The following is a 57,671-nucleotide window of genomic DNA, read 5'->3' on the forward strand; positions in this document are numbered from 1 at the left end:
ATTCTTTAACAGTTAGAGAGAAGTGTTAACGCGAGATAAATCACCAACACAATAGCTCTATTCTAAACAAATTCCTTATCTGTTAATGAGATAACGGACACTTTTTTAACAAATAGTTTTTACTGCTATTGCATTTAACATTAAACCCAATTTTATTTGACGATTTGTTCAGCGCCGCTTGATTATTTAACAATTTTTTTACAGTAACTTATTGTTAAATCAATTCATTTTTAAGTTAAATTTCCAACCAACCATTTAAGATAAATCCCTTCTTATTACCAGAAAAGCCTTATCTAAAATCGCTCATTAAACACTCAAAAAATCAATTTTCTTGCATAAAAATGCACTTTTCAACATAATACAACTCAGTTTAATACCAAAAGATGGGTTAATTATGCGCACTATGTCGAAACAAGAAGACTTGGTAAAAGCCTTTAAGGCACTCCTTAAAGAAGAAAAATTCAGTTCACAAGCCGAAATTGTGATCGCTCTTCAAGAACAAGGCTTCGAAAACATTAATCAATCTAAAATTTCCAGAATGTTGACGAAGTTTGGTGCTGTACGTACCCGCAACGCAAAAATGGAAATGGTGTATTGCCTACCAACCGAGCCTGGTGTCCCTACTGCCACTAGCCCACTGAAGAACTTAGTTCTGGATGTTGATTACAACCACTCTATTGTTGTGATCCGTACCAGCCCAGGAGCAGCACAGTTAATTGCCCGCCTATTAGACTCCTTAGGCAAAGCTGAAGGCATCTTAGGCAGCATCGCTGGCGATGATACTATTTTCTCAACGCCAACCAACGATTTCACCACTCGTGAATTGTACGAAGCCATTTTGGTGCTTTTCGAACAAGAACTTTAGTCCTTTCGGAAAGTTTTAGATATCGAAAAAGAGGGAACCCAGTTCCCTCTTTGTATTTTTAACTCTATAGTGACGCGTCTTCCACTGATTCATATCGAGATAAGCCCGTGTTATTTGAGATCTTAAGGAATATCGTTCACTACGGTTTCCATTTTTTAGTGCCCTTTTTATTTGGCTATTTATTTTGGCGAAAAAATTGGAAGCTAGCTGGATTGTTAATGGTCTCTACGATGGCTATCGATCTCGATCACCTTCTTGCGGATCCTATTTTTGATCCTGATCGTTGCGGCGTAGGCTTTCATCCTATGCACACCATTTGGGCGGCCATCGCTTATGTCGTCTTATTCTTCTTCCCTTCATGGAAATTCAAAGCGATCGCCGTCGGCTGTCTGTTTCACTTATTCACAGACTCGGTGGATTGTTATCTTGGCAGCGTTAAAAAAGAGATGCAAGGCACGGTATTAAGCTGCTCCGGGCTACCAGAACGCGCAAACGTCGAACTTCCTCAGCAGCTATAACAAAAAAGCCCTAACTTAAGTTAGGGCTTTGATTCATGATAGCACTTATAGACTACTCGTCAGATTTAGCTTCGGCTTTATGTTTTAGGCCTGCCAGCAGTTTTTCATGAATACCACCAAAACCACCATTACTCATCACCAGAATATGGTCACCGGGCTGAGCCGTCTCCACCACCATATTGGCGAGCGTATCAATATCTGCGTGCCAGCGCGCAGGCTGCACACAATGCTCTGCAATTTCTGTGACCATCCACGGAATATTGCTAGGTTGGAATAAAAAGACTTCATCTGCGCGCCCTAAAGCGGGTGCGATATCATTTTTGCTGATCCCCATTTTCATGGTATTTGAACGAGGTTCCAGTACAGCAATAATGCGAGAAGTACCGCCAACTTTGCTACGTAATGCTTCTAACGTCGCTAAAATTGCCGTTGGATGATGAGCAAAGTCATCATAAACACTGACCTCGTTCTCAACACCTCGTAGTTCAAGACGGCGACGGGCGTTAATAAATTTATCCAATGCTAAACAAGCTTCTTTCGCAGGTACACCAACATGGTGTGCAGCAGCAATGGCCATCAAACCATTTTGGATATTGTGATTACCCACTTGAGACCAGTTCACTTCACCCACTTTTTCTTGTTGGTAATACACCTCAAACTGGCTGCCATCATGATTAAGTTTTACAGCATGCCATTCACCATTTTCTCCCACCAACTCTTGTTCACTCCAACACCCCATATTCATTACTTGCTTGAGGTTATTGTCGTTACTTGGCATAAAGATCTTGCCGCTACTTGGCACAATACGAACCAAGTGATGGAATTGCTTTTGAATCGCTTCGAGATTTTCAAAAATATCCGCGTGATCGAATTCGAGGTTATTCAAAATCAGCGTTTTAGGGCTGTAATGTACGAATTTAGATCGCTTATCAAAGAATGCGCAATCATACTCATCCGCTTCAATAACGAAGAAAGGGCTTTTACCAATCTGGGACGAAACATCAAAGTTCCCCGGAACACCGCCAATCAGAAAACCTGGTTCATAACCACAATCTTGCAGGATCCACGCCAGCATACCCGCCGTTGTGGTTTTGCCATGTGTCCCAGCAACAGCTAATACCCAGCGCTCAGGAAGGACATGGTCATGGAGCCATTGTGGCCCTGAGGTATAAGGTAAACCACGTTCTAATACGGCTTCAACACATGGGTTTCCACGGGTCATCGCATTCCCAATCACCACCATATCAGGGGTTGGCTCTAACTGCGCAGGATCGAATCCTTGAATTAGTTCAATGCCTTGTTTTTCAAGCAATGTACTCATCGGTGGGTAGACGTTTGCGTCGGACCCAGTCACTTTGTGTCCTAAAGAACGAGCTAAAATAGCTAAGCTGCCCATGAAGGTTCCGCATATGCCTAAAATATGTATGTGCATTCTTTTCCATCCAATAGCATGAGGTTTGTCACTATTCTACTCATCAATCACAGGTTTATAAATGTATTAGCCTATTAATCTTTTCTTTATTTAGATAAACTCTCCGCCCGAGGGTACAATAAAGACCCGCAAATTTCTGTCAATTTTATTCAGGACCTTCGTCATGAAAACATTAGGCGAATTCATCGTCGAAAAGCAACAAGATTTTCCTCATGCAACAGGTGAGCTGACTGCATTACTGTCAGCTATCAAACTGGGCGCTAAAATTATCCATCGTGATATTAACAAAGCTGGACTCGTTGACATTCTCGGCACAAGCGGTGTTTCGAATGTTCAAGGTGAAGTTCAGATGAAGCTTGACCTGTATGCAAACGAAAAACTGAAAGCGGCTTTGAAAGCGCGCGGAGAAGTCGCGGGTATCGCCTCAGAAGAAGAAGATGAAATCGTCATTTTCGAAGGTGATCGTGCAGAAAACGCGAAATATGTCGTTTTAATGGACCCTCTGGATGGTTCTTCGAACATCGATGTAAACGTTTCCGTTGGAACAATCTTCTCTATTTACCACCGTATTACCCCAATTGGTCAACCAGTTACAGAAGCTGACTTCTTACAACCAGGTAACCGCCAAGTTGCTGCGGGCTATGTGGTTTACGGTTCATCAACCATGCTGGTATACACCACTGGTTTCGGCGTTCATGCCTTCACCTACGATCCATCATTAGGTGTATTCTGTCTGTCTCATGAAGCAGTCATGTTCCCAGCAGAAGGTAAAATGTATTCCATTAACGAAGGTAACTACATCAAGTTCCCTATGGGCGTTAAGAAATACATCAAATATTGCCAAGAGCAGGATGAAGCAACCCACCGCCCATATACCACTCGTTATATCGGCTCTTTAGTGGCGGACTTCCACCGTAACTTACTCAAAGGCGGTATTTATATTTACCCAAGCACAGCTAGCCATCCAACAGGTAAACTGCGCCTTCTGTACGAATGCAACCCAATTTCATTCTTAGCAGAACAAGCGGGCGGTAAAGCAAGTGATGGTACTAACCGCGTGTTAGACATCATCCCAACCAAGCTGCATCAACGTGTGCCGTTCTTTGTGGGAACGAAAGCCATGGTTGAGAAAGCGGAATCCTTTATGCGTGAGTACCCAGACGCAGAATAATCAAACATTCCGTTTGACCTGAAGGCGAGACTCTCTCGCCTTTTTTGACTGAATTTCTCTCCAACTAGTGAGTTTTACCTCTCTTTGCGGCTATAATGTCCCCCACGTTATTTTAAGCACTCATAAGGATACATTTTAATGGGCCTGAACAATGTACCAGCAGGTAAAGAACTGCCTGAAGATATCTACGTAATCATCGAAATCCCAGCTAACGCAGATCCAATCAAATATGAAGTTGATAAAGAATCTGGCGCACTGTTTGTAGACCGTTTCATGTCTACTGCGATGTTCTATCCATGCAACTACGGTTACATCAACAACACCCTATCTTTAGATGGTGACCCAGTTGACGTTTTAGTACCAACTCCATATCCATTACAACCAGGTTCAGTCATCCGTTGCCGTCCAGTTGGCGTACTGAAAATGACTGATGAATCTGGTGAAGATGCGAAATTAGTTGCAGTACCGCACACTAAACTGAGCAAAGAATACGATCACATCAAAGATGTGAACGACATTCCTGAGCTGCTGCGTGCGCAAATCACTCACTTCTTTGAGCATTACAAAGATTTAGAAAAAGGCAAGTGGGTTAAAGTTGACGGTTGGGAGAATGCAGAAGCAGCTAAAGCTGAAATCATCGCTTCTTTCGAACGCGCTGCAAAAAAATAATTAATCCCTTCTGTGGATAGAAAAGCGCTGGTTTTTGCCAGTGCTTTTTTTTGCCTATACCTTCCTCTCACAATATTAATATTTTTTCACAATTTCATAATATTCAGTGATATATATCGACAACCATACAGCCAAAAACATCAATCGGAATTAAACTCTTATATATTTGACAAATATTGAATTTATTGACTGCTTTTAATAAAAAATGAGAAATAATTCCAATTAAAAATAAATGTTTTTCAGATTATAAATCTGTGATTAGTATATCAATATAGGAATATATTTTCTTAGGAAAAAGAACCGGAATATATTTTAATTTCTTTATTATCATAAAGTTAAACTAATAATCCAGCTGAATTAGTCAGTTTGATATTATTTAAATCAATATAGATTCAGGTGTAGAGTATTTACATAAATCATTAATTGTATAAATGTAAATGGGAGTCTAGCGTGAATCAATCAGAGCTTCTTGCTCGCCAAAGTGCGAACCTACTCACACCCGAATTCGAACAGCAGTACCACAATATTGTGGCGAACTTTTTTAGCCGCGATCCGAATAAATGGCCTATTTTTAATGATCCAAAAATCCAAGCTATCACCCAATTTCGTAAAACCACACTCGCAGACAGTCAGCTAATTAATCAATATCCAAATGGCGCTCAGTGGTTCAATCAACTGGCTCAGCAGTCCCATGTCCAGCAGCAGATTAATTTACCGGGAGATCAACAAGATACCCTGCTAGCTTTTGCTTCCGCATTATGTAAAAACTGGGAAAACCCGCTGTCCGTCGAAAACGTGATTGCGATGCCTTCAGACCCTGCATTATACGGTTCTATGCTAGGCCTTTTAGGCAACCCTAACATGGTTTATTGCGAATATTCCGGCGTCGCCGATTCCATGGAAAAAACGGTGATAAAACAAGTCGCTAACTTAATTGGTTATGATGAAAACCAAGCGTCTGGATTGTTCACTCAAGGCGGGACCATGTGTAATTTATATGGTTACCTATTTGGCATTCGCAAAACATTAAAAGATTCTCGCCAGCTGGGTATGTCCGTGGATCAAGACTACCGGATCATCAACTCCCAAGGCGGCCACTACTCCAATATCACTAACCTGTCATTACTGGGTGTGGATATTCAAAACAAAACCATTCGTATCAAAGTCGCCTCGGATAACACCATCGACTTACATGACTTAGAGCAGCAGATCCGCGCCTGTTATACCGTCCACTGCAAGATCCCCGTGATCTTATTAACCGCAGGTACCACTGATACCTTTGGCGTCGATGAAATAAAACAGGTTTATGAACTACGAAACCGCCTGTGTGAAGAATTCGAAGTAACAGAAAAACCGCATATTCACGTAGATGCTGCGGTCGGTTGGCCAATTATTTTCTTTATTAATTATGATTTTAATACCAACCCGCTCGCTATCAATGAAGCCACACTGTTTGGATTACGCCACACCGTCGAAAAATTCAAACAACTTAAATATGCTGATTCCATCACTATCGACTTCCATAAATGGGGTTATGTCCCTTATACCTCGAGCTTAGTGATGGTGCGTGATGGCAATGATTTCAAAGCCCTTGAAAACTCATCTGAAAACTTCACGTACTTTGAGCACGATTTAGAAGGGCAAACTCACTTGCAATCCACCATTGAGTGTAGCCGTAGTGGGGTTGGGATCTTTGGCGCTTATGCAGGGCTGCATTATCTTGGTATTGAAGGGTACCAAACCATCATTGCTCACTGCCTACAAAATGCTAACTACATGCGCAACCAGTTGATTGAAATGGAAAATGCAGCGGTTATGGTGCCTCAAAATCAGGGGCCTAGTGTCGGCTTTCGCCTTTATTCCCCTAAATTGAATGCAGATCCACAGGACATTTTTAACTATGAATTAAGTTGTGCTGGCGATAAAGCCGCTTATGAAACCATGATTAGAAATAGCAAATGGCATCGCAATCTGTTCTTAACACGCGGCAAAGCTGGCCTATTCACTAATTGGGTAGATTCCATCGCCTGTTCAACTTATGCGGAACATAATCGTTTTGTTTACATTCCAGGTGAAAAAGCGGTCTTTATGAATCCAACCACAGAACGCCATCATATTGATGAGTTCGTAAAAATGTTCAAAGCCATGAGCCACGCTTAACATCTATAAAAAACGCCGACCACTGAATCTTCAATGCCCGGCGTTTTTCTTGATGACTAATTACAGATAAACTACTGATTACTCTTCTTCATGGCGCTTTAGCCAATCACCACTTTTGATGTGAGGCAGGCCTTCAACTGAGTGTTTATAGAGATAAATCCACGCATTACCGTAAGGTGTTGGAATTAACTCACGCTCATAATCTTGTGAATTTTTCTTCAGTTCGTCTAACTCAGTCAGAATAGACGGATTGATACGATAAACTTCGCATTCAATCATGCCATTCCCTCTGATAACCGCTGGATAATATCCAAGGTCATACAGTTCATAGCCTTCTAGCTTATGCTCACCTAGCAGCTGAGCATAAGTCATCCAGTGATGATTCCCTTGCTTGCGCCTTAAACTGCCATAAACAATGATACGCATATATTAAAACTCGAATTGATAAAGCAGGTCCAAAGCCTGATTAACGCCAGAAACTGCTTCTAAAAACAGTTTCGGCATGACCCTATAGCGTAAAGTGAGCGTCGCTAAAGAATCAAATATGCCAACTCCATACTTAACTTGCAAGTCGTTCGTAATTTTCCCACTCACAACCACTTTCGAACTGTCACCCACACCTTGGGTGTCGACGGCTAAATCCGATACACCAAATGTTTCACCAATTTTACCCACCAACTGACCGCTTTGTGCAACGCCCAATCCAATCAGCATTGAGGTCATTTGTGAGCCATTCGCATCCCCGCTATCAAGCCCTTCCCCTCTTAACAGATAGGAAAGTGCCTCTTGCTGTGTTTTTGCGGGCTCAGAGAATATCTCAACTTTTGGTTTATCGGCAAGTCCTGTTACTTTCACGCCGGCAATCACATCGTTGGCCGTGTTTTCAGGATTACGAATTGCTTCTAAATTTAAGAACGGCTGATCAGCAGGCCCTGAGAATTGAATCAGCCCTTTACGCACAATCAAGTCTTGCCCATAAGCGCGGAAACGTCCTGATGGAATATCTACCTGGCCATTTAAGCTTAACCCTTGTTTATCCTGAGCGACTTTTAATAACCCAGTTAACCGAGCTTTTAATCCGAATGCATCCAGACGCACATCGTTGCCAATATTAATCGTTAAATTGGTTTGGATTGGAATCGATGGCTGTTTAGGGTTGATCGGTTTTAGCTGCTCATCCAGCATGACCACATCCGAAGACGCACTCACCGCAGACTCAGGTAATTCTTGCACCGTAATACGCGCCCATGGAATATTGACGCTACCATTTAAGGTCAGCAATTTCGGTGATGCTTCCAGAATCAAATCAGGCTGTACATCAATTTTGATCATTGGCGGCAGAGAAACTCGTAAGTTATTCCCTCTCGCCAGCACTTTCGCTCGCCATGCATCAATATTGCGCCAATCCGCATCACCATCAATATTTAGGTAACCCTCAGGCGTTTTGATCTGCCCAGTCATGACTGAACTGGTGCCATTAAAGTTAATCGCTAATTGGCTATTTTGAATATCAAACGGGATCAACCCAGACTTCACTTCTAACCCAGATAATGTGACATTACCGTTCATTAGCGGGTTATGCGCCGAACCACCGACACGTAGATTTGCATTCAGGTTTCCATTTGCAATGTCTTTTTCGCCAAGTAGCGGTTTAATTAGCCCTAATGTAATGGCGTTAATTTCAATGTTGCCGGAGAGTAAGCGCTTTCTTTCGAGGTCAGAAATTTGCACATTACCTTTAAATTGACCATTGCCTGCAATCTTCAGCAACCAATTCAGATCCGCGCGACCGTTCTTAATACCCGCATTTAATGTCAGCGTATCAAACGCGATAGGTAAACGAGCACCATCAACAAACTGCACAACTTTGACGCCATCACCACTCAAGTCAACTTTCACTTGAGGCAGGCTACCATCAGCTTTCCAGATGGTATTTGCACGCCCTGTGAACACCCCATTCACTCGGGTATCACTTGGCATAAAGGGTTTGATCATCGCAAGGTCAAAACGTTCTAATACAATATCAGCGCTACCACTTTTACCCGCTTTAACTGGCTTCGGCACACACAAGCGAGCATTCGGGTTTACCCAGCAATGGCTGCCAATAACGACTTCTTGGGTCGTGTTATTGTAGTTCAAGGACATGGCTTGATTCAGACGCCATTCTCCAACCTCAGTATCAAATAAGGTATTGCTTAAATTCCCTTTCCACACTTGTGTTTGGCGATCAAAACCGCCTGCCAGCGCAAGCTGTCCAGAAACCGGTTTGCCCGTCACATTCAGCTTTAACGTATGCTGTTTTTCAGTCCCTTTGGCATCTAGCGTTAGGTTACTAATGGCTAAATCCGCTTGGCGCAGTCCGCGCACCACCACCGATAAATCACCTTTGATTTGGTCACCCGTTGCCACGTTACCTTTAATGGTGGTGGTGTCTACGGTCAAATCTTGCCATCTCACGCCACGCGCCGTTAAATCCGCCAGCGCTTGTGGGGCTTGTAAATCACCACGAAGCTTTAAATCCCCGATGATCACGCCGCCTAATCCTGGCACTAATCCATTCAATGCTGGGGCATTAATTTTGGCATCAAGATTCCATTTATCGGCTAAAGAACCTTTCACATTCACACTGTTTTTGCCCAGCAAGAGGTTAAAATCTGGGATGTTCCATTGCCCTGCGGCATTCCCTTTGGCTTGCCCACGCGCCTTTAAGATGTGCTGTTTAACATTACCGTCTAAGGTAATTTCAGGGATCTCTAACTGCCAGCTTCCACCATATAGGCTGCCTCGCGTGGCAATTTTCCCTTCAACTTTCGCTGGCCATTCTGGATATTGCTTCGCTGTATTAATACCCGATAGCGTCAGCACCATATTCCAGCTAATGGCTTTACTCCAATCCGCCACCCCTGATAGGTCTGCATTACCTTGCAATGCAGATAAGCGTAAACGGGTTAAATCAATTTTTTCCTCGTTCCCTTTCGCATCTAATAATAACTTAGATGGCGGTAAATCTTGCCCCGTGATGGCTGAACGTAATGAAAGGTCATAGCTAGAAGGACGACCATTTAAGCGTAAGCGAGTGCCATCAAGCTTATATTGGCTTTCTCCCACCAGCGGCCAAGTTAATTTTTTGCTTTCTAAAGTTAGCTCAATCGGGAAATCTGCCTGCGCTAAATCAGTCTGAGCTTCTAGTGTTGCCGTAATTGGACCATTCAGATTCAATGCCAGCATCAGCTCATCCATCAGCCCACCTTTAAGCGTTAAATCGACTTTCTGCCCATTTAAATCTTCAAGACGGCTTTCACCAATAACGGATAGCGCGACTGGCCATTTTTCTTGCAGGGAAATCGATCCAGAAACCGCAACATTACCTTGCGGTGCATCGACTTTTAGTTGCTTTAATAAAACATTCTGCCCTTCATTTTCTAACTTCAAATTCAGGCTATTAATCGTAATTTCCGTGTCGCCTTTTAATTGGAAATTAGAGGCATTAATCCCCTCAACATTCAGGTCAACAGGGAGAATAATTTCAGGTAGCTCCGCTAATAGCGGCTTAGAAAATAACGTTTTAAGCTGCTCACCAAGGGAAGGTTGCTCACCTTCAGGCACAACGGGTTCAACCGGTTTTGGTACCTCAGCCGGCTCACTAGGCGGTAAGCTTATGGCAAGGTTAATAATATCGGTTGGCGTGATTTCGATAGCTCTTTTTTGCCATGTGATCCCCGTGGCGAATTTGTCGAGATCAATCACAGTGCCATCGACATTAACATGAGTATCAACCAACGCTAATTGGGCTAAACGGATGGTTAGCGGGGCATTCAGTTCTGTTAGCGGCTCAGAAGGCGGTGCCTCTTCAGACGGTGGGAATTGGCTAGTATCCACATTCACCATCACGCCTTCTGTTGATAAATCATCAATACATACTTCACGGCTGGTCAGGCACTTTAAACGTAATGCAAGATGGATTTTCTTCGCATCCACATCCACACCCGGCATTTGATACTTCACACCAGAGAGCGTTAAATCGTTAATGTCACCATCAATAGAACCAATGGTCAGCTCAGGCACAAAACGCGTGGCAGAATTCAACGCAAAATGCAGACCCGATTTAGTACCTAACACCCAATACAGCGCACTAACAACCAGAACTAACAATAATAAAATGGTGATTGCAATCCACTTTAGCCATTTCATCCATTTCATAGTTCTGTCCCCAATCCGATGTAAAACTGAATTTTGTTATTATCTGGGTCGCCAATAGGCTTGGCTAAATCAAATTTAATCGGCCCAACCGGAGAAACCCAACGGATCCCCACACCGGCACCGGTTTTAAAATCACTATTTTTGAAATCGTCTACCGCTTCACCACTATCAATAAAAGTGGCACCCCACCAGTTACCCGTGAAATTATATTGATATTCGACGGATCCAACCGCCAGCTTGGATGCCCCGGTGAGCTTGCCGCTACTATCTTCTGGGGAGATCTTTTGATAACCGTAGCCACGAACGCTGCCGTCACCCCCTGCGAAGAAACGTAAGTCTGGTGGGACTTTGTCAAAGTTATTGGTTTCAATCCAACCAAGGTTTCCACGTACGACAAACCGGTGCCCTTCCCATGGTGTACGGATCCACACATTCTTGGCTTGTAATACCAGGAAGTCGATATCCGAGCCCCATATTTTATTGGAGTAATCGATAGAATAGCGCTGGCTATCACCCCACGTTGGCATCACACCACCTTTCTGGCGAATTCGGCTGACATTTGCCCCTGGATACAACAACATCGTCGTATTAGTGATATCCGCTTGGGTAAAGTTACTCAACATCCAGCGCATATTCACGCCATACTGCCAACCGCTTGAATAATCCCAATTACGAGACACGTTCAGCGTGGTGGTATTCGATTGAGTATCGTTCAAATCCGTGCGTTTAAACCCACCTTGAATCGCATAATATTGCTCTAGAGGATTCGCTTTGAGTGGAATTTTATAGCTGGCATCAATCAACTGTTCCGGCTGAGAGAGACTAATGCTGGAGGTTAAACTTTGTCCCCGCGAGTTAATCCACGGTTTATTCCATATCGCTTTTACACGAGGCCCCACATCGGTCGCGTAACCACCACCCAGCTCAAGGAAGTTTTGCGCTCTTGGGATCATTACCCCTTCCATAGGTAATAGATCCGTATGCTCTTCACGGGCTTTTTGAATATTCGGCGTGACTAGCGCAGAGTTGAACCACCCTGTTGATGCCAAACGTTGGTTATATTCGGCGAGCTGTTCTGACGTGTAATATTCCCCTTCTTTAAAAGGAGAGAGGTTTTCGAGGTAATCCTCACGAATTTGTGAGCCTTCAAAGGTTAATTTACCAAAGCGGTAGCGCTCACCACTGTTAAAATCAAAATCCCAATAGGCAGCATGATGATCAACAGAAATGCCTAGCTGGCTTTTTTCCATCATGGCATCGAAATACCCTTTACGGATAGCTAGGCTGCTAAATTTACCTTTGAAGTCTTCATAGTCACCATCATTTTGGATGATGCCATATTTCGGCGTGCTTTTTTTCAGCATCTTGGCGTAATCTGGGTCTGTTTTCGCTCCCCCTTCTAACACCACATTGACACCTTGTAGAAGAATAGGCTCCCCCGGAGAGACCTTGGCTGTCAAAATTGACCGTGCTGGCGGGGTTTTCTCTTCATAGCTAAATTCTACCGTAGGCTCATAATATCCCAGTGGTTTTAACCCTTCACGAATCGCTTTTTCTACTCGAGCTCGAAAACGTCCATTTGCAACGACTTCATCTTGTGAAATATTAGAAAGCTGAATACGGACATTCTGGTTGAGTTGCCCTTCAAGCCCTTCAATATTAAGGCGTAGGTTCGCAGCAAATACCGCTGGTACCGCCGCTGTTAGGCATACTGCACAAAGGGTAAGATATTTCGACACGCCTGCTCCTAGGGTGATAGACAATTTGGCTTATTATTCAACAACGACTTATTTTGAGTAAAATAGACCACTGACACAAGTTTTTATCCCAATTTTTACTTTATTTCTATACTGATTGTATTTAGGAATCGTTATGACTTTTAATCAATTTCAGTCCGATAATGAATTTCAAGCACTTCCGGGCCGCCACACATCAATGGCGTTGTCACCTTACCATGCAGTGACCCATCATTCGATTGAGATTATTCCTAAGAATATGGAAATTGCTTATTTTGCAATGGGTTGCTTCTGGGGTGTGGAACGATTATTTTGGCAACAAACGGGAATTTATACGACATCCGCAGGTTACAGTGGTGGACTCACACCGAATCCAACCTATGAAGAAGTGTGTACCGGATTAACCGGACATACTGAAGTCGTTCGAGTGGTTTTTGATCCAGAAATCATTTCATTTGCTCAGCTGCTAACGCTATTTTGGGAAAACCACGACCCAGCTCAAGGCATGCGCCAAGGTAATGATATTGGTACCCAATATCGCTCGGCTATTTACACTGTGTCAGATGAACAGTATCAACTGGCGATACAAACCCGCGAAGCTTACCAACAGGCGATGGCTGAAAAGCAGGATAATCGCCCGATCACCACCGAGATTCGACCACTCGAAACCTTCTATTTTGCAGAGGATTATCACCAGCAATATCTGTATAAAAATCCCAAAGGCTATTGTGGGCTTGGTGGCATTGGGGTCTGCCTTCCATCTTGAATGATTTTATAATGACGAATATATAGCCAGATAAAATAGGCTAGTGCTATACTTAGCGCGATACCCACCGCGCTAAGGCGCTAATTAATATTGAAATGGAATACCCTTACATTGCCTTTAGGATTTCAAGAAGTGACAATTCACTACCTAGAGGGTTGGATAATTTATGCTAAACAGTTTACTTATCGTTCTTTTATTATGTGCAATCAGCGCATTTTTTTCGCTGTCCGAAATTTCATTGGCAGCTTCTCGCCGTATTAAATTAAAGTTAATGGCCGACGAAGGCAACATTAACGCCGCTCGCGTTCTCAAATTACAAGAAATGCCGGGCATGTTCTTCACCGTCGTACAAATTGGCTTAAACGCCGTCGCGATTTTGGCTGGTATTGTGGGTGAATCTGCATTCTCTCCCGCACTGCAAGAGCTATTTATTAAATTTTTATCCCCTACATGGGCACAGCAAGCCGCTTTCATTGTGTCATTTACCATCGTAACTAGCTTATTTATTCTCGTGGCTGACTTAACGCCAAAACGAATTGGGATGGTAAAACCTGAAGCTATCGCTATACGCATCGTTAACCCAATGCGTTTTTGCTTAATGATTTTAAGTCCGCTCGTATGGTTCTTTAATGGCTTAGCGAACTTAATTTTTAAACTCTTCAAATTACCCACTGCGCGTAATGAAGACATTACTTCTGATGATATCTTTGCTGTTGTTGAAGCAGGTGCTGTCGCTGGAGTACTTCGTAAGCAAGAACATGAGCTTATCGAAAACGTGTTTGAACTTGAGTCACGCACCGTTCCATCAGCAATGACCCCTCGAGAAAACATCATTTTCTTTGATAAAGACGAATCTGAAGAGAGCATCAAACACAAAATTTCCACCCAGCCGCATTCAAAGTTTTTAGTTTGTGCAGGGGATATCGACCATGTCATTGGTTATGTGGATTCCAAAGAGCTCCTCAACCGCGTATTGAATGGTCAAAGCCTGAGTTTACGTGACGGTGTACATATCCAGAACACCTTAATGCTTCCAGATACCTTATCACTGTCAGATACCTTAGAAGCCTTTAAAAATAGTGGTGTCGATTTTGCCGTTATCCTGAACGAATATGCCTTAGTGATGGGTGTTATTACCATCAATGACGTGATGATCACGTTAATGGGTGACTTGATTGGGCCAGGACAAGAAGAGCAAATTATTGCTCGTGATGAGAACTCATGGCTGGTTGATGGGGGCACGCCAATTGAGGATGTTCAACGTATCCTTGATATCGATGAATTCCCAGATTTCAGCAACTATGAAACCATTGCTGGCTTTATGATGTATCGCTTAAGAAAGATGCCGAAACGCACTGATTATGTGAAACATGCAGGCTACAAATTCGAAGTCGTCGACATTGATAACTACAAGATAGATCAACTGCTGGTCACCCGTGTCACAAACACACCGTCCGCGGTTGTCGTTCAGCCGGGTACTGCGGGTAGTGAAGATGCGCCACATACCCAAAATAAACACTGATAGCCAATATGAACACGCCACATTAATGTGGCGTTGTTATTCTTAAGGAGCTGAAGGTTGTTAGCCGAACACTTAACTGGCTAATGATCTATTTAGCCCAACTCAGCTCTCAGTAATACCACTTGTTTGTTCACTTCATTCATCACATTGTAATGAATTTTATCGGTCACTTTTGGTGGTAAAATCTTCCCATTATTGAATTCGAAAGCCCCAAAATCCTTAATATAGAGCCTACCTCTGAATAATGTTTTCACGTATAGCGCAATTTTTGACGGATTGTAATGCTTAAAAATTTTCATTAGAACGAATCTCCATGTTGTTCTGACGATACCTCACTGCATATCGTTCAATAATCATAGACTAGAAAATTTTGTTTGGTACTCAAATTGCAAATTTATTCAAAGTGCTGACATAACATGACACGGTAAATACGCAATAAAACTCTGTTTCAATCTTATTTTTATGCTGAATTTTACCAATTTGTTAATTTTCACCTTGTCACTCATCCGATGAGCTATGCTATAACTAGCAGCGCCAGAAATCCTCATCCTATACACAACAACGACAATGATTTCTAAAGGTACCTTTATGATAAAAAAACTACTCTTATTAACCTGCTTACTGGGTTTATCTTCGACAGGATTTGCTATTAATCTCCAATTAAATCAACCTGTGCCCGCAGTTACCGTCACAGATAAAGGCGAATTACAGTTAGATAATGCGGGAAAATTCAATTACCAACCGTGGAAGAGCCAGCAACTTGCCGGTAAAGTTCGCACCATTCAACACATTGCAGGGCGCTCTTCGGCCAAAGAGCTTAATGCTCCGCTGATCGAAGCGATTAAACAAGCCAAATTCCCTCACGACAAATACCAAACTACCAGCATTATCAATACGGATGATTCAATTTTTGGTACCGGCGTATTTGTAAAAAACAGCGTGGAAGACAGCAAGAAAGAGTTTCCTTACTCTCAATTTATTGTTGATAGTGATGGTGTTGTGAAGAATGCATGGAGCCTTGCGCCAGAGAGCTCTGCCATTATCATTCTCAACAAGCAAGGTAATGTCTTATTTTATAAAGATGGCGCGCTAACGCCTCAAGAGATCAATAAAGCCATTAGCGTGATTGTCGCGGAATTAGAAAAGCCGTAATTAAAAGACCAGAAGTTAGCAAGACCAACATTAAACAGATAAGAAAAGAGCCACTCTGGCTCTCGTTATCATAAATATAGGCAGTTTTCCTGTGCGTCGATGGCTGTTGACGCACAGGAATTTGTTTTACCATCATGAAGCCCTGCTGAACATAACCGCCAAAATACATCACAATAGGATTTAAATTTAGCAGATTATTCTGCGATAACTTCATTCAATATTGTGCATAAAACAGACTAAGTTATGCACTCCAACGAACGGTGACACAAAAGCCCCCTTCCGTGACATTATTAAACGTCACATGGAGATGATGTAACTGAGCCACGCGTTTAACAATTGATAACCCTAAACCACTGCCTGTTTTTTCTTGCCCCGGTGGTCGATAAAATCGCTCCCCTAAACGCGCTAATACTTCAGGAGAAACGCCAGCACCATCATCTTTCACTTCCAGATAATGGCGATACAAATTGACTTCAACCTTACCGGCAGCTTTGCCATAGCGGATAGCATTGTGAAGAAGATTTCTTAATAGTACGGACAATAAAAGTTTCTGCCCTTTAAAAGGCGGCGGCGTTTCAATGATTGATATTTTCAACGTCACCTTATTTTGCCGTGCTTCCAGCTCGCTCTCTTTAACGGCTTGCTCAATTAATTCCTGCCAACTCACTTCGCTCACATCATCTAACTGATTAGAAGACTCCAAGCGGGATAATGTTAATAACTGATCCACCAGCCGAGTTGCACGGTCAATCCCCTCTGAAAGATTGGCCACTGCATGTTGGCGAATCGCCTCATCACTTCCAGCAATCTGCACCACTTCGGTTTGGACTTTCAGTGCGGCAAGAGGACTACGCAGTTCATGGGCAGCATCAGAGGTAAATTGCCGTTCACGGACAAACATTTGGTTTATTTTGTAGAATAATCCGTTCAAAGAATCAAGGATTGGCTTTGCTTCACTAGGAATTGTCGGCACCACCACTGGGCTCAGCTCATCCGGCTTTCTCTGCCGTAGCTGTTTAGCCACATCCCGTAGAGGTTTTAATGCTCGAGTGAGTAACCATAAAAATACGATTAGCATTATCGGCAGCGCCACCAGCCACGGTATGAGCTGGGAAAACATAATGCTGTTCGCCATACTTTGGCGGTATTCCCACTCTTGCCCTACCGCAATAATATATTGATTATCAATGGATTTAAGCCAAACAAAGCGCCACTCATCATCACTACCTTTCAGCTTACCTTCACTGAATCCTTCTCGAGTAAATTGAAACTCGATTTTACGTCCGTTGTCCCCATCATTTAGCACCATTTCGCCACTCGGTGTAAAAATCGCAAACGCCAATGCATCATCGTCTTGGCTTCCACGATTTTTCCGCAATAGCTTTTTGGTTTTACTCAATGATGCTTGGGGCAAGTCGATATCCGTCGGTAACACCGATAAGCGCTTTGCAAATACCATTTGTTGAGTATCAAACAATTCGTTAATGGTTTTATAGGTTTGATACCACGCCAATGAGCTAGCAATTCCCCACGTCATTACCGCGAGGAGCAATAACATCAAAGTCAGTTTGAGCCTTAAGCTGAACGTTTTCATGCTTCATCACCCAATCGATAACCAACACCATGAATAGTTTGAATAAATTTACTGCCTAATTTACGGCGTAAATGGTGAATATGAACTTCAACCGAGTTACTAGAAACCTCTTCATCCCAGTTATACAACTTTTCTTCTATCGCACTACGGGACAGCACTTTTTTCGGGTTGTGCAAAAATAACGATAATAGCGCCAGCTCTTTTCCCTTCAACTGCACAGGATTTCCTTGGTAAGTAACCGTCATCGCTAAAGGATCCATCTCCACATCACCATGTACCAACGTGGGTGATAGCTGCCCACTACGCCGACGGATCAATGCTTGCAAACGCGCCGCAACCTCCGCTAGCGCAAACGGCTTACACAAGTAATCATCAGCCCCTTGCTGTAACCCATTCACCCGTTGCTCAAGGGCATCTCGCGCCGTCAAAATCAACACAGGCTCATCACGCCCCTGCTTACGCCAGAACTTCAAAATATCCATACCATCAATATGCGGAAGTGATAAATCCAGCACGACAGCATCATAAGGGGCATCAAACAAAGCCTGTTGACCTTGTTTACCATCCATAAACCAATCAAGGGTAAACCCCAATTGTGTTAACCCTACTTTTAGGCCATCGCCAATTAATCGGTCATCTTCTATTAATAAAATACGCATATTCAACCTCCACATCGAATATTGTTATATTTATCTTATTAAATTCATGATGACCAGTGGTGATTGTCCAAATTAAAAATATATTTAATTAATTAGAGTTCTTAAGATCCTGTTAAGATTTACTTGGTTAAATACATCCCATAGACCAAATTTCTGGTTACTTGCGGAGAAACAAAAATGAAAAAATTACCTTTAATCACCTTAATCGCTGCCCTTGCTACCGCTCCTGTTTTTGCTGCTACTGGTGGTTTTTCAGGTCCAGGTGAAGTCGCCAACACCACTAACACTGAAACCATGAAAACCCAAGAAGGTGGTTTTAGCGGCCCGAATGCAAGTGAAACAACTGTTGCGAAAGCCCTTGAATTATCTGACAACAGCTGGGTTGTTTTACGCGGTAATCTCGTTAAACAACTGGATAAAAAACATTACGAATTCACCGATGGTACAGGCACCATCACCGTTGAAATTAGCCAAAAACGCTTCAATGGTGTGAACGTCACTCCGAAAGATAAAATCGAAATTCGCGGTGAAGTTGATAAAGACTGGAACTCTAAAGAGATCGACGTCAAGCAACTGCAAATCATCAAATAATTGATTTCGACCAAAGGCCAGCAGATTAACCATTGCTGGCCTTTTGCTATTTAAGCTTGTTCCCTGTCCCCTATTTCCCCTCTCAGTTTATAGTGCTAGATTATGCTTACCTTGCCTCTTCTCGTACTTATTTATGAAACAGCCTCAAGTTAGGAATATCAGCGAAAAATTACTGTCCGATAATTGGTACATTCTCAAAAAATATACCTATGAATTACAACGACACGATGGTTCTTGGCAAAAACAAGAGCGCGAAGTGTATGACCGTGGCGATGGCGCTGTCATTTTGCTATATAACACATCCAAAAATAGCATTATCTTGATCCGTCAATTCCGTATGCCAATGTACGTTTCTGGATATAAACAGTTGCTGATTGAAGCTGCCGCTGGGCTACTTGAAGGCTCTTCCCCTGAAGCCAGAATTATTGCTGAAGCCGAAGAAGAAACTGGCTATAAAATTGATAATATCGAAAAGGTATTTGAAGCCTTTATGAGCCCAGGCTCTGTCACTGAAAAGCTGCATTTTTATATTGCACAATACAGTGATAAAGACCGCCAAAGTGATGGTGGAGGGCTCGCTGATGAAGGTGAAGATATTGAGGTTATGGAATGGTCATTCCCTGATGCACTTGCCGCTATCAAAAATGGTGAAATCATGGATGGCAAAACCATTATGCTTATTCAACATCTCGCCTTAAGCGGAATTCTAAACCAAAAAAATAGTTAATTTTAAAAGGGTAAAAATAGCATTTTTGCCCTTCTACTCTTGAACCATTTTATATAGTCATCATTAAACGATTTCTTTGCTCTTTATTTTTCTATTCTCTTTCTTATTTTCATACTTTATTCTCCTATTTTTTATAAATTACAATTTATTACACTTTCCATTACCGAGCATCTAAACTCGATAATAAAAAGAATAAAATAGAGTTTATTCCATCAAAAAAGAATTATCTTTTATCGCTTTGATTTAAATTAAAAAAACATTAAATAAACCTATCTAAAAACAATCATCGATAAAATTAAAAAGTCTATTTTTTCAATAAAATACTTTAATTTAAAAATATTAACTTTGACCTTGTCATTAAAAAACTTTAGATTTAAAGACATCCTATTTTCTGAAATTCACTATTTTTTCGTTAAGGTAAAAATCGAAACACTGAATATTATCTTAGTTATTAAGCAATATTATTCTTAAGTTAAGGAGCTAAATAAGATGATCCGTTGTATTCGTATGTGGACAGGTGAAGACGGTAACTCTCTGTTTGAAGAAGGCACCATTGAACTGAATGCTGTTGCTCGTGGAGATGACCAAAGCCCTGTCATTGCCGTCAGTGAGCTCACATTTCGCGAAACCGTTTCAGGTGGCTCTTGGGATTGGCATAAAGACCCTGTTCCTCGCTATGTTATCACCCTCACTGGTACCTTAGAATTCGAAACCAAAGATGGCTCCACATTTATTATCAAGCCGGGTGACATTCTGCTTGCTCAAGACAACACAGGAACAGGACATAAATGGCGTTTGATTGGTGATGAACCTTGGAGACGCGCTTATGTGGTGTATCAAGACGGTACAGACTTGTGTTTCACTCCGAATAAAAAATAGAGACTTCCATGACAAAACCCATTGCAGAAAATGTTGATATCGCGCTAGTCGGTGCTGGGATCATGAGCGCCACACTCGGCACTTTTCTTAAAGAACTGGAGCCAAATCTCACTATCGCGGTGTTCGAAAGATTAAATGATTGCGCCCAAGAGAGTTCCCACCCATGGAATAACGCGGGAACAGGTCACGCAGCAAACTGTGAAATGAACTACACCCCGCCAAACCCTGATGGCACGGTAGATATCAGCAAAGCCCTTGAAGTAAATACTGAATTTGACCTGTCTCGTCAGCTATGGTCTTACTTAGTCACCAAAGGCAAAATCAAAAACCCAAGGGACTTTATCCACCCTTGTCCGCACATGAGCTTTGTGTCTGGTGCAGACAACATCAAGTTTTTACAACAACGTTTCCGTCAAATGTCTGCCCATCACTGTTACCACAATATGGAATACAGCGATGACCTAAAACAGATTGATGAGTGGGCACCATTAGTGGTTGAAGGCCGCTCTTCTGACGAAAAAATTGCTGTTACCCGTGTCATCACCGGCGCTGATGTGGATTACGGTGCCTTAACCCACTTATTGATGGCACAACTGAGCGAACAGAACGGGTTTTCTCTTCACTATAAACATGAAGTTATTGATGTGACACAGACCCCTGACGGGCGCTGGAATGTGGAAGTGAAAAACCTTCTGACTCACGAAAAAACCATCACGTCCGCAAAATTTGTGTTTGTGGGAGCCGGTGGTCGTGCGATTGAATTACTGCAAAAATCCGGTATTCCTGAAGGTAAAGGCTACGGCGGATTCCCTGTTAGTGGAATTTGGCTACGTTGTGACGATGAAAAAGTTGCGGCTCGCCACCATGCCAAAGTTTACGGAAAGGCCGATAAAGGCTCACCACCGATGTCTGTACCTCACTTAGATACCCGCATCATCGGCGGAAAACGTTCTTTACTGTTTGGGCCGTATGCAGGTTTCTCGAGTAAGTTTCTAAAACACGGCTCCTATTTGGATCTGTTTGATTCCATCAGACTGAACAATATTGAACCGATGCTTGCCATCGCGAAAGATGATTGGTCATTGGCTGAATATCTCGTGGGACAAGTGCTGCAAACGTCTGCTCATCAATTCTCTATGCTGCAAAAATTCTATCCAGATGCGCAACGTGAAGATTGGAAAGAAGTCGTCGCGGGCCAACGTGTTCAGATCATTAAACCGGATCCGGTGAAAAAAGGCGTATTGGAGTTCGGTACTGAGCTAATTACGAGTGCAGATAAATCGTTCACCGTACTAATGGGCGCATCACCGGGTGCATCGACTGCTGCATTTATCGCGCTCAACGTACTGAAAACCTGCTTTGCAGATCAACTCTCTGCGGATGGTTGGGAAGCTCGCCTGAAGACCATCATTCCAACTTATGGAATTGATTTAAAACAGGATGCAAAAGCATGTTTAGATATTCGTACTGTAACCGCTAAAGTGCTGCAATTAGATAACTAAACATCAAGTCACGTTGTTCAAGTCGGGTAAGTTAATCATTAACTACCCGACTTTTTATTATCTTGCTATTTTCGCCGTCTTAGCGACATTCAAAGCCGGGGTTCAAAAAAGACTCTCTCGGTGAATAATCCAGTGTATTTCCCTGCCAATCCACCACGCTCGCCCCTGCACCTAATGCCACTGCATGCCCTGCGGCTGTATCCCAGATATTGGTAGGTCCAAAACGTGGATATAACTGTGCGCTACCTTCAGCCACTAGACAGAATTTTAGCGATGAACCTATCTCCGCAGTGCGATGCTCTGGAAGCTTCGCGAGATACGCCATTAATTGGGGGTCTTGATGAGAGCGACTGATCACCACCACAGGCGGCGTCCCAGCTTTGACGTGAATACGCTGAACTTGCCCATGCTCTTCTTTCCACGCTTGAGAGCCTTCGGCGTAATACATCAACCCTTTCGCTGGCGCAAAAACCACGCCCATAACTGGAATGCCATTTTCAATTAACGCAATATTTACGGTGAAATCACCATTACGATTAATAAATTCTTTAGTTCCATCCAATGGGTCAATAAGCCAGTAACATTGCCAGTCACGACGTACAGGCCATTCTGGTGGATCTTCTTCTGAAAGTTGAGGGATATCAGGCGCTAAACGTGAAAGCCCCTCCTTGATGATTTGATGAGCTGCAATATCCGCAGCCGTGACAGGGGAATCATCTTGCTTATGTTCAACCTGCAATGGCCCATGCTCATTGTAGATCTTCATGATGGCATCGCCCGCTTCTCGGGCAAGTTTACAGAGTTGTTGGTGCATTTTATTTCCCCTAATGACACTAAGCCTTTAAGAGTAACAAGAGCAGAATATTTACGCTAATAAAAAAGCCTCATTAGCTAGCCATTTTGGTATAGCTAATGAGGCTATTATTCTTTTCTGTTAGCGAGTCAGAAAATTATAAAATTTCCAGTAACTCAACTTCGAAAACGAGGGTGCTGAATGGAGGAATGGAAGCACCTGCACCACGCTCACCGTAAGCTAATTCATGAGGGATGTATAATTCCCATTTAGAACCAACTGGCATTAATGTCAGCGCTTCAATCCAACCTGGGATCACACCGCTCACTGGGAATTCTGCTGGTTGACCGCGCTGTACGGAGCTGTCGAACACAGTACCGTCAATTAAACGACCGGTGTAATGAACGCGAACACGATCAGAACGAGCAGGGATTGCACCTTCACCTTGGTTTACCACAGAGAACTGCAAACCAGACTCAGTAGTCGATACGCCGTCTTTCTTCTGGTTCTCATCTAAGAATTTTTGACCTTCTACAGCCAGTTCTTTTTGACGCTCTTGGCGAACTGCATCTGCACGTTCGTGCATTTCACGCAGTGCTTTATGCAGAGCTTCAACTGGAACTGATGGCATGTTGCCTTCTAAAGAATCAGTCAGACCCGCTAAAATTGCGTCTGGAACTAAACCTTCTAGTCCTGATTCTAATAATTGCTGTCCAATTTGTAGACCAATGCCATAGCTCGCTTGAGCTTCTACTGAATCAAAGTTTTGGTTTGCCATGAAAATACCCATTTCATTTTTTGAGAAAAACCAAGGATAGCAGCCCCTTTCCTATGGGTAAACCTAAACCCGATCACGGAAGAATAAAACTGTCTAAATTATTCAGTGTTCTCCTAAATTAGCCTTCAACTTGTTAATTTACGCGTAAATAGTGCTAGTATGCGTTAAAACGTCTGTGATTAATTATTCCTCAAATATAGGAGGGGTCATGTTGAGACTATCCGCTTTTCATCGCTATGGAATTGCTATTCTTGCGCTGATTGTTATTGCTGCCTTATTTTGGCCTGCTGGTGATAAATCTAATTCCACGCAAAATAATACAAGCAATGTACCAAACCAACCTATCGTGATCCCACCGACTTCGCAGCCTAATCCAATCCCTGATACGGTGTTATCGCAGCCAGAGCAACCGACAACCGATATCCCAGATACATCACCGTCATTGCCAAGTGAGCCTGAAGTTATTCAAGAGCCGCAAACGTCTCAGCCGACACAGCAGCCAAGCACCAACGTGCCATCACAGCCATCCACGCCATCAACCACTCGCCCGTCAGCTAATGAATGGCAGAATTATCGCGTTCAGAAGGGGAAAACATTGGCGCAGCTATTTCGTGATAATAACTTACAGGCAAATGATGCCTTCATCATGGCAAAAGTTGAAGGCTCAGAAAAACCCCTTAGCAACTTGCAACAAGGGCAGAAAATCCGTTTAAAAGCCAATGGGAAAGGTGAAGTTCAACAGCTGGAAATCACAGCAACCAACGGACAAACCTATAGCTTTACGCGCTTAAGCGATGGTAGCTACTACCGAACGCCTTAATTTGTCTTTTAACGTCAGGTGTTTCATACAATAACCCGACTTTTCTTTTATTTTCAGAATAAAAATTCAATAGAGACGTTATTTGATGACGTCTCTCACCATAAACTACGTATAATCACTGTTCTTTATTACACTTAATGGTTAAACAGGGAAAAGAACAGGAAAATCTATGCAGAAAAACAACAATACCTGCAAAAAGAAGCTTATTAAAATTATTGCCGCAATAATTTTACTCTTACTGCTCAGTGTTATTGGCTATATTTCATGGATTAAATACCATGCGGATGGGCTGTGGAATATCATTAGCCAGCAGTGCATTGCTATCAATGATCCCGGCCAACGTAATCCATCTTGCTTGAAAGTGGATTTAGACAATCGCTATGTACTATTTAAAGATAAAAAAGGCCCGGTACATAATTTGGTGCTGCCGACCGATAAAGTCAGTGGTATCGAATCTCCTTTATTACTCGAAGATAATAGCCCCGATTATTTTACGCTTGCTTGGAATGAGCGTGAGAGTGTTAGCCCCGCGGGTCAACCAGCGATTAGCGATGATAAACTCGCCTTAGCGATTAATTCACAATATGGGCGCTCCCAAGATCAACTTCATATCCATATTGCTTGCCTAAAACCACAAGTTATTGAGCTAGTTAACCAACATGCGGATGCGATTAAATCTGAATGGCATGTTTTTCCCGTGCAATTGGAAGGGCATGAATATTGGGCGAAAAAATTAGATAATCAAACCAGTCCTTTCAAACAGTTGAATGAGTATGTTCAAGCACATAATGACAGTATAGGGAACTACGGACTGGCAGTGACAGAGCTTAAAGATGGTTCGATGGTATTATTAGCGAATCGTATGGATGTTTGGCAGTTTAATTTAGGTAGTGCGGGGGAGTTGCTGGATTACCAATGTTCAGTCAATCAGTAAGTTTTGCATACGTTAGAAATAAAAAAACACCGGATTTCCGGTGTTTTTTTATTGTGCCGCCGCGTTAACAGTGGCAACTATCATCATTATTGATTACTCAGCAACGATGATAACGTTCAGCTCTGCGAAAACATCGCTGTGTAACTGGAAGTGAACTTCGTGGTCACCAGTAGTACGCAGAACGCCGTTTGGCAGGCGAACTTCGCTTTTCGCAACTTTAACGCCAGCCGCAGTGATTGCGTCAGCGATGTCACGAGTACCGATTGAACCGAACAGTTTACCTTCGTCACCAGCTTTAGAAGCCAGAGTAACAGAACCCAGCGCAGTAACAGCTGCTGCACGAGCCTGTGCTGCTGCCAGAACGTCAGCTAATTTAGCTTCCAGTTCAGCGCGGCGAGCTTCGAAGAATTCAACGTTTTTCTTAGTCGCAGGAACAGCTTTGCCCTGTGGTACTAAGAAGTTACGAGCGTAGCCCGATTTAACGTTAACTTGGTCACCCAGGCTACCTAGGTTAGCTACTTTATCAAGCAGAATAACTTGCATTACCTTATCCTCTATTAGTCGTTAATGGACTGTACCAATTACTGATGACGATCAGTGTATGGTAACAGAGACAGGTAGCGAGCGCGCTTGATAGCACGAGCGAGCTGGCGTTGATATTTTGCACGAGTACCGGTGATACGGCTTGGTACAATTTTACCACTTTCAGTGATATAGTTTTTCAGCGTTGCGATATCTTTATAGTCGATCTCTTGAACGCCTTCCGCTGTGAAACGGCAGAACTTGCGACGACGGAAATAACGTGCCATATGGCTAGTCTCCAGAATCTATCAAATCAATCTGCTCGGCATGTAAGACTAATTTACTGATTCCATTACGTCCCTGATGGGTACTAATGAAACCTGTAACAGTAATCAGACTGCCGACCGTTATACTGTGAGTATGGGTTTGTAAGGCTTGTCCGCTGGCAATAACGGGCATTCTGCACCATGCTTGCCGTGACATTCCAGCTTCCTGTTGTCCAGAACGATGTTCTAAAACAAACTGGCAATGCGGAATGCCGGACGGACTCACTTTTCGAATCAATGCTTTACAGACTGTGCCTGTCAGCACTAGACGATTAGTGATCACCTGAGCAATTACTCTTCAGAATCCCCAGTTTCTTCTGCTTCTTCGTCTTGATAATCATCAGACATGTCACGGCCGCGACGTTCGTCTTTGGCTTTGACCATTGGAGAAGCTTCTGTTACTGCGTGTTTTAAGCGCATAACCATGCTGCGGATAACGGCATCGTTGAAGCGGAAGTTAGTTTCCAGCTCATCAATCGCTTCCTGTGGAGCTTCTACGTTCAGCAGAACATAGTGAGCTTTGTGCAGTTTATTGATTGGATAAGCCAGTTGACGGCGGCCCCAGTCTTCCAGACGGTGAATCTGACCTTGTGCGTTAGTGATAACAGCACTGTAACGCTCGATCATGCCCGGAACCTGTTCGCTTTGGTCAGGATGGACCATAAAAACGATTTCGTAATGACGCATTAGTAGTTGCTCCTTACGGATTATTAGCCTCCTGTCTGGGTTAACCGCGGCCCGCGGAGGCAAGGAACTTGTTGAGTGCGGCTAAAAAATTGACGCGTAACTATACCCATCCCAGATAAAAAACTCAAGAGATGGGGGCAAATTAAGCAAAAATTATTTTATGATTTATTTTGCAATGCGTTGGCGTACTGCTTCAAACAGGCATACGCCCGTTGCCACAGAGACGTTCAGCGATGAAACTGAGCCCGCCATTGGGATGCTAATCAGCTCGTCGCAATGTTCGCGAGTCAAACGGCGCATACCTTCGCCTTCTGCGCCCATCACGAGTGCAATAGAGCCTGTCAGCTTACTTTGATACAAGTTATGGTCAGCTTCGCCAGCGGTGCCGACAATCCACACATTGTACTCTTGCAGTAAACGTAAGGTTCTTGCCAAGTTAGTCACACGGATCAACGGAACGTTTTCCGCCGCGCCACACGCCACTTTCTTCGCGGTTGCGTTCAATTGTGCCGATTTGTCTTTCGGAACAATCACCGCATGGACACCAGCTGCGTCTGCGCTACGTAAACACGCACCTAAATTGTGTGGGTCAGTCACGCCATCGAGGATCAGTAAAAATGGCGACTCGGTACTTTCCAGTAAATCCGGGAGATCCCCTTCTTGATACTGCTTGCCAGCTAACACATTGGCAATAATCCCTTGGTGTACCGCACCTTCAGTTTGTGCATCCATCCACTGGCGATTCGCCACTTGCACCACAATACCCTGCGCTTCAATTTCATGAACAATTGGCATTAGGCGGCGGTCTTCACGACCTTTTAAAATATAGACTTCTTTAATTCGTTCAGGAGAATTCTCAAGCAGGGCTTTCACTGCGTGAATGCCGTAAATAATTTCGCTCATAAATATCTTTTATGTTGGAGTGTAGAGGTGGTGATAACTCACCACCTTATTTCATTAAAACGTACTTATCCCTCTTGTTTTTGGGATTTTTTAGCGGCACGTTTTGCTTTTAATTTAGCACTGATTTTTTGGGTTTTATCAGACGGTTTTTTACTTTTCGCTTTACCGTTTCCTTTACCTTCAGGTTTCGCGACTTTGCTGTCTTTTTTGCCTTTTTTCTCTGAACGGCGAAATGCAGAATCAGGCTCGAAGTTTTTCTCTTTGCTCGCATCGCCTTTTCGACGGGCGGAACGTGTCGCATTGTTCACTTCTTTCTTCATCTTATCCCGCGTTGTCTTACCCGGGTTTTTCGCTTTTCTTGTCGTTGAAATTAAAGCAAAATCAATGGTTCGCTCATCCATATGTACCGCTTCTACACGGATTTCCACTTCATCGCCAAGACGATAAGTTGTACCGGAAGATTCACCGATTAAGCGCTGTCCAACTGCATCATAACGATAATAGTCGTTATCAAGAGTCGATATATGCACTAAGCCATCAATAAACAGGTCATTTAAGCGAACAAAGAAACCAAAACCAGTCACGCTAGTGATAAGTCCAGTAAACACTTGGCCCACTTGGTCTTGCATAAAGTCACATTTTAACCAATCTGCGACGTCACGGGTAGCTTCATCTGCACGGCGCTCGGTCAGTGAGCAATGCTCGCCCAATTGCAACATGCTGTCCATGTCGGAGTGCCATCCGCCCGTTTCCGTCCAGCGTTTATCGCCATGACCATGCTCTTTGGCTAGTAAGTATTTAATACCACGGTGCAAAGTTAAGTCAGGGTAACGACGAATTGGCGAGGTAAAGTGGGCATACGATTTCAAACCTAAACCAAAGTGACCGCGGTTTTCTGGATCATAAATCGCTTGCTTCATAGAGCGTAAAATCATGGTCTGTAATAGCTCATGGTCTGGACGCTCAGCTACTTCGTTCATCACTTGGGCGTAATCTTTTGGCTCTGGCTTCATGCCACCCGGCAGTGTCAAACCTAACTCGCTGAATACTGAGCGTAAGTTCATAACGCTCTCTTCTTTCGGACGGTCATGCACGCGGTATAATGCAGGCTCTTCGTTTTTCTCAACAAATCGCGCCGCTGCAATATTAGCTAAAATCATGCACTCTTCAATTAATTTGTGTGCATCATTGCGCTCTACAGGCTCAATACGCTCAATGCGACGTTCCGCATTGAAGATAAATTTAGCTTCTTCAGATTCAAACGAGATAGCGCCACGTTCAATACGTGCTGCATCTAACGCTTTGTATAACTGATGTAAATGCTCGATATGAGGCACTAATGCTTTGTAATGCTCGCGTAGTTCTTCGTCCCCTTGCAACATTTTCCATACTTTGGTGTAAGTTAAACGCGCATGAGAGCTCATCACCGCTTCATAAAATTGATATGAAGAGAGTTTTCCAGATGCCGAAACCGTCATTTCACACACCATACACAGGCGATCTACGCCTGGGTTTAGTGAACATAATCCGTTAGACAGCACTTCTGGTAGCATTGGTACAACTTGGGATGGGAAGTAAACTGAGTTACCACGGCTATGAGCTTCCGTATCCAGTGCAGTTTGTGGGCGGACATAATAGCTCACATCAGCAATCGCAACCCATAAACGCCATCCGCCACCTTTTTTCGGTGCACAGTAAACAGCGTCATCGAAGTCACGAGCGTCTTCGCCATCGATAGTGACGAGTGGAAGATCGCGCAGATCTGCACGCCCTTTCTTCGCAGATTCAGGGACTGTTTCACTGAAGTCAGCCACTTGCTTTGTCACTTGTGGCGGCCAAGAGTGTGGAATTTCATGAGTACGTAATGCGATTTCTACCGCCATCCCCGTACCCATGGTTTCACCGAGTACTTCGACAATATTTCCAACAGCTTGAGAGCGGCGTTGTGGACGAGTTTCTAATTCCACCACAACCACGTTACCCATACGGGCACCACACTGTTTATCTTTCGGAATTAAAATATCAAAACTTAAACGGCTATCATCAGGAACGACAAACCCCATTCCCGCTTCAATAAAATAGCGTCCAACAATTTGGTTATTGCGCGGCTCTAATACACGCACAACACGCACTTCAGTGCGCCCTTTACGGTCTTGACCATAAGGTTGAGCCAAAATCACATCACCATGTAAAGCACGCTTCATCTCATCCTGAGATAAGTAGTAATCTTCTTTTTTGCCTTCAACACGCAAGAAACCATAGCCATCACGGTGACCAATAACTTTACCTTTTAATAGGTCAATACGTTCTGGTAATGCATAACATTTGCGGCGAGTGAAAACTAACTGTCCATCACGCTCCATCGCACGTAGGCGACGACGCAATGCTTCCAATTCATCTTCCGTAGAGAGGTTGAGTAGCTGTGCAATTTCTTCACGATTTGCAGGGGCTGTGCGCTTAGATAAGAGATCTAAAATAAACTCTCTACTCGGAATTGGGGATTCGTATTTTTCTGCTTCTCTTTCCTGAAAAGGATCGTTTGACATTGTTACCTCCATTGTCATCAGAGTGATAAATTACTGAGACATTAATCGAGCAGTAATTGATACAGCGGACTATTATCTTTGACCATGTCCGCTAGCGTATATTGGTCTAGTTCTTGTAAAAATTGTTGTATCGCCTTTTGTAGCACGCCTTTCAGGCGGCAAGCTGGCGTAATATGGCAAAATTCGCCACTACAATTGACTAGAGTGAGTGGTTCTAATGCGCGAACGACATCACCGATCCGAATTGATTCGGCTGGTTGACCCAGTGCGATCCCACCATTTTTACCACGAGTGGCTTTAACATAGCCAAGGTGACTTAGCTGATTAATAATTTTAACCATGTGATTACGAGAAACACCATACACCTCAGTAACTTGTGTAATGCTCGTCATCTGCCCTTTTTCTAGGGCGGCTAAGTAGATTAGGGCTCGTAACCCATAGTCAGTAAAACTTGTCAGCTGCACAATCACCTCAAAAATTTTTTGGCGCTACAAATATGTCGTGAAATACTTATCTGCCATTTTCGTTATATTTGTTTTCTGGCTACCATCTAAAGTACATTTTGAACGATTTTCTACAGTATATCGCCTTAGTTTTAGTCTAGCCCATCCTTGCATGTAAAGATGCTTGCAATGGCACATAATGTTCAACTTGATGGATATTATCTGAAAATTTTAGCGTTTTATCAAAAAGGAATTCATAGGAAGGAAAATGGGAGAGATAAAAAAACAGCGCTCAGTGAGCGCTGTTCTGTTTATTACTCAACGTCAAACGGATCGCGCAGGATCATCGTTTCTGAACGGTCTGGGCCAGTTGAAATAATATCAACAGGGATACCAGTCAGTTCTTCAATGCGCTGGATGTAATCTAAAGCAGCTTGTGGCAGTAACGCTCTTTCTTTAACGCCGAAAGTCGTTTCGCTCCAACCAGGCATAACTTCATACACTGGCTCTAAACCTTCCCACTCATCAGCAGCTAAAGGTGTAGTTTCTAACACTGTGCCATCTTTACGACGATAACCTACACAGATTTTTACTTCTTTTAAGCCATCTAAAACGTCCAGCTTAGTTAAGCAGAAACCTGACAGTGAGTTGATTTGCACTGCACGGTTAATAGCCACGATGTCTAACCAACCTGTACGACGCTTACGACCAGTGGTTGCACCGAATTCTTGACCTTTCTCACGCAGGAATTCACCTGTCTCATCGAACAGCTCAGTTGGGAATGGACCTGCACCAACACGCGTTGAATAAGCCTTGATGATACCCAGCACATAGTTCACATAACGTGGGCCTAAGCCAGAACCAGTTGCAACACCACCCGCGGTTGTGTTTGAAGAAGTTACATACGGATAGGTACCGTGGTCGATATCCAGCAGAGTACCTTGGGCACCTTCAAACATCACTAATTCATTCTTCTGATGTGCTTTATAGAGCAAATCAGAAACATCAATTACCATGCTAGTCAGAAGATCTGCAACAGACATGATGTAATCTAATGTTTGTTGGTAATCAACCGCAGGCTCTTTGTAATAGTTAACCAGTTGGAAGTTATGGTATTCGATGATTTCTTTTAATTTTTCAGCGAAAGTTGCTTTATCGAATAAGTCACCAACACGCAGACCGCGACGTGCAACTTTATCTTCGTATGCAGGACCGATACCACGACCGGTTGTACCGATAGCTTTTGCTCCACGCGCTTTTTCACGCGCATTGTCTAATGCGATGTGGTAAGGCAGGATCAGTGGGCATGCTTCAGAGATACGTAAACGCTCACGAACAGGAACACCGCGATCTTCCAGTTCTTTCATCTCTTTCATTAAAGCATCAGGCGCAAGAACAACACCATTAGCAATGATGCTGATGACATTTTCACGAAGAATACCGGATGGAATTAAGTGGAGAACGGTTTTTTCACCGTTTACAACAAGAGTATGGCCAGCATTATGGCCGCCCTGATAGCGAACTACATATTTAGCTCGTTCTGTCAGCAAGTCAACGATCTTGCCCTTCCCTTCGTCACCCCATTGGGTGCCCAGTACGACAACGTTCTTACCCATTTCGAAATACACTCGGTTGCTTAAAAATGAATTCTACCATCAAAAATGAACTGTTCCAGTGATATTTTGGCATTACAAAAATTTTTTTCTAGAAAGCAAGTAAAATGGTAGTTTTATTTCTGTCGTAGACTCAAAGTGAATTTCCCCAACCTGAGCAGCTGAAATTTTCCCTGAAAAATCCATCACTTAAAACGACAGGCGAAAAAAAGCCCACCGAAGCGGGCTTTTCTTTATTAGATTAACAGTAATTTAAGCACGTTGCACGTAACTTAAGCTGTTTATCATTTAATCTGCTGGACGCAGCTTAGTTGGTGCCTTCATAAAGCGGAAGAAATCTGTGTCTGGGCTAAGCACCATCACATCATCACCACTCTTGAAGCTCTGCTCATAAGCTCGTAGGCTACGAATAAAGGCATAGAACTCTGGATCTTGGTTGAATGCATCAGCAAACAGTTTCGTTGCCATTGCATCACCTTCTCCTCGCAGGGTCAGCGCTGTACGCTCTGATTCTGCCAGTGTTTCTGTTACTGTCTTATCCGCTACCGCACGAATTTTAGTTGCTTCTTCTTGACCTTGTGAACGGTGCTGACGCGCTACCGCTTCACGCTCTGCACGCATACGTGCGTAGATGGCTTCTGAAACTTCGTTTGGTAATTCAATACGTTTGATACGCACATCGACAACTTCGATACCTAACGCCGCCATACTGTTTGCGTTCACAACCAAGGGCTTGAGGTTAGTTTCTTTTTCAACACGAGCCGCCGCATCTGCAATTGCAGCATCAGCGTCTTTAGTTGCATCATCGATTGCTGTACCTTTGTTCAGTGCATCGCGAACATCAACAGTTAAACGACCACGAGAGTCAGTGATGATGTCTTTAACGCTTAAACGACCAAACTCAGAACGTAAACGGTCACTGAACTTACGTTTTAACAGCGTTTCTGCTTGGAATGGGTTACCGCCGCCAGTCGCTACATAGTAACGGCTGAAATCAGTGACACGCCATTTCAGGTATGAATCCACCATTAAGTCTTTGTTTTCGCTAGTCAGGTAACGATCAGCTTGAATCTCTAATGTTTGAATACGTGCATCTAACATTTTCACAGTTTCAATAAATGGAACTTTGAAATGCAGACCTGGTTCATAAACGATAGGTTTATTTTCAGAATCACGTAAAACCTTACCAAAGCGTAATACAATACCGCGCTCAGTTTGAGGAACAATAAAGATTGATGCGTAGGCAACGGCTAAAACAGCAATCACTACAAAAATAAATGACTTACGCATGATTATTGTCTCCCTACTCTAACAGCATCACCACGCACAGGACTGTTTGGCTGCGCAGGTTCTGAACTCGTAGACGATGAATTATTCGTTGAGTTCATCATTCTTGCTGACTGATTCACTTTTGGCGCAGCAGTCGTATTGCCCGTTGTACCACGCATGATTTGATCCAACGGCAGCACTAACATGCTATTGCTCTTATCATTAGCAATGACTTTACGTGTATTGGCTAATACGCGTTCCATTGTTTCGATGTACAAACGCTCGCGGGTAATTTCTGGTGCAGCACGATATTCAGGTAGCATTTTCGCAAAACTTGCGACCTCACCCTCAGCCTTGAAGACCACACTCGCTTTATAAGCCTCAGCTTCTTCAATCATCTTCTGAGCATTACCTTTCGCCAATGGCAGAACTTCATTTCGATAAGCATGCGCTTGACGAATAGTTTTCTGTTCTTCTTCCCTTGCCGAAATTACGTCATCAAATGCCGCTTTAACATCTTCTGGCGGACGAGCCGCTTGGAAGTTGACGTCCAGTAGGGTGATACCCATTTTGTATGGTGCAATCGTTGCTTCTAACTCTTTTTGTGTCACATCGCGGATGAAAGCACGGTTAGTCGTTAATACCTGCTCCATCGCTGATTGGCCAATAACACCACGAACAGCACTATCCAGCGCTTGACGCAAGCTATTGTCAGGGTTAGTCACACTAAACAGATATTGTGCAGGGTCGGTAACACGGTACTGAACGTTCATTTCAACGCGGATAACGTTTTCATCCGATGTCAGCATCATACCGTTAGTCGCTTGCTCACGAACGGTTTCAACGTTCACAGGAACAACTTGATCGATAAACGTTGGTTTCCAGTTCAGACCAGGCCCAACAACACCACTATATTCACCAAAACGTAATACTACGCCACGGTCACTTTCTTTAATGGTATAGAAGCCTGAGCCTGCCCATACTACGACAATCGCAGCAAGTGCTAACATACCTAAACGACCGCTCAGCTGTGATGGCTGTTTGTTATTACCTTCACCGCCGCCTTTATTACCGCCGCCGCCAAGCTTGCTACCTATTTTACGAAAGAGATCGTCGAGATCATAAGCCCCAGGTTTCCGACCACCTTTGTTCCCGCCAGAGTTGCTGCCTTTATTGCCGCTTCCCCACGGATCGCGGTCTTGTCCGTCATTACCGGGCTGATTCCACGCCATGTTTTAGCTCCATTCTTTATGATTGATTTTTAGGGCTAAGAGCGATATTTCTCACCATTCATTTCACCTGTTGGCGTCTTGAATCAAGTTGAGGATATTGGGCTCTTAATATCAATTCCATTGCCTAACCGTGTTGCGGTTAACTCAGTCAACTAACTGTTTTAACAGAATTTTTAAACAACATAGTTAGGTAATTGTTGCTCTTGCTTGCATAAACGTCGCCAATCCACCATTGGCATACGCACCTCAAGTCCAATAGTGCCGTCTTCTTCTTGCCATTCACGTTCAATGGATTGAAGTTGATAAAAACGACTCCGTAAACGACCTTCATTCGGCGGTAAACGCAATTCAAAATGTGCGATCTCACCTGAAAGGAGTTCCGTTAATGCTTGAAGCAACAAAGGGATACCTTCACCTGTTTGCGCTGAAACCCAGACACGAACTGGCTTGTTATCCTCATCTCTGTCAATACGCGGGACAAAATCGTCGAGCATATCAACTTTGTTCATCACTAAAAGTGTGGGGATCTCATTTGCTTCTATTTCTTCCAGCACACTGTCAACTGCTTGAATATTTTCATCCAGTCGGACATCAACTGCATCAATCACATGGAGTAGTAAAGTAGCTTCACGCGTTTCTTGCAGAGTTGCTTTAAATGCAGCAACCAAATCATGTGGAAGGTGGCGAATAAAACCCACTGTGTCCGCTAAAACGACAGTTCCTACATCATTAACATCAATACGACGTAAAGTAGGATCTAACGTAGCAAACAGTTGGTCTGCTGCGTAAACATCTGCCGATGTCATCCGATTAAATAAACTGGATTTTCCGGCATTGGTGTAGCCCACCAAGGAAACAGTTGGAATATCTGCTTTACTTCTTGATTGACGACCTTGCTCACGCTGTTTTTCGACTCGTCCGAGACGAGATAAAATCTGTTTGATTTTATCTCTAAGTAACCGACGGTCAGTTTCAAGCTGAGTTTCGCCAGGACCACGTAAACCAATCCCGCCTTTTTGTCGCTCAAGATGCGTCCATCCCCTCACTAAGCGAGTGGATAGATGCCGTAATTGAGCTAATTCAACTTGAAGTTTACCTTCATGCGTACGCGCACGTTGTGCAAATATATCTAAAATTACCCCTGTACGATCAACGACCTTACATTGGCAAACCCGCTCGAGATTACGCTCTTGAGCAGGGCTAAGTGTGTGGTTAAATAGCACCACATCCGCACCACTAGCTTCGACGGCTTCAGCGATTTCTTCAGCTTTCCCTTCCCCAACGAAAAATTTTGGGTGGGGAGCCTTACGGCTGCCAGTTACTATTTGTACAGGTTTAACGCCAGCAGACGTCACTAAGGACTCGAATTCTGCTAAATTATCAATATCTTTTTCTTGATCAAAAAAGACATGAACCAGTACAGCTAGTTCACCGCCTTCATACCTATCAAACAAGGTGTAACCTCTTAGGCTAAACAATAATTGCAAAGGAAAGACACAGGTATAGTCTCCCTACCCATGCTTTCCTTGTTTTAGCGTACAGTCTTACTCAGCTGATTCGCCATCTTGCCCAGCAGAAGCACCACCGTGGTAGTTGCCATTGCCAGCGCCAGCAGTACCAGTACCGCTATGATGAGAAACAGGGCGTGCTGGAACGACAGTAGAGATAGCGTGTTTATAAACCATCTGGCTAACTGTGTTTTTCAGCAAAATAACAAATTGGTCAAAAGATTCGATTTGACCCTGCAATTTAATACCATTAACTAAATAAATAGAGACCGGAACCCTTTCACGACGTAATGCGTTCAGGAACGGATCTTGCAAAGATTGCCCCTTAGCCATTCTATGTTTTCCTTATTTTGTTGTTTTTTAAATGAGAATCTATTGATTCCAAAAATTACTACTCAAAAATTACGCTTAACGCTTTAATTGTACACAAAGAATAGCCCTATGCACTAATAACCTGTATAACGGTGTCAAGCGCTTGCTGAGGTTGTTCACTATCTAACCGATGAACATTGTCCCAGCTTCTCAACCAAGTGATCTGCCGTTTAGCCAATTGGCGCGTCGCACAAATCCCTCGATAAACCATTTCATCATAATCTATTTCACCATCGAGATAAGACCACATTTGCCGATAACCTACGCAACGGATGGAAGGTAAATCAACATGGAGATCGCCTCGTTGGTATAGCGCTTTCACTTCGTCTTCAAACCCTGCTTCTAGCATTAAACGAAAACGTCGTTCGATACGCTCATGTAAAATTTTACGATCTTGTGGCTCAATAGCAAACTGAAACACATTATAAGGCAATTCTGTGCCTGCTGTTTGAGTCATTTCAGTCAAAGTTTGTCCCGAAATGAGATATACCTCTAAAGCTCGGGATAATCTTTGAGGATCATTAGGATGAATACGTGCCGCAGAGATGGGATCGACCTCAGCTAAACGACGGTGTACCTCAGCCCAACCTTGTTCTTGTGCTATGTTCTCAATTGCCTCACGAACCTCTGGAGAGGCGGATGGCAGCGGTGATAAGCCTTCTAATAAGGCTTTAAAATAGAGCATTGTGCCGCCAACCAGTAATGGAATTTTACCTTGGGAGGAAATTTCATCCATTACATTTAATGCGTCACGACGAAAATCTGCCGCAGAATAAGGCTGAGATGGATCGAGGATATCAATCAAACGATGCGGGGCTTGGCTAAGCTCTTCTTGATTAGGCTTCGCGGTACCAATATCCATTCCTCGATAAATCAATGCCGAATCGACACTAATGATCTCCACAGGCAAATGCTTGCGTAATTCGATGGCCAATGCCGTTTTGCCCGAGGCCGTTGGCCCCATTAAGAAAATGGCATTTGGTCTTTGTTGAGTTACTAAATCACTCATTTGTTAGTGTAGCTACCACGGGTTGTAAATTAATTAATTGTAATAATGTTGGCGGTGGATTTGTAACCCACTGCGGACAAATCCGCTCAACATCAGCCAGTAATTGAACTGCCTGCGCCAAACTCCAACTTTCTTCGTTTTTTGCCTGTGAAATCGCATTTGCTAGCCATTGCGCGATATTTTCATTCGAGACACTCTCTTTTGCTGACAAAAACACGATTAAATCAGAAAAAAGCTGCGATAAATTTTGCGTTCTTAGCGGTAACGATACCGTATGAATTGTTACTTTTCCATGAAATATCGAGGCATCGATACCAAATAGTGTCAATTGTTCCTTATAACGTTGCAAAACCTCTATTTCGTCACTTTTTAGTGACAATTTTAAGGGAATTAACAACGGTTGAGGTTTTAATCCACCATTTTCTGGCGTTAATTGAGCCAGCTTGAGTAAGTAATTCGCTTCATTCAAGGATAACAGGATTATCCCTAATGAAGACTCAATTAATGCAAAGTTTTTTGCGTAAATTGTCAATACTTTACCGAATTGGTAGTTATCCGCACTTTTCGCTACAGATTGGCTATCTACAGGACTGACACTCAACGGCTTTCTTTCTGGGAATAATGGTTTTTTATCTTCAGGCGCAACGGGAATCGACATCAAACGTTGATACAGCTCTCCCGCTTTGCGTTCATAGCTTGGTTCTGAACGACTGTAGTTTGGTGTTGGACTGGACTTCCCTGCATTGTCCGAAGCAAAAGAGTGACTTTTGCCCATTGCTGATTCATTTCGTAGCTCACCATAAGAAAGAGGGGACTCTTGAGCATGACTCCGTTGAGATCCTTGTGGTTTCTCTATTTTTGGTGAGGCAGGAGAAGCAAAGTAGTTATCCCCTGCGGATGCCCGGTTTTCAACTTCGTTGGATACAGGCTCTATTCCCGGAAGCTCATTTTCAGTCAGCGCATTCAGCAATACAGCGCGTACCGCTTGATAGATAAAATCATGCACTAACCTGGCTTGATGAAAACGCACTTCATGTTTGGCGGGATGGACGTTCACATCCACTTGCTTTGGGTCGATAGTCAAATACAGTACATAAGCGGGTTGTTGATTCTCATCCAAATGACCTTCATAAGCTTGGCGGATCGCATGGTTGATCAGCTTATCCCGCATCATGCGACCATTCACGTAGCAATACTGAATATCACTCACTCCGCTCGACGTCGTTGATGGTGCAACCACCCAGCCTTTGATCCCTAAATCGCTATGTTCCCATGAAAGCGCTAATGCGCCTTGCATAAAACCCGTTCCGCAGATTGAGCCTAAACGGCGCTCTTGCTGATTGGCATCTTGCGCTGCACGATACTGCTTAACCAATTTGCCATTGTGCGACAAATTAATCGCCACATCAGGGCGGGAAAGTGCAATTCGGCGTACGATTTCATCAATATGCCCGAACTCGGTTTTTTCTGTGCGCATAAATTTGCGACGAGCGGGCGTATTGTAAAAGAGATCCAACACTTCAACCGTTGTGCCATTTGGATGTGCTGCGGGTTTTACCGTCACCTGCATATCGCGGCCTTCCGCATAGGATTGCCATGCCTCAGTTTGCTCTGCCGGTTTGGAGGTTAATGTCAGGCGGGAAACAGAGCTAATACTGGCAAGGGCTTCACCGCGGAAACCCATGCTCATAATAGCTTCGAGATCATCTAATGTCGCAATTTTACTGGTGGCATGGCGCGCTAAAGCGAGGATCAATTCATCCTTGTTGATTCCACAGCCATTATCCCGAATACGGATCAGCTTCTCCCCCCCCCGCTCAATCTCGATATCGATGCGAGTTGCCCCTGAATCAAGGCTATTTTCGACTAACTCTTTAACCACGGAGGCGGGTCTTTCGACCACTTCACCCGCCGCTATTTGGTTCGCTAATTGAGGAGAAAGGATCTGGATTGCCATAACCTAATTCACTTATTTTGGCGCTGCTTGCAGCGGATTCGCTAAAAAGTACTGACGTAACCCTTGGTGAATACCATCAGCCACTTTTTCTTGATAATCATTAGACTTCAATAGCTGTTCTTCGGATGTATTACTGATAAACCCGGTTTCCACTAAAATGGATGGAATATCAGGAGAACGCAGTACGCCAAGGCTCGCGTGTTCTGGCGTTTTCTTATGAATATTACCGATTTTTCTAAGCTGCTGAATGACATGAACCGCAACATCGTAACCCACACGTTGTGAGTGCCCAAACTGTAAATCCAATACCGCTTGGCTTAAATATGGGTCTGCACCACTGAGCGCGTCACCCGCCCCACCAAGAAGTTCAGATTGCTTTTCACGCTGCTCCAACCAGCTACCTAATTCACTGTTTGCTCGGCGGTTAGATAGCACCCAAACAGATGCCCCGCGAGCGCTACTGTTTGGCGCTGAGTCTGCGTGAATAGAAACCAGCATGTTGGCACCTTTCTTACGCGCAACGTCTGAGCGACCACTGACGGAAATAAAATAGTCTCCATCCCTTGTCATTACAGGCTTAAACATCGGATCAGCATCCAATTTTTGATACAGTTTACGCGCCACACTCAGTGTCACATCTTTTTCTTTATAACCATTTTTACCAATCGCCCCAGGGTCTTTTCCACCATGGCCCGCATCAATCGCAATGACCACCTGCTTGGTGCCTTTTGGCAAGGTTTTGGTTGGCGTTGCAAGGGCTTTCGGCGTTGTTGATGTGGTTGATGATGAAGCCGCCGCTGGTGTATTCATTTTTAATGGTTTTTCTTGCACTGGCTGAGCGGGCTGCGAATTACGTGTGGATGGCGTTGCCGTCGGCTGGGCAGGCATCACAGTATTATTATATGAATTTGATGTTTGTCCTTTGCCTGTTGATACAGTAAAGACAACTTGGTATTGACCTGAAACCTGCTGAACACTCGCTTTAGTCTTCGCCGCTTGAGAAAGCTCAAGGACAATACGTTTGTGCTGGCTATCTGGTGCTTGGCTAGCACGAACTTGCTTCACCAAGTCCCCTTTCGGTAGCTTAAGAGGTAAACCAATAATTTCACCACCTTGCTGAACATCAATCACTAAGCGTTCTGGAGAGTGCAGCGGGAAGTAGGAATAATCAGGCTTTCCATCAACAAACGTTAATGTCACTTGCGCCTGTGAAGGGCTATTACTAACTTGAATATTAGAGAGAGATGCAGCTTTGGCGGTTGATGTCACCAGAGCCAGAGCAAACATCATCAATAATAAGAAAAAAGAAAAAATACCCTTGGTAGTTATTCTGTTCATCGATGCATTCATCATGAGCTATATGTTCCTTAGAATACCGTTAACGCTTCTAATAACGACTCTCCGGTTGTCGAAAAAGCGACAACCCGAGCCTGACGCCCTTCATCTTGATAGGTTAAATGGATCTCCAGATCCGCTTCAGGTAAGAAGCCTTTACCCTGCTGTGGCCATTCCACTAAACAGACTGAGTTGTCTGAAAAGTAGTCGCGGATCCCCATAAACTCAAGTTCTTCAGGATCGGCTAAGCGATACAGATCAAAGTGAAAAACGTGTCTATCCGCTAATTCATAAGGCTCAACGAGTGTATAGGTTGGGCTTTTTACATGGCCTTGATGACCCAATGCTTGTAAAAATCCACGACTAAATGTGGTTTTCCCTGCGCCTAAATCACCATACAGATTAATGACCGCACCTTGTTTACAGGCCATAGCGATCGTGCGCCCAAGCGCGACTGTTTGCTCTTCATTAGCAAGTTGTACTGTACGTTCTTTCATAGTTAGTGAAGCCAATTATAATGATAAAATTTATTCAATATTGATATTAACGCCTATTTTAACTCAAGCAGATCTATTTGTGTTATTTAACATTGTTGGAACATCGAGATCGGAAATTTCCGAGCAAGATCGTGCCAACGCGATCCGTGGATTTTGACAAATCCAATGATCGTGTTAGAGTGCCTGCGAATCCACTTTTACCTAGATATTTCCCATGTCCACACGCCTCGATCTCGACCTTCTTGCCCAAAATATTAAACAATGGGGCATCGATGCTGGCTTCCAACAAGTCGGTATTTGCGATACGGATCTTACCCTTGAAGAACCGAAGCTCCAAGCATGGCTGGATAAACAATATCATGGAGAAATGGCGTGGATGAAGCGCCACGGCATGATGCGAGCGAGGCCCCATGAATTACACCCCGGCACATTGCGCGTCATTAGTGTTCGAATGAACTATCTTCCTGCTAAGGCAGCTTTCGCCAGCACGCTAAACAATCCAGAACTAGGCTATGTCAGCCGCTATGCCCTTGGCCGCGATTATCATAAGCTATTAAAAAAACGCTTAAAAGTGCTTAGTGATCGGATCCTCGAGTATTGCGGTCAGTTTGAATGCTCCGATGACCTGAATTTTCGCCCCTTTGTTGACTCAGCACCTATCCTTGAGCGCCCTCTTGCTGTCAAAGCGGGTTTAGGCTGGACGGGCAAGCACTCATTGGTGCTCAACCAGCATTCAGGATCCTGGTTTTTCCTTGGCGAATTGCTGGTAAATCTCCCTCTACCCATTGATCAACCCGTTGAAGAGCAATGCGGGCGCTGCGTTGCTTGTATGACAACCTGCCCAACGGGTGCAATTGTAAAGCCTTACACTGTTGATGCTAGGCGCTGTATTTCCTATCTAACCATTGAACTCGATAGCGCTATCCCCGAAGAATTTCGCCCTTTAATGGGTAACCGAATTTATGGCTGTGATGACTGCCAACTTATCTGCCCGTGGAATCGCTTTTCTCAGTTGACGGATGAAGAGGATTTTAGCCCTAGAGCCGCATTGCATACGCCGGAGTTATTAGATCTTTTTTCATGGGACGAAGAGAAATTTCTCCGTATTACGGAAGGCTCGGCAATCCGCCGTATCGGCTATATAAAATGGCTACGTAATATCAGCGTCGCTTTGGGTAATGCGCCTTATCAAGATAATATTGTCCTCGCATTGAAGAATCGTCTTGGGATCAACTCGATGTTAGACGAGCACTTCCAATGGTCGATTAGCCAACAACTCAAGCGCCGAGAAGAAAACCAAGTCACAATTCAAACTTCACAACAAAAACGTCTTGTTCGGGCAATTACTAAAGGTTTACCTCGAGACGCCTAAAAAAAATCCAGCCTTATATCCTAATCTATCAATTGTCAAACTGATGTGAATAAAATAAAAAAGTGCTTAGCCGACAATAGGTAAAGGATTTGCAAGTTGTGCTAAGCACATTTTGAAGAAATAGTTTTTCACTTTAATTTCAAGCAATTAAAATTAAAGTCAATAATATTCATTTTGTGATAATCAAAAATTAACCAATAACTAACCTGTGGATAACTCTGTGCAGCAAAGTATTTCTGTCTAGGATAAATTGAACCTAGACCCACTCAGATTGTGGATAACTTTCTCATGGAGAGAAGTAATAAAAAACGCTGAATTTTAGTTAACTAACTAAAGTAAAGTTATCAAAAAGTCAGGTTAAGAAGAAATTTTAGCTGAACAGGTAAAAATAGGATTTTTTACCTTTCACTCGAACGTTCGCCATTTTGACTGAAGTTCTTATAGGATGCCCTATTGCTAAGGGGTGGCTATTCTATGGCTCTCCGCCTATGAATGCAAGCAAAAAACTCACTTGGATCCTAAAAAGATCATAAATAATAAAAGGATCGTGAACAAGGAAGATAAAAATTGCTTTTGTGTAAATAATGAACATTAAAAGGCTAATAAGTATTAACGCGTAAGCACAAAACTTGCATTTAATAGAATGTTAATTAGAGGGCAATACAGAAAGAAAAATAGAGAGATAAAAATTTGGAGCGGGAAACGAGACTCGAACTCGCGACCCCGACCTTGGCAAGGTCGTGCTCTACCAACTGAGCTATTCCCGCATTTGGTGGGTACTACTTCTGCTAAAACACTAAGAAAGTTTGGAGCGGGAAACGAGACTCGAACTCGCGACCCCGACCTTGGCAAGGTCGTGCTCTACCAACTGAGCTATTCCCGCATTCCGAAAATAGTGCTCTAGCTAAAACATCAAGAAAATTTGGAGCGGGAAACGAGACTCGAACTCGCGACCCCGACCTTGGCAAGGTCGTGCTCTACCAACTGAGCTATTCCCGCATAACCAATTCTTGGTGCCTTAATCGTGCCAATAAAATCATAAAAACTTCATCGGTACGGGGAGCGCATTATACGAGAAATTAAGATACTAGCAAGCCTTTGAGACCAAAATTTTTATTTTTTTGTTCGTTTGATGATAAAACAATCATAGTGATGATTTTGTCGTCGCCGTTTGTTAAATAAGCATTTCAAGGTGTTAAGTTTGTTAATTTGCACAACCATATTTACTGCAACTATGGCTTTAGCCCTTTCGCAACTCTTGAGTTTGCCGTTGTGTAAGCTTTACCTGCTTCTCGTTTACCCACTGAAATGACCAAGATAACAATTTCAGAATCAATAACTTGATACACCAAACGGTAACCTGATGCCCGCAATTTAATCTTATAGCACCCAGATAAATCCCCTTGTAAGCGGGTTGATTCAACATGGGGCTACTTTGTAACTTTTTCAGTTTCTTTTTGAATTGTTCTCGAATATCACTACCAAGCTTCTGCCATTCCTTTAACGCTCGTTCATCGAAATCAATATTATAAGTCATCCAAATTCACTCTGATTCGTTTTGCTGGTTTTTTCAAACGCTCACGAACGACAGCCAGAATATCTTCATCATCATTGTCACTCACAACAACAGAAACCTCAGCAAAGGGAAGCTTCTTATTTTCTGCAATGTAGCGTAAAAACAATCTGAGTGCATCTGACGGCGATAAATTTAAATTCTCTAAGGCTTGATAGGCTTCTTTTTTTAATTGTTCATCGACTCTAATCTGAATTGTTGACATCACTTTCTCCAACTTTCAAAGTAATTTAACAAAGACTAGCGTAATGACAAACGTAATGCAGATTGCATTACAGCAAATACCCAGAGAGAGGTTGGTTCTTTGAGAAAAACCAACTCATCCTGATAGCAGGTTATTTAATAAACGTTTCTCGGTAATATACCAGCTCAGCAATTGATTCGCGGATATCATCCAGTGCCTGGTGGGTGTTTTTCTTTGAGAATCCAGCGAGAATCTCAGGTTTCCAGCGACGGGCTAACTCTTTTAATGTACTCACATCAAGATAGCGGTAATGAAAATAGCTTTCTAACTCTGGCATATAATTAAATAAGAAGCGGCGGTCTTGCCCTACGCTGTTCCCACAGATAGGCGATGCGCCTTTTGGTACCCATTTTTCTAAAAATTCAATGGTCGCCAGCTCTGCTTCACGCTCACCAATGGAACTTTTACGAATGCGTTCCACTAAGCCGCTATTAGTATGGGTGTTTACATTCCACTCATCCATCAATGCCAACTGCTCTTCGGTTTGATGTACCGCGATAACAGGCCCTTCGGCTAAGATATTCAGGTTACTGTCAGTCACAATAGTCGCTATTTCAATAATACGATCACGAATAGGATCGAGCCCGGTCATTTCTAAATCGATCCAAATTAAATTATTCTCATTCTTTTGCATGATATGCCCTAACTGAATACGGTGGAGTTAAGGTATGATAACACCCTTCGTTCTATCCGTTATAGGTATGTTGTTTTTCAATAATATCCCTATCGGTTATAATATAGACGCCAAATTATTTAAGTGAGAGAGGTCAGGTGGCTAAGCAGAAACTTTCGAAAGGCCAACAGCGCCGCGTGCAAGAAAATCATCAAAAAAGACTCAAAAAGCAAAAAACTATTGAGATTGATGATAGCCAATTAGGTGAGGCTCAAGAGGGCTTAGTGATTAGCCGCTTTGGTCAACATGCGGATATTGAAGCCTCAGACGGCACTATACAGCGTTGTAACCTACGTCGAACCATTTCATCTTTAGTGACCGGGGACAAAGTTGTCTGGCGTCCTGCGCTAAACACACAGAGTGATATCAAAGTGAACGGTATTGTCGAAGCCGTTCATGAGCGCCACTCCGTCTTAACTCGTCCTGATTATTATGATGGGTTAAAACCTATCGCCGCAAATATCGACCAAATCGTCGTGGTTTCTGCGATTTTACCTGAATTATCGCTCAACATTATCGACCGCTACTTAGTCGCCTGCGAAACCACAGGGATCCAGCCGATTATTGTCTTAAACAAAGTTGACCTGCTAGATGAAGAAAATCGAGAGTGGGTCAGTGATTTAATGACAATTTATAGCGACATTGGCTACCAAGTGCTCGAAGTTTCCAGCCATACTGGAGAAGGAATGGAAGCACTCACTAACACGCTATCCGGTAAAGTGTCGGTATTTGTTGGCCAATCTGGTGTTGGTAAATCCAGTTTGTTGAATACGCTGTTACCTCAAAATGAAGCCGCCATCTTAGTCAATGATGTCTCTGATACCTCGGGCTTAGGGCAACACACCACGACCGCATCCAGACTGTACCACTTCCCACAGGGTGGTGATGTCATCGATTCCCCAGGCGTGCGTGAATTTGGTCTCTGGCATCTGACAAAGGAACAAGTGACCAAAGGATTTGTCGAATTTAAAGATTACCTTGGTGGCTGTAAATTCCGCGACTGTAAACACTTAGATGACCCCGGTTGTTTACTGCGAGACGCAATGGAAGACGGCAAAATTGCCGAATCACGCTTTGAAAACTATCACCGTATTTTAGAAAGTATGGAACAAGTTAAACTGCGTGGTAATTTTACTGCTAAAGAGAAATAATCCCCGAAAATCAGTCTAAAATAAGTTAGTGAGCGCTCACGTTTATCGTCCATATAATCCGCTTTGTGAAATAATTCGAAAGCGGATGAGTTTCAGTTACAATAGCGCCCTTTCACTAACTTACCTTTAAAATTCAGAGGTTAACGTGCTAGATAAAATCAAAATCCGCCTGCAATTTATGCTTCCTAAACAAGGACTTACTCAACTTGCAGGATGGTTTGCTAGTCGGAACGTCGGGTTTGTAACCCAATGGGCAATAAAGCTGTTCGCTAAAGCCTATAAAGTGAATATGAATGAAGCTCAAAGAAGTGAGCTAACTGCATATTCAACCTTTAACGACTTCTTCATCCGTACGCTGAAAGATGGCGCACGCCCAATTGTTGAAGCTGAACATCAACTTGCACAACCTGCAGACGGTGCCGTTAGCCAGTTAGGCCCTATCGATAATGACCTAATTTTTCAGGCGAAAGGCCATAATTATACAGTTGAAGCCCTACTTGCAGGACAATATCAGTTAGCGGATAAATTCCGTGGTGGTGATTTTATCACAACTTATTTATCCCCAAGCGACTACCACCGCGTGCATATGCCGTGTGATGGCCTGTTAACAGAAATGATCTATGTTCCTGGCGACCTGTTCTCCGTTAACCCATTAACGGCAGCAAATGTTCCAAACTTATTTGCACGTAATGAACGTTTAATCTGCGTGTTTGATACCCCATTTGGCACAATGGTGCAGATTTTAGTTGGTGCAACCATCGTAGGCAGCATTGATACCGTTTGGAGCGGTTGTGTTAACCCACAGCGTGAAGGCGTGATTAAACGTTGGGCTTATCCAGCACAAGGTGAAGAAGGCGCTATCTTCCTACAAAAAGGGGAAGAAATGGGTCTATTCAAACTCGGCTCCACTGTCATTAACCTGTTTGAGCCAAACAAAATTCGCTTTAATGCCTCATTGATCCCCGGCTATGCAACCCGCATGGGTGAGCTATTAGCAGAATCAATCGATGAGCAACAACGCACTGAAACTGTTAGCTAATCATTTAAACTATAATTAAGTTATTCTATCTCTGAAGGAGCTCCTCACTGTGCGTTTGATTATCAGTTTTTTACTCAGCCTGTTAATCGTTTTTTCATCCCAAGCGGCACCGACCTCTGCGCAAGATGAAGCACAGATTACACAGGAGCTCAAACAGCTTGATCCAAGCAAAAACCCCAAAGATGCTGAGATTGCTCAAGCATTGCAAGGGGCATTAAGCTGGATTAATGAAGCTCGTGATTCAGACAATAAGGCAAAGTCTTACCAAGATGCTATTGATAATTTCCCTAAAATTATCAAAACAATCCGCCAAAACGTGCTCAATGAGACCGATACACCGCCCCCAATTCCTACTAGCATTAGCTTAAGTGAATTAGAGCAACGTATTACCCAACTTAGTAGCCAGCTACTTGATCAAGGGCGATTGATGCAGCAAGAACAAGATAAAGGGCGCGAAATCAGCGAATCCCTGAATCTCTTGCCACAGCAGCTGTCTGAAGCACGACGCCAGTTAACTGACGCCTCAACACGACTTCAATCGCTCAATACGCCATCAACGCCATTGGCTGAAGCCCAATTTACCTTAGCTCAAGCCGAAGTAAGCGCTCGCAAATCGATTGTGAACGAGCTAGAAATGGCGCAGTTATCAGCCAATAACCGCCAAGAAATTTCTCGAATGGCACTGGAGCTTGAGAAAAAGCGTTATCAGCGCCTAGAGCTTGAACTTCAGCAACTCCGGGATTTTCAAAATACCCAACGCCAACAAAAAGCAATATTAGCGTTAGAACATACTGAAATGTTGGCGGAACAGGGGGAATTGACCCCGTTCTTAAAAGAGCAGCTTGATATCAACCGCAAAATGTCCCAAGAGTTGACCGAGCAAGCTCAACGCATGAGTGCAATCACCACCAACCAAGCCGAAATCTCCACCAGCATTCGAAATGCACGACAAGCGCTATCGACTATCCGTGAACAAGCCCAGTGGATCAGTAGTTCAAGTACATTAGGGGAGGCGCTTCGAACACAGCTTTCTCGCCTTCCTGATATCCCTAAAAGCCAGCAACTTGACCGTGAAATGGCAGATTTACGTGTTCAGCGATTAAATTATGAAGATATGCTTGAGCGCTTATCCAAGCTCGATGTATCGGTACAAGAAAGCGCCAATGATTTGAATCCTGCGCAGTCGCAGGTTTATCAATCACTGATGAAGACCCGCAAAGAACTATTAACCTCGCTCATTTCGGGCTTTGATGGTGAAATGTTAGAGCTGACCAAGCTCAATGTTGCAACGGGGCAATTAACTGATGCGCTAAAAGAGGTGAAAGACGCCTCAAACCGTTATCTGTTCTGGGTCGCTGATGTCCCGCCGATTAGCATTAATTATCCAGTACTTGTGGTCACTGACATGACCCAATTACTTTCACTGGATACCCTCTCCCAACTAGCGGGTGCGCTGCAAGTGATGGTCACTAGCCAAGACTCGTTCTTATACCTGCTAGGTTCCATTATCTTAGTGATTTTCAGTGTCAGCACGCGCCGCCATTATCAAGCGTTCTTAGACCGTTCAAGCCTGCGTATTGGTAAAGTTACACAAGACCGTTTCTATTTAACCATCCGTACTATTTTCTGGTCGATTATTGTCGCGCTTCCCCTTCCTATGATGTGGTCTGCCATTGGTTATGGCTTACAAAGTGCATGGCAATATCCGATGGCAGCAGCCATTGGCTACGGCGTTAGCGCAACGACCCCGCTGCTCTGGCTATTTATGATCAGCGAAACATTCTCACGACCAACCGGGCTGTTCATTGCCCACTTTGGTTGGGATAAAGACGCGGTAAAACGCGCAATGCGCCATTACCGATTAGCCATTTTTGTGATTGTGCCGTTAGTAATGGCAATCATCACTTTTGAGCATTACAGTGAAAGAGAGTTCTCCGCGACCTTAGGACGCCTCTGCTTCTTAGTGCTGTGCGTCGCATTAAGCTTAATTACCAATAACTTACGCCGTTCTAAAATCCCATTGTATTTGGACAGGCACGGCTCTGGAGACAACTTAGTTAACACCGCATTATGGTGGCTAATTTTCATTGCGCCGGTAATTTCAGCATTTTTCTCGGTATTAGGTTATTTCTCAACGTCTCAAGCATTGTTGGCGCGACTCGAAACCTCCGTGGCGATTTGGTTTGTGATTTTAATTATTTATCACACTATCCAGCGCTGGATGTCGATGCAGCGCCGAAAACTCGCCTTCGAACGAGCAAAACAGCGCCGTGCGGAAATCTTAGCCCAGCGCGCTAAAGGGGAAGAAGATTCTCAATTACCCAATGCCAGCGGCGAAGGGAATATTGATATCGAAGAGCAGGTTCTTGACCTCGATACTATCAGTACCCAATCAGTTGGATTGGTGCGCTCCATTCTGACGATGATAGCGCTGGTCTCGTTAATTTGGCTGTGGTCTGAATTGCATACCGCGTTTTCATTCCTTGAAAATATTCGCTTGTGGGATGTGACCTCATCCATCAATGGTGTGGAAACCGTTCAAGCCATCACAATGGGGTCGATTTTCATCGCTATTTTGGTGATTATCGTTACCGCACAGCTCGTCAGAAACTTGCCTGCGCTATTAGAACTGGCAGTCCTTCAACATCTCGATTTAACACCGGGTACCGGTTATGCCATCAGTACCTTGACTAAGTACGGTATCACCATCATTGGAACCATTGTCGGTTTCTCAATGCTGGGGATCGACTGGTCAAAACTGCAGTGGCTTGTCGCTGCAATGGGGGTCGGTCTAGGGTTTGGTTTACAAGAAATTTTCGCCAATATTATCTCTGGCTTGATGATCCTGTTTGAAAAACCGATCCGTATTGGCGATACCGTTACTATCCGTAACTTAACGGGTAGCATCACCAAGATTAATACCCGCGCCACCACATTAACGGACTGGGACAGAAAAGAGATTATTGTGCCCAACAAGGCATTTATTACTGAACAGTTTATTAACTGGTCTCTTACCGACACTATTACCCGTATCGTGATGACAATCCCGGCCCCAGCGGATGCCAATAGCGAAAAAGTGACAGAGATTATCCTACGTGCAGCAAAACGCTCGTCCATGATCTTGGATAACCCTAATCCTGAAGTTTATCTCGTGGATTTACAGCAAGGGATCCAAATTTTCGAGCTGCGGGTATATGCAGGTGAAATGGGACACCGTTTACCGGCTCGCCACGAAATCCATCAACATATTTTGGAAGCCTTTGCAGAACAAGGAATTACATTGCCATTCCCACCGTTCCAAGCCCGTGTAGATGTGCGCAGTAATTCGATACAAAGCGCCACAAATAACCTCTCTGGTCGCAATCCACCACGCGGTACTGGTGAGCTATAAGTTTATCGAGGGAGTAAGCTCCCTCGCTCTTCATGGTAAAAAGGCTAAATCATGACCCAAGCAGTAGAAATCCACGACGAATCCATCAAATTAAAAATTGCACAGTATGAACGTGTAGGTTCCATTCTGTTTTTTCTAATCCCGTTGGTGATTTTGCTGATTGTCGGAAAGGATTTTGCCTTTAACACGCTCTATCTGTGGCAAGGATTCAGCCTGCTGTATTTAGTGATTTACCGTTTGAAAGCTCGTCAATTATCGACAAAAGCACGGCAACTGAGTGTACGCCGAGGATGGGGATATAATCGGTTTTACCGCTTTTGCTGGGTATATTTGATTCTGTCTGTGATTGGATTAACGGGATACCTGCTGATATCCCGTTAAATTAATATTGGACGAATTAGCTTTCTTCGCTATTGCCGTAGGTTTTAATGTAGTTATCAGCCAGTTTTTGCGCTTGTTTCAGCTCTTCTGCGTTCAACTGCTCTGCGATTTTTTTCTGTAAACGTTGGCTCTCTTTATTGCCACTATAAACCGCGGTAGACAGCCATGCATACGCTTGCTGTAGGTTCTTTTTCACCCCTTTCCCTTCAGAGTACATCACCCCTAAACGGTCTTGGGAATTTGCATCACGCTGTTTTGCGGCTTTTCTGAACCAAAACACGGCTTTTTCATTATCTAATGTGACGCCACTGCCAATCGTGTACATTTGCCCGATTTTGAATTGTGCGATCACATTGCCGCCTTGCGCTGCCTTTCTAAACCAGTATGCGGCTTTTTCCAGATCTTGTTTGACCCCTAAGCCTTGTGCATACATGGTGGCCATGTTGGTTTCTGCGCGAGTATCACCATTTTTAGCGGCTTCTTCATACCACAGCATCGCTTTATCATAATCTCGGCGAACACCAAACCCATTGACATACATTGTGCCAAGACGAAATTGGGCATCTGAATTACCATGATCTCCCGCTTTGATAAACCATTCAGCGGCTATTTTGGAGTCTTGAGAAACCCCCTGACCTTTAAAATAACGTTCACCTAACAGGAACTGAGACGCGGGATCACCTTTTTCAGCTAACTGCGTAATTTGCTCTATCGTCGTCTGTTCACTGGCGGTTGTTGGTTTCGCCGGTGTAGCCAGTAATAATGAACTGTAACAAACAGATCCTAACAACAGCGCTAACGCAATTCTTTTCATCCTAAGTAACCCTCAACAGTGCAGTATGGCAACTGGCAACACAGTAATACCCGTTATTATCGGCTGATCTGGCAGATTATACAGCCTAAACTCGCTTTTCATTTGTAGTAGTTTAAATTTACTCGTCAGAAGACAAAATAGGATAAACGCCTTAATTTAGAGAAATAGCACTTTTCGTTGTCATTCATAACAAAAGCAAATAAAAAGCCAGATAGTTTTTTATTCTATCTGGCTTTCTGTTTATACACATAGAAAAAATGGTTATTTGTTGTCTAAATATTTACTTCTCAAATAACGAGCAACCGCATCATCCTGGTTAGACCCGATAACTTCCATTTGAGGTAAAGCATCTTTCAGCAGCTGATGAGCATTCTGCATAATGCAGCCCTTGCCCGCTAACTTCAGCATCTCTTTGTCATTCATGCCATCACCAAACGCGATGCAATCATGGGTTCCATAGCCATGCAATGCCGTGACTTGTTTCAATGCTTCACCTTTAGAAACGGAACCTGCCATCACTTCAAGGCAGCTGTGTAAGGAGAAAGTAACATGAACCTTGTCCTGCCAACGACGTTGAATACGCTGTTGCAGATCGACCAATAAATCATGATCTTCACTGGTGTAATACACTTTGCAGACTTCCGAAGTTGGAAAATCGCGGTGGTCAAACAGCTGGTAATTAAACACAGACTCTTTGAAAAACTCTTTCTGCTCAGGGCTTTCACGGTTAATAAACCAATCATCACCATGGTAGTAATTGGTGAGAATTTCAGGGTGATCAAACTCCATTAAGCACAGTTCTTTCGCTATCTGCGAGTCAACGTTGTTCGCAAAAATGAGGTCGCCATTGGTATTATGAATACGCGCCCCATTCGAGGTGATCATATAAGCATCAATACCCAGACCATCGCGGATCTGTGCAACATCAATATGATGGCGTCCCGTCGCGAACACAAACCGTACTTCTTCGGTCGCCACAAGCTGCTTAAGTGTGTCTTTGGTATACAGGGTTAAATCATGATTGGGAGATAAAAGTGTTCCGTCCAAATCGGAAGCAACAACCGGATATTTCATACAAGATCCCTAATTATGGCTAATGCTGCTCAAAAAAATCACAAATTGCATTGAGGGCCATGGCTCTCAATGCATCTATTTCAAACAGGATTTCGTGGTGGGCCCCTTCAATAATGAGGGGTAATTTTTCTTCTCGTCCTGTTTGCGCTTTTTGCCGACTTTGACAAAAAGCTTGTAGCTCTCGATTGCTGACTACCTTCTCTTCGCTCGCTTCAAGTAGCATCAGAGGGGTTTCAATCTCTCCCGCTTTCGCAACCAGCTCTTTGCCAATCGCAAAACTTTCTCGTAACCAGTGGTAAGTTGGACCACCGAGACGTAATTCAGGATAATCCGCATAGTAGCGTAAATAGCGTCGGTAACGCTCTTGGCTATGGGTTAACACATTGATTAAATAAGGTAATGGCTGCCATTTCCCCGTAGAAACCGCATAATCATTTCGCACACTGCGGCGCGGTTCTGCGCGCTCAACAATAAAGCTCGCGAGCCAGTGAGGCATCGGTAAATTTACCCCAATCATGGGAGCGCACAATGCGGCAGCGTCAAATGTCACGCTATCTCGGAGTAAATACCCAGCGAGGATCGCGCCCCCCATCGAATGAGCCAGCCCATAGCATTTAGGATAGTGACGATCTCTCACTTCTAAATCAATGAATTTTTCAAAATCATCAATGTAATCTGTGAATTTTTCAACGTGCCCCTTTTGGGGATCCGCCAGCATACGGCCAGATCGCCCTTGCCCACGATGATCAATAATAAAAACATCGAACCCTAAATGATAAAAATCGTAGGCTACTTCAGGATATTTAACGTAACTTTCACTGCGACCCGGTGAGATAACCACGGCTTTATGGTGCTTTGCATGAATAAAACGCACATAGCGAATAGGAACGTCATCAACACCTAAAAACTCAGCTTCTTCACGTAGTTGCCAAAAATCTAAAAGCGGACCGTTGGTAAAGGCCGAAAACTCAGTTTCTCGATTTAACCAACTGGCTTTTAGACTATCTGGCGACATGGGGTTTCCTCATTCATAACCTTCTAGATGGTCTTGGATAAGTGTCATAAATGCCTCACCAAAACGCTCTAATTTTTTCTCACCAACCCCATTAATCAGTAATAATTCAACGGGTTTGGTCGGGCAATGTTCGGCCATTTCAATCAACGTTGCATCGTTGAAAACCACAAAAGGCGGGATATTTTCTTCATCCGCAATGGATTTACGTAGTTTACGCAATTTGGCAAACAGCTTCTTATCATAGTTGCCATGATAAATTTTGTTTTGTTGATTCCGGCTTTTAGTGACTAAAACGCGTGGAACCGCTAACTGTAATGGCATTTCACCACGCAGTATGGGTCTGGCTGCTTCCGTCAATTGTAATGCGGAGAAATGCGCGATATTTTGCGTGATCATACCTAAATGAATTAATTGGCGTAAAACGCTCACCCAATGTTCATTAGTTTGCTCTTTACCAATACCATAAACAGGCAGTTTATCGTGTCCTAAATCGCGGATCCTCTGATTGTTAGCGCCTCGTAGCACCTCAACAATGTAACCAATACCAAACCGCTGCCCAACGCGATAAATACAGGAAAGTGCTTTTTGCGCATCCACCAGCCCATCATAACGTTTTGGTGGATCAAGGCAGATATCACAGTTACCGCAAGGTTTTTGGCGGTTTTCACCAAAATAGTTAAGTAAAACAAGGCGGCGACAAGTTTGCGCTTCCGCAAAGGCGGCAATCGCATTCAGCTTATGTCGTTCAATATCCTGCTGCATTCCCGCTGGTTTTTCTTCTAAGCATCGACGGAGCCACGCCATATCAGCAGGATCGTAGAATAGAATAGCTTCGGCTTCGACACCATCACGCCCTGCTCGTCCCGTTTCTTGGTAATAAGCTTCAATGTTGCGAGGAATATCAAAGTGCGCCACAAAGCGGACATTGGACTTGTTAATCCCCATTCCAAATGCCACGGTGGCAACCACAATTTGCAGATTATCTTTCTGGAATGCATCTTGCACCCAGTCACGTTGGGCGCTCTCCAAACCTGCGTGGTAAGCCGCGACACTCAAGCCACGTTTTTGCAATCTTTCCGCGGTTTCTTCAACTTTACTACGGCTATTACAGTAAACAATTCCTGACTTACCTTTCTGAGCCTTAATAAAAAACCATAATTGATCTAATGGTTTATACTTCTCGACTAAGGTATAGCGGATGTTCGGGCGATCAAAGCTACTCACATGAACTAATGGATCATTAAGCTCGAGTAAGCGAATAATATCAGCGCGCGTGGTTTCATCTGCCGTGGCAGTCAGCGCCATCACCGGCACATTCGGTAAAGAATGGCGTAATTGACCTAATAAACGATATTCAGGACGGAAATCGTGGCCCCATTGGGAAATACAGTGTGCTTCATCTACCGCCAGTAAGGTGATATCCCAGCTGCCAATTTGCTGAATAAAATAGTCGGTCAATAAACGCTCTGGTGCCACATACAGAAGTTTGATTTTCCCCTGAGCGCATAATTCCATGATTTGGCGCTGTTCTAGAGGGGTTTGTGAGGAATTCAAACAAGCCGCTTCAACGCCGTGTAACTTGAGTTGATCGACTTGATCCTTCATTAAAGAGATTAAAGGTGATACCACCAGCGTAATGCCTTGTTTGACCAACGCAGGTACTTGGTAGCAGAGCGATTTCCCTCCCCCCGTTGGCATCAAGACTAAGCAATCACGACCATCAAGAATCCCGCCAATAACAGCGTCTTGCCCCGGACGAAAGGATTGGTAACCAAACGTGCTATTGAGCACATTTTCAGCCAGTGAAAGTTGATTGATAACGCAAGCGGTAGACACGGATTTCCTCTAGAGGTTGAAACAAATAGCTGCCCGAAAAGAGCAGCTATTAGCAAGATATTACCCTGAAATGACTGGGATGTCTGCCCAGATCACATGATATCGTTAAGCATCACACCGATACCAAAACGTGTTTGGCGATAGTCATAGTCTATCATCGACTCACCATAACCACTAAACAGTTGGGTATATAAACGCACATGTTTCGTCATTGGATAGCTCCAGCCCAGCTCCGCATTGCCATAGCCAGAGTTCCAGTTATAGTGACCAGCTGCTGAAATAACGCTATCCCCAAGCGCATACCCCACTTTTACGCGGTAATAGCCGAGATATTTATTAATGTCTGGGTTGTCATCGCTGCTTTCGCTTTCAGGAATGCGATACCACGGTTTTAACTCAACTTGCCAGTTATCATTCTGCGCCATGGCTCGGGCATAAATACGGTTCCAACTGCGAGATGTTGGATCGGAGCGACCGTTTGATTCATGGTTAAAGCCCGTTTCGAATTCGCGTAACGTCCAGCCCGCAAATTGGTTATCTAGTGCCCAACCAACAAAAATCTGTGGTTCATAGTTGGTTTCACGAAATGGCGAAGATTCTTTCTTATTACTAAGTTGCCACCAAGAACGCTGTGTATAAGATGCCGCGAGAACCGAGTTTTCCCCCGCAATACCACGCCAAATAGGAAACGCCAAGCTCAATTGGAATTTCACTTCATCTTTCAGTGCATCATTACCCCAATCATAACTCTCGATGGCCTTCTTATTTATTGAAGACGTATAGGTATAAATGATGTAATTGGGTTCATAAGGATACAAAACGAATGGGTTATCATAATTTTGCAGTAACCCCGAAATAATACTTCCGCGAACGGGTGTATGATTTTCAGTATCCTGCTGTGCCGGTTCGTTGGTATTGTCAGATGCAAAAAGTGAAACAGACCAGAAACAGAGCACAGAACTCAACAACATTTGTAAAGCGCGCATTTGCCATTCCTATTTCAACTGCGGTGAAAAAATTTGTCTCATTTTACACCGAAAAATGGTCAACCGTTGAAAGATTATTCATTTGTTTTCTAGATATTAGCACATACATAATGTTAACTTATCATTAACATCACAGACAAGGATCCTAAAATGAATGACCGCATCTATACCTTCGAAGAAGCTAGCAAATTTATGAGCGATGCATTTATCTATAGAATGCCTTTTAATCAATTACTTGGAATTGAGCTACTACAAATGACCGATGATTTAGTCCAGCTATCCGTGGAAAATCGTTCAGAGCTTATTGGTAATTTCACCCAAAATATTCTCCATGGCGGTGTAATTGCATCCTTATTAGATGTGGCCGGTGGCATGGTGTGTATCAACCGGATCCTTCAACGTATTGAACCTCTCATTCACCAAGACATTGCCGAC

General features: G+C 43.5%; 52 protein-coding genes, 3 tRNA genes and 1 pseudogene (1 of these 56 only partly in view). 20 read left to right on the forward strand and 36 right to left on the reverse strand.

Going from position 1 to position 57,671, the window contains the following annotated elements; translation table 11 throughout:
- Positions 1 to 394 precede the first annotated feature (394 nt).
- Positions 395 to 865, forward strand: a complete 471-nt coding sequence (gene argR, locus LDO73_RS16495; RefSeq protein ID WP_224059451.1) for a transcriptional regulator ArgR — start codon at positions 395 to 397, stop codon at positions 863 to 865.
- A gap of 107 nt (positions 866 to 972) precedes the next feature.
- Positions 973 to 1,383 (forward strand): DUF6122 family protein, encoded by a 411-nt coding sequence (locus LDO73_RS16500; RefSeq protein WP_224059452.1) that lies wholly within the window; start codon positions 973 to 975, stop codon positions 1,381 to 1,383.
- Positions 1,384 to 1,435: 52 nt separating this feature from the next.
- On the opposite strand, the gene mpl is transcribed toward LDO73_RS16500, so the two are convergent.
- A complete protein-coding gene (gene mpl / locus LDO73_RS16505; RefSeq protein WP_154603034.1) occupies positions 1,436 to 2,815 on the reverse strand; it encodes a UDP-N-acetylmuramate:L-alanyl-gamma-D-glutamyl-meso-diaminopimelate ligase in 1,380 nt (459 codons plus the stop codon).
- A 163-nt stretch (positions 2,816 to 2,978) separates the two neighbouring features.
- On the opposite strand from mpl, the gene fbp reads away from it, so the two are divergent.
- The 3 genes from fbp to LDO73_RS16520 all read left to right on the forward strand — a co-directional run bounded on the left by fbp (position 2,979) and on the right by LDO73_RS16520 (position 6,815).
- Positions 2,979 to 3,986: a class 1 fructose-bisphosphatase gene (gene fbp / locus LDO73_RS16510; protein WP_224059453.1), complete on the forward strand. Its 1,008-nt coding sequence runs from the start codon at positions 2,979 to 2,981 to the stop codon at positions 3,984 to 3,986.
- 138 nt (positions 3,987 to 4,124) lie between these two features.
- Positions 4,125 to 4,655 carry an inorganic diphosphatase gene (gene ppa, locus LDO73_RS16515; RefSeq protein WP_006658000.1) on the forward strand — a complete coding sequence of 177 codons (531 nt, stop codon included), beginning with the start codon at positions 4,125 to 4,127 and terminating at the stop codon, positions 4,653 to 4,655.
- Between the two features lie 450 nt (positions 4,656 to 5,105).
- Positions 5,106 to 6,815 carry a pyridoxal phosphate-dependent decarboxylase family protein gene (locus LDO73_RS16520; RefSeq protein ID WP_224059454.1) on the forward strand — a complete coding sequence of 570 codons (1,710 nt, stop codon included), beginning with the start codon at positions 5,106 to 5,108 and terminating at the stop codon, positions 6,813 to 6,815.
- A 78-nt stretch (positions 6,816 to 6,893) separates the two neighbouring features.
- Here the strand turns inward: LDO73_RS16520 and LDO73_RS16525 are convergent, their stop codons facing one another.
- Genes LDO73_RS16525 through tamA form a run of 3 tightly spaced genes read right to left on the reverse strand, consistent with a single transcriptional unit; the run spans position 6,894 to position 12,754 of the window.
- Complete coding sequence (locus tag LDO73_RS16525) at positions 6,894 to 7,241, reverse strand: gamma-glutamylcyclotransferase family protein (RefSeq protein WP_224059455.1); 348 nt, start codon at positions 7,239 to 7,241, stop codon at positions 6,894 to 6,896.
- 3 nt (positions 7,242 to 7,244) lie between these two features.
- A complete protein-coding gene (tamB, locus tag LDO73_RS16530; protein WP_282560690.1) occupies positions 7,245 to 11,015 on the reverse strand; it encodes an autotransporter assembly complex protein TamB in 3,771 nt (1,256 codons plus the stop codon).
- Complete coding sequence (tamA, locus tag LDO73_RS16535; protein WP_224059456.1) at positions 11,012 to 12,754, reverse strand: autotransporter assembly complex protein TamA; 1,743 nt, start codon at positions 12,752 to 12,754, stop codon at positions 11,012 to 11,014. The genes tamB and tamA overlap by 4 nt, the downstream gene beginning before the upstream one ends.
- A 133-nt stretch (positions 12,755 to 12,887) precedes the next feature.
- Between tamA and msrA the strand changes: the two genes are divergently transcribed.
- Positions 12,888 to 13,517 (forward strand): peptide-methionine (S)-S-oxide reductase MsrA, encoded by a 630-nt coding sequence (msrA, locus tag LDO73_RS16540; protein ID WP_224059457.1) that lies wholly within the window; start codon positions 12,888 to 12,890, stop codon positions 13,515 to 13,517.
- A 166-nt stretch (positions 13,518 to 13,683) separates the two neighbouring features.
- Positions 13,684 to 15,039 (forward strand): hemolysin family protein, encoded by a 1,356-nt coding sequence (locus LDO73_RS16545; RefSeq protein ID WP_224059458.1) that lies wholly within the window; start codon positions 13,684 to 13,686, stop codon positions 15,037 to 15,039.
- A 92-nt stretch (positions 15,040 to 15,131) separates the two neighbouring features.
- Here the strand turns inward: LDO73_RS16545 and LDO73_RS16550 are convergent, their stop codons facing one another.
- Positions 15,132 to 15,338, reverse strand: coding sequence for a DUF1107 domain-containing protein (locus tag LDO73_RS16550; protein WP_224059459.1), 207 nt, complete (start codon positions 15,336 to 15,338; stop codon positions 15,132 to 15,134).
- 289 nt (positions 15,339 to 15,627) lie between these two features.
- Here LDO73_RS16550 and LDO73_RS16555 point away from each other — a divergent pair, with 289 nt between their 5' ends.
- The gene (locus tag LDO73_RS16555; RefSeq protein ID WP_224059460.1) at positions 15,628 to 16,191 is read left to right on the forward strand and encodes a YtfJ family protein; all 564 of its coding nucleotides are present in this window, start codon (positions 15,628 to 15,630) and stop codon (positions 16,189 to 16,191) included.
- Between the two features lie 241 nt (positions 16,192 to 16,432).
- Here the strand turns inward: LDO73_RS16555 and qseC are convergent, their stop codons facing one another.
- Entirely contained in the window at positions 16,433 to 17,785 is a 1,353-nt protein-coding gene (gene qseC, locus LDO73_RS16560; protein WP_224059461.1) for a quorum sensing histidine kinase QseC, read from the reverse strand.
- The gene (gene qseB / locus LDO73_RS16565; RefSeq protein ID WP_224059462.1) at positions 17,782 to 18,444 is read right to left on the reverse strand and encodes a quorum sensing response regulator transcription factor QseB; all 663 of its coding nucleotides are present in this window, start codon (positions 18,442 to 18,444) and stop codon (positions 17,782 to 17,784) included. Before qseB ends, qseC begins: the two co-directional genes overlap by 4 nt.
- Before the next feature lie 177 nt (positions 18,445 to 18,621).
- On the opposite strand from qseB, the gene LDO73_RS16570 reads away from it, so the two are divergent.
- From LDO73_RS16570 to mqo, 4 genes are all read left to right on the forward strand, one after another.
- Positions 18,622 to 19,035: a YgiW/YdeI family stress tolerance OB fold protein gene (locus LDO73_RS16570; protein ID WP_224059463.1), complete on the forward strand. Its 414-nt coding sequence runs from the start codon at positions 18,622 to 18,624 to the stop codon at positions 19,033 to 19,035.
- 133 nt (positions 19,036 to 19,168) lie between these two features.
- Positions 19,169 to 19,762 (forward strand): NUDIX domain-containing protein, encoded by a 594-nt coding sequence (locus tag LDO73_RS16575; RefSeq protein WP_224059464.1) that lies wholly within the window; start codon positions 19,169 to 19,171, stop codon positions 19,760 to 19,762.
- Positions 19,763 to 20,251: 489 nt separating this feature from the next.
- Positions 20,252 to 20,641, forward strand: a complete 390-nt coding sequence (locus tag LDO73_RS16580) for a hypothetical protein (RefSeq protein ID WP_224059465.1) — start codon at positions 20,252 to 20,254, stop codon at positions 20,639 to 20,641.
- A gap of 8 nt (positions 20,642 to 20,649) precedes the next feature.
- A complete protein-coding gene (gene mqo, locus LDO73_RS16585; RefSeq protein WP_224059466.1) occupies positions 20,650 to 22,143 on the forward strand; it encodes a malate dehydrogenase (quinone) in 1,494 nt (497 codons plus the stop codon).
- A 79-nt stretch (positions 22,144 to 22,222) separates the two neighbouring features.
- Here the strand turns inward: mqo and cysQ are convergent, their stop codons facing one another.
- The gene (gene cysQ / locus LDO73_RS16590; protein ID WP_224059467.1) at positions 22,223 to 22,957 is read right to left on the reverse strand and encodes a 3'(2'),5'-bisphosphate nucleotidase CysQ; all 735 of its coding nucleotides are present in this window, start codon (positions 22,955 to 22,957) and stop codon (positions 22,223 to 22,225) included.
- A gap of 136 nt (positions 22,958 to 23,093) precedes the next feature.
- Positions 23,094 to 23,714 carry a peptidylprolyl isomerase gene (locus LDO73_RS16595; protein ID WP_224059468.1) on the reverse strand — a complete coding sequence of 207 codons (621 nt, stop codon included), beginning with the start codon at positions 23,712 to 23,714 and terminating at the stop codon, positions 23,094 to 23,096.
- Positions 23,715 to 23,922: 208 nt separating this feature from the next.
- Between LDO73_RS16595 and LDO73_RS16600 the strand changes: the two genes are divergently transcribed.
- Positions 23,923 to 24,534, forward strand: coding sequence for a LysM-like peptidoglycan-binding domain-containing protein (locus tag LDO73_RS16600; protein WP_224059469.1), 612 nt, complete (start codon positions 23,923 to 23,925; stop codon positions 24,532 to 24,534).
- A 169-nt stretch (positions 24,535 to 24,703) separates the two neighbouring features.
- Positions 24,704 to 25,468, forward strand: coding sequence for a CDP-diacylglycerol diphosphatase (locus LDO73_RS16605; RefSeq protein ID WP_224059470.1), 765 nt, complete (start codon positions 24,704 to 24,706; stop codon positions 25,466 to 25,468).
- A 93-nt stretch (positions 25,469 to 25,561) separates the two neighbouring features.
- Here LDO73_RS16605 and rplI read toward each other — a convergent pair whose 3' ends face one another.
- The 16 genes from rplI to tsaE form a co-directional block, all read right to left on the reverse strand.
- Positions 25,562 to 26,011: a 50S ribosomal protein L9 gene (gene rplI, locus LDO73_RS16610; protein ID WP_036948960.1), complete on the reverse strand. Its 450-nt coding sequence runs from the start codon at positions 26,009 to 26,011 to the stop codon at positions 25,562 to 25,564.
- Between the two features lie 38 nt (positions 26,012 to 26,049).
- Positions 26,050 to 26,277: a 30S ribosomal protein S18 gene (gene rpsR, locus LDO73_RS16615; RefSeq protein WP_000135199.1), complete on the reverse strand. Its 228-nt coding sequence runs from the start codon at positions 26,275 to 26,277 to the stop codon at positions 26,050 to 26,052.
- A 4-nt stretch (positions 26,278 to 26,281) separates the two neighbouring features.
- Positions 26,282 to 26,599, reverse strand: coding sequence for a primosomal replication protein N (gene priB / locus LDO73_RS16620; RefSeq protein ID WP_036948958.1), 318 nt, complete (start codon positions 26,597 to 26,599; stop codon positions 26,282 to 26,284).
- Positions 26,600 to 26,607: 8 nt separating this feature from the next.
- Entirely contained in the window at positions 26,608 to 27,003 is a 396-nt protein-coding gene (rpsF, locus tag LDO73_RS16625) for a 30S ribosomal protein S6 (protein ID WP_006657979.1), read from the reverse strand.
- Positions 27,004 to 27,168: 165 nt separating this feature from the next.
- A complete protein-coding gene (gene rlmB / locus LDO73_RS16630) occupies positions 27,169 to 27,906 on the reverse strand; it encodes a 23S rRNA (guanosine(2251)-2'-O)-methyltransferase RlmB (protein WP_224059471.1) in 738 nt (245 codons plus the stop codon).
- Positions 27,907 to 27,971: 65 nt separating this feature from the next.
- Entirely contained in the window at positions 27,972 to 30,452 is a 2,481-nt protein-coding gene (gene rnr / locus LDO73_RS16635) for a ribonuclease R (protein ID WP_224059472.1), read from the reverse strand.
- 41 nt (positions 30,453 to 30,493) lie between these two features.
- Positions 30,494 to 30,916 carry a nitric oxide-sensing transcriptional repressor NsrR gene (gene nsrR, locus LDO73_RS16640; RefSeq protein WP_036948950.1) on the reverse strand — a complete coding sequence of 141 codons (423 nt, stop codon included), beginning with the start codon at positions 30,914 to 30,916 and terminating at the stop codon, positions 30,494 to 30,496.
- 293 nt (positions 30,917 to 31,209) lie between these two features.
- On the reverse strand, positions 31,210 to 32,511 hold the full coding sequence (locus LDO73_RS16645; protein ID WP_224059473.1) for an adenylosuccinate synthase: 1,302 nt from the start codon (positions 32,509 to 32,511) through the stop codon (positions 31,210 to 31,212).
- Between the two features lie 285 nt (positions 32,512 to 32,796).
- Positions 32,797 to 33,798 (reverse strand): protease modulator HflC, encoded by a 1,002-nt coding sequence (gene hflC / locus LDO73_RS16650; RefSeq protein WP_224059474.1) that lies wholly within the window; start codon positions 33,796 to 33,798, stop codon positions 32,797 to 32,799.
- Positions 33,799 to 33,800: 2 nt separating this feature from the next.
- The gene (gene hflK, locus LDO73_RS16655; protein ID WP_224059475.1) at positions 33,801 to 35,009 is read right to left on the reverse strand and encodes an FtsH protease activity modulator HflK; all 1,209 of its coding nucleotides are present in this window, start codon (positions 35,007 to 35,009) and stop codon (positions 33,801 to 33,803) included.
- A 173-nt stretch (positions 35,010 to 35,182) separates the two neighbouring features.
- Positions 35,183 to 36,463 (reverse strand): ribosome rescue GTPase HflX, encoded by a 1,281-nt coding sequence (hflX, locus tag LDO73_RS16660; protein WP_224059476.1) that lies wholly within the window; start codon positions 36,461 to 36,463, stop codon positions 35,183 to 35,185.
- 90 nt (positions 36,464 to 36,553) lie between these two features.
- The gene (gene hfq / locus LDO73_RS16665) at positions 36,554 to 36,850 is read right to left on the reverse strand and encodes an RNA chaperone Hfq (protein ID WP_006662385.1); all 297 of its coding nucleotides are present in this window, start codon (positions 36,848 to 36,850) and stop codon (positions 36,554 to 36,556) included.
- Positions 36,851 to 36,956: 106 nt separating this feature from the next.
- Positions 36,957 to 37,898, reverse strand: a complete 942-nt coding sequence (miaA, locus tag LDO73_RS16670) for a tRNA (adenosine(37)-N6)-dimethylallyltransferase MiaA (RefSeq protein ID WP_224059477.1) — start codon at positions 37,896 to 37,898, stop codon at positions 36,957 to 36,959.
- Positions 37,891 to 39,855 (reverse strand): DNA mismatch repair endonuclease MutL, encoded by a 1,965-nt coding sequence (gene mutL, locus LDO73_RS16675; protein ID WP_224059478.1) that lies wholly within the window; start codon positions 39,853 to 39,855, stop codon positions 37,891 to 37,893. The genes miaA and mutL overlap by 8 nt, the downstream gene beginning before the upstream one ends.
- 12 nt (positions 39,856 to 39,867) lie before the next feature.
- Positions 39,868 to 41,208 carry an N-acetylmuramoyl-L-alanine amidase AmiB gene (amiB, locus tag LDO73_RS16680; RefSeq protein WP_224059479.1) on the reverse strand — a complete coding sequence of 447 codons (1,341 nt, stop codon included), beginning with the start codon at positions 41,206 to 41,208 and terminating at the stop codon, positions 39,868 to 39,870.
- 14 nt (positions 41,209 to 41,222) lie between these two features.
- Positions 41,223 to 41,687: a tRNA (adenosine(37)-N6)-threonylcarbamoyltransferase complex ATPase subunit type 1 TsaE gene (tsaE, locus tag LDO73_RS16685; protein ID WP_036948926.1), complete on the reverse strand. Its 465-nt coding sequence runs from the start codon at positions 41,685 to 41,687 to the stop codon at positions 41,223 to 41,225.
- A 214-nt stretch (positions 41,688 to 41,901) separates the two neighbouring features.
- Here tsaE and queG point away from each other — a divergent pair, with 214 nt between their 5' ends.
- A complete protein-coding gene (gene queG / locus LDO73_RS16690) occupies positions 41,902 to 43,059 on the forward strand; it encodes a tRNA epoxyqueuosine(34) reductase QueG (protein WP_224059480.1) in 1,158 nt (385 codons plus the stop codon).
- Between the two features lie 691 nt (positions 43,060 to 43,750).
- On the opposite strand, the gene LDO73_RS16695 is transcribed toward queG, so the two are convergent.
- From LDO73_RS16695 to orn, 6 genes and pseudogenes are all read right to left on the reverse strand, one after another.
- A tRNA-Gly gene (locus tag LDO73_RS16695) sits at positions 43,751 to 43,826 on the reverse strand.
- Between the two features lie 40 nt (positions 43,827 to 43,866).
- A tRNA-Gly gene (locus LDO73_RS16700) sits at positions 43,867 to 43,942 on the reverse strand.
- A gap of 40 nt (positions 43,943 to 43,982) precedes the next feature.
- Positions 43,983 to 44,058, reverse strand: a tRNA-Gly gene (locus LDO73_RS16705).
- A 233-nt stretch (positions 44,059 to 44,291) separates the two neighbouring features.
- A pseudogene (locus tag LDO73_RS16710) lies at positions 44,292 to 44,596 on the reverse strand (type II toxin-antitoxin system RelE family toxin).
- A complete protein-coding gene (locus LDO73_RS16715; RefSeq protein ID WP_224059481.1) occupies positions 44,586 to 44,837 on the reverse strand; it encodes a type II toxin-antitoxin system RelB/DinJ family antitoxin in 252 nt (83 codons plus the stop codon). The pseudogene LDO73_RS16710 and the gene LDO73_RS16715 overlap by 11 nt, the downstream one beginning before the upstream one ends.
- Positions 44,838 to 44,967: 130 nt before the next feature.
- Entirely contained in the window at positions 44,968 to 45,510 is a 543-nt protein-coding gene (orn, locus tag LDO73_RS16720; protein WP_036948917.1) for an oligoribonuclease, read from the reverse strand.
- Between the two features lie 137 nt (positions 45,511 to 45,647).
- On the opposite strand from orn, the gene rsgA reads away from it, so the two are divergent.
- The 4 genes from rsgA (at position 45,648) to LDO73_RS16740 (ending at position 51,511) form a co-directional block, all read left to right on the forward strand.
- Positions 45,648 to 46,700, forward strand: coding sequence for a small ribosomal subunit biogenesis GTPase RsgA (gene rsgA, locus LDO73_RS16725; protein WP_036948915.1), 1,053 nt, complete (start codon positions 45,648 to 45,650; stop codon positions 46,698 to 46,700).
- Positions 46,701 to 46,845: 145 nt separating this feature from the next.
- On the forward strand, positions 46,846 to 47,739 hold the full coding sequence (asd, locus tag LDO73_RS16730; protein WP_224059482.1) for an archaetidylserine decarboxylase: 894 nt from the start codon (positions 46,846 to 46,848) through the stop codon (positions 47,737 to 47,739).
- 49 nt (positions 47,740 to 47,788) lie between these two features.
- Complete coding sequence (mscM, locus tag LDO73_RS16735; RefSeq protein ID WP_224059483.1) at positions 47,789 to 51,130, forward strand: miniconductance mechanosensitive channel MscM; 3,342 nt, start codon at positions 47,789 to 47,791, stop codon at positions 51,128 to 51,130.
- A 51-nt stretch (positions 51,131 to 51,181) separates the two neighbouring features.
- Positions 51,182 to 51,511, forward strand: a complete 330-nt coding sequence (locus LDO73_RS16740; protein ID WP_224059484.1) for a hypothetical protein — start codon at positions 51,182 to 51,184, stop codon at positions 51,509 to 51,511.
- Positions 51,512 to 51,527: 16 nt separating this feature from the next.
- Here the strand turns inward: LDO73_RS16740 and LDO73_RS16745 are convergent, their stop codons facing one another.
- The 5 genes from LDO73_RS16745 to pldA all read right to left on the reverse strand — a co-directional run bounded on the left by LDO73_RS16745 (position 51,528) and on the right by pldA (position 57,236).
- On the reverse strand, positions 51,528 to 52,325 hold the full coding sequence (locus LDO73_RS16745) for a tetratricopeptide repeat protein (RefSeq protein ID WP_224059485.1): 798 nt from the start codon (positions 52,323 to 52,325) through the stop codon (positions 51,528 to 51,530).
- A gap of 261 nt (positions 52,326 to 52,586) precedes the next feature.
- Complete coding sequence (gene yigL, locus LDO73_RS16750) at positions 52,587 to 53,399, reverse strand: sugar/pyridoxal phosphate phosphatase YigL (protein ID WP_108478802.1); 813 nt, start codon at positions 53,397 to 53,399, stop codon at positions 52,587 to 52,589.
- Positions 53,400 to 53,418: 19 nt separating this feature from the next.
- Positions 53,419 to 54,414, reverse strand: a complete 996-nt coding sequence (pldB, locus tag LDO73_RS16755; RefSeq protein WP_224059486.1) for a lysophospholipase L2 — start codon at positions 54,412 to 54,414, stop codon at positions 53,419 to 53,421.
- A 9-nt stretch (positions 54,415 to 54,423) separates the two neighbouring features.
- Entirely contained in the window at positions 54,424 to 56,250 is a 1,827-nt protein-coding gene (gene recQ / locus LDO73_RS16760; RefSeq protein WP_224059487.1) for an ATP-dependent DNA helicase RecQ, read from the reverse strand.
- A 92-nt stretch (positions 56,251 to 56,342) separates the two neighbouring features.
- Positions 56,343 to 57,236: a phospholipase A gene (pldA, locus tag LDO73_RS16765; protein WP_224059488.1), complete on the reverse strand. Its 894-nt coding sequence runs from the start codon at positions 57,234 to 57,236 to the stop codon at positions 56,343 to 56,345.
- A gap of 150 nt (positions 57,237 to 57,386) precedes the next feature.
- Between pldA and LDO73_RS16770 the strand changes: the two genes are divergently transcribed.
- Positions 57,387 to 57,671, forward strand: partial view of a thioesterase family protein gene (locus tag LDO73_RS16770; RefSeq protein WP_224059489.1) — the 5' portion only. Its footprint extends 186 nt past the window's final position; only the first 285 of its 471 coding nucleotides appear in the window; its start codon is at positions 57,387 to 57,389; its stop codon lies off the right edge, out of view.

Source organism: Providencia alcalifaciens (assembly GCF_915403165.1).
GTDB lineage: Bacteria > Pseudomonadota > Gammaproteobacteria > Enterobacterales > Enterobacteriaceae > Providencia > Providencia alcalifaciens_C.

Excerpts from the sequence above, each read along its gene's own strand:
- rlmB (WP_224059471.1), bottom strand. The coding sequence starts at position 27,906 with ATGAGCGAAATTATTTACGGCATTCACGCAGTGAAAGCCCTGCTTGAG.
- LDO73_RS16715 (WP_224059481.1), bottom strand. The coding sequence starts at position 44,837 with ATGTCAACAATTCAGATTAGAGTCGATGAACAATTAAAAAAAGAAGCC.
- rnr (WP_224059472.1), bottom strand. The coding sequence starts at position 30,452 with ATGTCAAACGATCCTTTTCAGGAAAGAGAAGCAGAAAAATACGAATCC.
- amiB (WP_224059479.1), bottom strand. The coding sequence starts at position 41,208 with ATGATGAATGCATCGATGAACAGAATAACTACCAAGGGTATTTTTTCT.
- LDO73_RS16745 (WP_224059485.1), bottom strand. The coding sequence starts at position 52,325 with ATGAAAAGAATTGCGTTAGCGCTGTTGTTAGGATCTGTTTGTTACAGT.
- LDO73_RS16600 (WP_224059469.1), top strand. The coding sequence starts at position 23,923 with ATGTTGAGACTATCCGCTTTTCATCGCTATGGAATTGCTATTCTTGCG.
- hfq (WP_006662385.1), bottom strand. The coding sequence starts at position 36,850 with ATGGCTAAGGGGCAATCTTTGCAAGATCCGTTCCTGAACGCATTACGT.
- hflC (WP_224059474.1), bottom strand. The coding sequence starts at position 33,798 with ATGCGTAAGTCATTTATTTTTGTAGTGATTGCTGTTTTAGCCGTTGCC.
- ppa (WP_006658000.1), top strand. The coding sequence starts at position 4,125 with ATGGGCCTGAACAATGTACCAGCAGGTAAAGAACTGCCTGAAGATATC.
- pldB (WP_224059486.1), bottom strand. The coding sequence starts at position 54,414 with ATGTCGCCAGATAGTCTAAAAGCCAGTTGGTTAAATCGAGAAACTGAG.
- mpl (WP_154603034.1), bottom strand. The coding sequence starts at position 2,815 with ATGCACATACATATTTTAGGCATATGCGGAACCTTCATGGGCAGCTTA.
- LDO73_RS16545 (WP_224059458.1), top strand. The coding sequence starts at position 13,684 with ATGCTAAACAGTTTACTTATCGTTCTTTTATTATGTGCAATCAGCGCA.
- LDO73_RS16595 (WP_224059468.1), bottom strand. The coding sequence starts at position 23,714 with ATGGCAAACCAAAACTTTGATTCAGTAGAAGCTCAAGCGAGCTATGGC.
- fbp (WP_224059453.1), top strand. The coding sequence starts at position 2,979 with ATGAAAACATTAGGCGAATTCATCGTCGAAAAGCAACAAGATTTTCCT.
- LDO73_RS16550 (WP_224059459.1), bottom strand. The coding sequence starts at position 15,338 with ATGAAAATTTTTAAGCATTACAATCCGTCAAAAATTGCGCTATACGTG.
- LDO73_RS16575 (WP_224059464.1), top strand. The coding sequence starts at position 19,169 with ATGAAACAGCCTCAAGTTAGGAATATCAGCGAAAAATTACTGTCCGAT.
- yigL (WP_108478802.1), bottom strand. The coding sequence starts at position 53,399 with ATGAAATATCCGGTTGTTGCTTCCGATTTGGACGGAACACTTTTATCT.
- LDO73_RS16525 (WP_224059455.1), bottom strand. The coding sequence starts at position 7,241 with ATGCGTATCATTGTTTATGGCAGTTTAAGGCGCAAGCAAGGGAATCAT.
- pldA (WP_224059488.1), bottom strand. The coding sequence starts at position 57,236 with ATGCGCGCTTTACAAATGTTGTTGAGTTCTGTGCTCTGTTTCTGGTCT.
- cysQ (WP_224059467.1), bottom strand. The coding sequence starts at position 22,957 with ATGCACCAACAACTCTGTAAACTTGCCCGAGAAGCGGGCGATGCCATC.
- LDO73_RS16580 (WP_224059465.1), top strand. The coding sequence starts at position 20,252 with ATGATCCGTTGTATTCGTATGTGGACAGGTGAAGACGGTAACTCTCTG.
- LDO73_RS16570 (WP_224059463.1), top strand. The coding sequence starts at position 18,622 with ATGAAAAAATTACCTTTAATCACCTTAATCGCTGCCCTTGCTACCGCT.
- queG (WP_224059480.1), top strand. The coding sequence starts at position 41,902 with ATGTCCACACGCCTCGATCTCGACCTTCTTGCCCAAAATATTAAACAA.
- rpsF (WP_006657979.1), bottom strand. The coding sequence starts at position 27,003 with ATGCGTCATTACGAAATCGTTTTTATGGTCCATCCTGACCAAAGCGAA.
- LDO73_RS16555 (WP_224059460.1), top strand. The coding sequence starts at position 15,628 with ATGATAAAAAAACTACTCTTATTAACCTGCTTACTGGGTTTATCTTCG.
- LDO73_RS16740 (WP_224059484.1), top strand. The coding sequence starts at position 51,182 with ATGACCCAAGCAGTAGAAATCCACGACGAATCCATCAAATTAAAAATT.
- LDO73_RS16645 (WP_224059473.1), bottom strand. The coding sequence starts at position 32,511 with ATGGGTAAGAACGTTGTCGTACTGGGCACCCAATGGGGTGACGAAGGG.
- LDO73_RS16605 (WP_224059470.1), top strand. The coding sequence starts at position 24,704 with ATGCAGAAAAACAACAATACCTGCAAAAAGAAGCTTATTAAAATTATT.
- mutL (WP_224059478.1), bottom strand. The coding sequence starts at position 39,855 with ATGGCAATCCAGATCCTTTCTCCTCAATTAGCGAACCAAATAGCGGCG.
- rpsR (WP_000135199.1), bottom strand. The coding sequence starts at position 26,277 with ATGGCACGTTATTTCCGTCGTCGCAAGTTCTGCCGTTTCACAGCGGAA.
- argR (WP_224059451.1), top strand. The coding sequence starts at position 395 with ATGCGCACTATGTCGAAACAAGAAGACTTGGTAAAAGCCTTTAAGGCA.
- qseC (WP_224059461.1), bottom strand. The coding sequence starts at position 17,785 with ATGAAAACGTTCAGCTTAAGGCTCAAACTGACTTTGATGTTATTGCTC.
- rplI (WP_036948960.1), bottom strand. The coding sequence starts at position 26,011 with ATGCAAGTTATTCTGCTTGATAAAGTAGCTAACCTAGGTAGCCTGGGT.
- tsaE (WP_036948926.1), bottom strand. The coding sequence starts at position 41,687 with ATGAAAGAACGTACAGTACAACTTGCTAATGAAGAGCAAACAGTCGCG.
- tamB (WP_282560690.1), bottom strand. The coding sequence starts at position 11,015 with ATGAAATGGATGAAATGGCTAAAGTGGATTGCAATCACCATTTTATTA.
- mqo (WP_224059466.1), top strand. The coding sequence starts at position 20,650 with ATGACAAAACCCATTGCAGAAAATGTTGATATCGCGCTAGTCGGTGCT.
- qseB (WP_224059462.1), bottom strand. The coding sequence starts at position 18,444 with ATGCGTATTTTATTAATAGAAGATGACCGATTAATTGGCGATGGCCTA.
- orn (WP_036948917.1), bottom strand. The coding sequence starts at position 45,510 with ATGCAAAAGAATGAGAATAATTTAATTTGGATCGATTTAGAAATGACC.
- hflK (WP_224059475.1), bottom strand. The coding sequence starts at position 35,009 with ATGGCGTGGAATCAGCCCGGTAATGACGGACAAGACCGCGATCCGTGG.
- msrA (WP_224059457.1), top strand. The coding sequence starts at position 12,888 with ATGACTTTTAATCAATTTCAGTCCGATAATGAATTTCAAGCACTTCCG.
- miaA (WP_224059477.1), bottom strand. The coding sequence starts at position 37,898 with ATGAGTGATTTAGTAACTCAACAAAGACCAAATGCCATTTTCTTAATG.